Source organism: Corynebacterium sp. HMSC034B08 (assembly GCF_001835805.1).
GTDB lineage: Bacteria > Actinomycetota > Actinomycetes > Mycobacteriales > Mycobacteriaceae > Corynebacterium > Corynebacterium coyleae.
In genome coordinates, this window is the sequence record NZ_KV825933.1 from 35,171 (window position 1) to 91,769 (window position 56,599).

Genomic DNA, 56,599 nt, shown 5'->3' on the forward strand with positions numbered 1-56,599 from the left:
GCCTACCCGTGGTTGGCGCATCGCCACCGGCGTGTCGGCAACCGACCTCGCTAATTCGCGCGCTTGTTCGATGATTTCCCGCTGCTCATCAGAGGTGAAAAACGCAGGTAGATGCACCACCCCAGGCATGACGCGGTTGGGTTTGCGTGGGATCACGGTGGCGTCGAAAAGCAATTGCTCCACCTTGCGTGTCGCGGTCGTTTTATATGATTTTCACACAATAACCCAAAGTGTTCGAATAGGCAACCGTATTACTTTTTATTTCTGCTGGTTAATCCCCTGACGCTCGTTCGTGTGTTCGATATTGCTATTGACGACCCTGCAAAGGGGGCCATGACCACGGCAATCGAACCGATGTTTCGCAACCAACGCACTAACGACCCGCACGCAAGCGGCGCCCAAGCGATCCGCGACATCTACTGGGGAATGTTCCGCATGTACACGTACGAAGGACACGTTGAAGACGACTTTTACATGATCTACCTCGACTGTCACTTTCTTGACGTAGCCGCGGCTTGCGGATTGGCAGAATGCGGACTGCACAGGCTTCGTGGCTGTAGTGGTCGTCTTCTTCGTGACTTCTAGCTGACGCCAAGAGCCTTTTTCCAGACAGCGAAAGTACTCCGCCGAAACAATTAGCTCAGTTCAGGAGAGCTATAAGTTCCGCCCTAGAGCTACAGTCCATTTTTTTCAGAAGAGAAGACACTATTTTCTTTATATAGGATTCAGAATAAAATAACTCTTTTGCTATTTGTCTATTGCTGTTTCCTCGGCGCAACAATTCCATGACAGCTTCCTCATTATCGGTTAATGAAGCGTGTGCCATTCGTTCGACAAACCGTCCCCACGGGGATTGAGCTACCAGCCGTTTCACGCATTGGGGTGAGAGACTGGTCCCTCCGTTAAGCGCATCTCTGAGTGCCTGAATAATTACCTGCGGAGGTTGTCCTTTAATGACGTACCCGGACGCCCCACGCGCAAGAGAAGTAATCATCGTGTCGTCAGTGTCGTAAGCTGTCATCACAACAAAAACAGGTGGTTCATCGAAACTGTTCGTCTGTTTCAGTAATTCGACTCCATCCATATCGGGCATGCGGACATCGGACAACACAACGTCACAGGTATGACTATCGAGCCATGTCAGCGCGCAGCGCCCGTTCGCGGCGGTGGCAACAACCTCTAGGTCTGGGGTTTTAGAGAAGTAAAGCGGAAAGGATTCCCGGATTACGGGATCATCATCAACAAGGAGGATCCTGGCGCTCATTTACTACACCAAGGATGGGTTTGACCTTTACTGCACCCCAGCCAGTCCTTAATAATCTGGTATGTATGAGTCACCGGTTTCCTCTCAGCGGGAGGTACCTCGACTGTTACGGGGGATCCTGCCACAAGGCTAACGGTAAGCATAAGAGAGATCACGGAATTCATATTTACGACGAAACCTTTCAGACGGGGACATGGAAAGTAATCGACCAACGGGCGTCAGCGCTATCCAGTGTCATGTTTCCGCCTACGGCGGCAATCGTTCGCTGCATAGATACTAAACCAAAATGGCTGGAACCAGCTCGCCCACGCCCCGGTCTATAAGTGTTAGCGAGAGTCACAATGATTTGTTTGGCATCTGCAGTTGCAGTCATTCTCACCATGGAATCAGGTACGGCATACTTGATGATATTGGCACTGGCCTCAGACAAACATCGACTGAGCGCCTTGTCGATAGACTCAGTGCCGGGATCCACGCTGATATTCGCGGTGGATTCAACATGAAATCCGGCCTCCTGAAGCGCGCGATTAGTTTGTATCAGTGTCGTGGTTAGCGCTGGCACAGTCGCTTGCTGATGATTGATCGCCTGGGCATTGAGCTCGTCCACTAACGCGCGAATACCGCCTATTGACTTACGCGCTGTGGTAGCACACTTCTGTAGAGCTTGCTCTATCTCCGGCGTGGCGATCGCCAATGCTTCAAGCCTAACAATCAGCGCAGTTAGATCAGCAGCTACCGTGTCATGGAGAAGCCCAGCTACTTCTGCCTTACGTTGGCGTATCTGGAGATGGCGTTGCCTTTCTTTTGTATTCACCGTGTTGATAAACCACCCAACGGCAAATGCGCAAACCATCATGAGGCTAAAGATGGTCACAGACTGCGAATCCACACTAAACGACTTTTTATCCGGGGAGTAAAACCCAAGTAGTGTCGTAAAAACTGCAAGGACTACTCCAGTCTTATACCTGCGTTGCGCAGTAACTACAGTAACCATCAGACCGGACGTCAACGTCACCAAATCTGGAGAACGAGCGGAAAAGCTTGCGACCGCAAACAGCGCAAGATGCCCCAGAGCGGCGACAGTAGGCCGATATGCCGCCAGAGGCAATGTAGCTGCTAGCAAGAAGAAAAGCACCCCAGTGCCAATGTCGACAGGTGCGACTACCGAAACGCGCAAGCCCCACAGAGTAAGAGCCAGCAAGCACAACACCAGCGCTATTACTACGCGGCCAGAATGAAACGCCTTAATAAACACATTAAGCACCCAGAGTTGCATCGATGGAAACCATAGAAGAACAGTGAAGCATGAAAGTTACGGTTCGTCCCGCCACCCAGCAATCGAATTTTCAACTATCAACTTATCGACGTTGAATCAAAAGCGATGCCAGAACCGGCCGATCAGAACCCCCAATATCCAATCGAAAAGCGAGGCGATAGCACTTCAAACTAGAGCACCCCTAGGCTTTGTTCCGCGACCCAAAGTACCTTTCCACTCTCCTTGATTCTCTCCCTCGTCGTTGGCCAGTGTGTAAGACAGCATCGCTAGAGATCACCCCCATTCTGAAGCCCATGGGGCGCTGTCCATGTTTTATCTGTTTGGCACCATCCCAGAGCCTCAACAAAAAGGGGGACAACGACCAGCAGTACCCGAACCAGGGAATTTGCCACCTTCGCGGTAAAACTTTCCCAAGATAAGCAAACTAGATAGGGTCGCATTTTCCATTTTTAGCATCTCGTTTCTGCAGCTCAACAATTGATTCGGTGAGCGAGAAGTCCGGATTGTCTTGTCGGAACTGCTTGATTGCAGACGCCGAGGGGATGGGTAGGCTCGAATCGATTTCTTGGGCCTTCGAGAGGTTTCTGTTTGGCTTTAGTCCCCACACTCCGATGATTGCGAGAACAAGCGCTAAGACGAACTGCCCCGTAACGATGGCCACTACTGCCGCCCCAATTGACAAACAAGACCCTATGTACTCTAGTTTTTCGAGCATATCTTCCTCTTGTGCAACTATTGCTACATGCGTGCGCTAGTCGAAGCACTTTTCCTGCACGCCAGCGATTCCTACGAGCTCCGCCGCGAGTGCACCGACAGCTCCACCGAGAGCTTGCAGCTTCTCGTAGCTGAAGCTCGCCCCCCACATGACGCGAACGGCTTCCGCCACTCCTCCAAGTTCTTTGATATAGCGCTTTATCTTGAGAAGTTTGGCGGCTCCAACCAAATTACCTGCGATCATCCCCGTAATTGCCCCAGTACACCCAAGAACACTGGCGTAAGTAGTTACCCCCGGTGTCCCTGTCACAAGGTTTTGCTGGACCCATGCTTGAGTAGCAGCATCACCTTGAAGGAGGACTTCATCTGGAATAGACATGATGGTTTTCAGGTCGGCTTCCATTTGCTGTGCCTGTTCGGCAAATGCAGGGTCAAATTCAGTGCTGGTGCCCGCTGCATGCTTCGTGGAAATCCCTTTACCATTGCTCTTTTGAGTGCTGATAGAGGGGGCGTCGGTGGGTAACGGAGTAGCGTACGCGGTTGACACTGACGCGACCGAGCATGCAATTGTCAGCGTGACTGCCCCTGCGAGGACACGATTACGGTGAAAAAACATAGTACCTCTCTAGTGGTGGACTGGATTGGAGACACTTTTGAAACTAACCGCCTACCTGCAGAAAGGGCAATAGCTCAGATCACTTCTGGAACTTTAGTATCCACAGTGGTTCCAAAGGTTGCACTCTTTTTTGGAGCGCCTTAGTCTTTTCGGCTCAAAAACAACTTGACGCTGTCGCCGTTGGCGCCCCAGGGAGTGGTGGGAAATAGATCAGTGGTTAAAGAATTCGCCCAAAACCACCCGAGCGACAGCATCCACGCATCCATCTGCCCTTTGCCTACCCGTGGTTGGCGCATCGCCACCGGCGTGCCGGCAACCGACCTCACTAATTCGCTCGCTTGTTCGATAATTTCCCGCCGCTCATCAGAGGTGAAAAACGCGGGTAAATACACCACCCCAGACATGACGCGGTTGGGTTCGCGTGGGATCACGGTGGCGTCGAAAAGCATCTGCCCAACATACCGTGTCGTGGCCGTTTTATATGATCTTCAAAATAGCCACCCAGGATGTTCGAACACCTGAACTCTTTATTCTTCATTATTCCGTTATACCCCCTTGCGTATAGCTTGTTTGTTCGATACTATAGCACCATCGACGAAAGGGGGGACCATGACAACGGCAACCGCACCACCGAAAATTTTCCGCAGTCAGCGACCAGATGATCCAGACAGCCGAAACGCTCAAATGATTCGCGATATTTACTGGACAATGTTCGGCGAGTACGCATATCCGGGCCTCGAGGTGGATGATTTCGACCTCACTGTTGAGAAGGTGCAATCGGCCACCAGTTGGAACAAGGGGTTTGTAAAGAACGCGATCCTCGGACATGCAGTCCTACAAGAACTTCCACGGCTTCGCGCGCTACAGAGCAACACACGGGTGATGGACATCGGCCACCTGACCGCTACATATACCGCGATCGAGGAGCTCGGCCCAGATCCAGACGAGGAAGCACTCGCGCTTATCGACGAGATCCTGGTTGACACCTTCACCCCCAAGCGCAACAACCAGCAGGTTCCGCAACGCAAGACGGTCACCGACCGCATCCGCGCTGCAATTAAACGCCTGGACAAGTCGCGCGGGTACAACGCAAAGAAGCGCGATGAACGCGAAAAGGACACTAGCGACACGTTCCGGATCGACTGCTTCTCATTCGGTGGAGAGGACCGCGCGTCGATAGAGATATTCACCAACCCAATCGCCGCAGGTCGCGTCGGCGCAAGTGTGAAGGCTGTCGCCCGCGAACATGGCATCAGCATGCCCGAAGCCGCTTTGAAGTTGCTGTGTGGTGAAATCGCCGGCACATCCGTCACACCGGTGCTCAACGTGTACAGCCCGAAAGACCGCGAGGAAGGCGACCCGGTTTTTCTGCCAGGTTTGGGTTGGACCGATGCTGAAACCACCGCAGCCTTCGAAGACTGGTTGGCGTCCACCGACCACGTCGAACGCGACCTCGACGCAGCAGCCGTACAGAAACTAGGTGGCTACGCCCCGAACGAGGCGATGCGTCACGCTGTCATCGCCCGTGACGGCACCTGCATTTACCCTGGCTGTAACCGCGCCGCTCAGCAGTGCCAGCTCGACCACCGCATCCCTTACGGCGAAGGTGGCGAAACCGCAGTGGAGAACCTGTTTGCACTATGCCAGCACCACCACAATCTGAAAACGGATCGTCGCGGGTTCTACATTCCCGATCCGGTCACCGGTGACATCGTCTGGCTTTTCGAGGACGGAACATACGAAATCTGCACGCCGGAAGGCCTCCTCCACGAGCAAGTCACTCCGACGAACCCGCGGTGGAAGTCCAGCCTGGCCAACGTACGTAAAAACCGTGCCCGGGCCGCCGAGTTCTACGCCAAAGGCCACCGAATCCTGGACATTTTCGACGACACCCTCGACGAAGAAGCAGCCACCACCGCGATCGAAGAACTCGAGCAGGAATACAACATGGAATTCCCATTCGCACCCGAAATGCCGTGGGAAGAGCCACTCCCTCCAGAACCGGACGACGAGGAACCGCCGTTCCCGGACCCGGAAGACTACTACCCAGAGGAAAACCCGTTCCACGAACAACCAAAGATTGATCTGCCTTACTTCGCTCACAGATTCAGATTTGATGACCTTAAAAACCTGGTGCTTGATATCGATGGGGACAACTTTGGACTGGCCACGTAGATCACCGCAGGTAGAACCTGTCCACCACGTCGTATTTCGGGCCGCCACTTCTCCCCTTGCCCAGGTGGGACTCGAGCAGGAGCACTTCGTCGACGGCGAATTCCGGTCCGGTGTAGATGGCGAGGGCGTGGGCGTGGTCGTCGAGAAGCATTGGGTCCCTGGTGCGGGTGCCGGTGCGGGCGACGGTGAGATGCGCACGTTGGCGGCGGCGGGCATCTGGGTCGAGTTGGCAGTCCGCCATGAGGTCTTTCAGAGGTGCTTTGTCGCCGCCGACGCCGATCCACATGGTGCGGCGTTCGAAGCAGCCGGCGCCCCGCAGATGCACGCGGAGGGGCCGAGTGAAGGCAGTCGCTTGGGAGAGATGATCGGTGACCAGGTCGGCGTCGTTGGGTTGGTTGCCGTAAAACGCCAGCGTGATGTGCCAATTGTCCGGGTCAGACCAGCGCACTTCGGTGCCGGAGAAGTCCCGGATGGGGCGCAGGGCGGTGATGAGGTGTTCGCGGACTTCGTCGGGTGGGACGATCGCTGCGAAGAGGCGTCTCATGGCCCACACGCTACCCTGGATTGCCATGTTCGACCTGGCGAAAATCGGCCGCGACCTACCGGTGTCGCGAGTCGTGGACAAGATCCCCCACCGCGGTCCCCTTGTGGTGGAAGCGCCGCCGGGTACGGGCAAGACGACGTTGATCCCGCCGGCGATCGCAAACATTGCAGGAAAGACGCTGGTCACGGTGCCAAGGAGGGTGGCGGTGCGGTCGGCGGCGAGGAGGCTTGCGTTTCTCGACGGCACGCCGCTCGGCACCAAAGTCGGTTACTCCATCCGCGGGGAGCACAAGGATGGCTCCGAGGTGGAGTTCGTAACCCCCGGGGTGTTGTTGAATCGCCTGCTCAAGGACCCCGGTTTGGAGGGGGTCGGTGCGGTGGTGATCGACGAGGTGCACGAGCGCCAACTGGACACGGATTTGGTGTTGGCGATGTGTATGGAGGTCGCGCTGCTTCGCGACGACCTCTACCTCACCGCCATGTCCGCCACCCTGGACGCGCAGAAGTCTGCCGACCATATGGGCGCGCAGGTCCTGTCCACGGAGGCGGTGACGCACCCACTGGACATCACGTATGCGCCCCACCCGGACAGGATCCGGGGCACGCGCGAGTTCTACAAACACGTGGCGCAACAGACGCACGGCACGGAGCGGACCTTGGTATTTGTGCCGGGTGTGCGCGAGGTGGATTTGGTGTGCGGGTTCCTGGACGATGCGGTCCCCCTCCATGGGAGGCAGAGCAGCAAGGAGCAGGATGAGGCGCTGAACGGGCCAGCGAGGGTGGTTGTGGCGACGTCGGTGGCGGAGTCGTCGATAACTGTGCCGGGCGTGCGCAAGGTGGTGGACGCAGGCCTGTCCAGGGTGCCCAAGAGAGATAACAGGGGCATGACGGGCCTGGTCACGGTGTCGGAGGCGAAGACGAGTGCGGATCAGCGTGCGGGTCGTGCGGGCAGGCTCGGTCCGGGCGAGGTTGTGCGGGTGTTTTCGCGCGACGATTACGCCAACTTCCAGGCGGACATCACGCCCGAGATCCTCACGGCGGATCTGACGGGTGCGTTGCTGACTATGAAGGCGTGGGCGTCGCCGGACCTGCCGCTGTTGGATCAGCCGAAGGACCTCACGGAGGCGGAGCAGAATCTGGAGGCGATTGGGGCGCTAAGCAACGGAAAGATCACCAGCTTTGGCAAGAGGTTGGCCAGTTTCCCGCTGGATCCGCGGCTGGGCGCGGCACTGTTGACGTTCGGTTCGCAGGCGGCGGGCACGATCGCGCGGCTTGCTGGTGAGGTGGATACGAAGCGGCTGCGCAGGCTTGTCGACGACAAAGGCCCGGCGGACCCCGGCGAGGTGATTGCGGCGGCGTTTCCGCAATGGATTGCGAAGAAGGTCGGCGAGGGCGAGTACCTGTTGGCGTCGGGGACGCGCGCGAAGTTCAACTCGCATAGTGAGTGGATCGCGGCGGCGGAGATCCAGCGCACACCGACACAGGTGATCATCCGAGATGCCGAACCGATCGCGTTTCCGCAGGACAGGGTGACCGAAACCAAGAAAGCAATGCTTGTCGACGACAAGGTACGCGGCCGGCTCATCACCTCCATCGGTGCGATTGAGCTCTCCTCCACCCCGATCAAACTGACTCCCGACGAGGCGGCGGAAGCGCTCACCCACCTGCGGTTTGAGGACTTCCCGCTCACCGACAAGGAGCAGCACCTGAAGGAACGGCTGGACTTCCTGCACGCCACCCTTGGGTGGCCGGATGTGAGCGAAGGGGACTATTCGGTTGAGGTTTCCGAGGTGGCGAAGGGGTCGTCGATAGGCAATTGCGATATGCGGGCGGCGATGTTGCGGCAACTGGATTGGAAGCAGGTCGCGGAGTTGGACCAGGTGGCGCCGAAGGAGTTTGAGTATGCGTCTGGCAGGCCGGTGAAGCGGGTGAAACTGCAGCACATGTTTGGCAAAAACGGCCAAACAGTCGCGGGTGTGAAGGTGCTGTACCACCTGCTGTCGCCTGCGGGTAGGCCGCTTGCGGTGACGGATGACCTGGACAGTTTTTGGGCGGGGCCGTACCAGCAGGTGCGCAAGGAGATGCGGGGCCGCTACCCCAAGCACGCGTGGCCGGAGGACCCTACTTCACACACTGGGAAATGATCGCGCCTGCGCCGGCGAGGCCTGCGACGGCGAGGATGGCGGCGATGCCGAGGTCAACGTCGCGGGAGTTGAGGTCCCGAAGTTTCAGATCGACGCTCAGGGCGTTCTCGACGACCAGGTTGAGGTCGTTCTGACGCGCGACCAGCGGCAGGCTCATCTGGGAAGCGAACCCAAGCGGCAGCAGCACGAGCAGTGGCAGGCCGACGCCGATGGCGGTAGCGGAGCACTTCGGGGAGACCTCGGGGGCGTATTCGACGAGTGCGTCGAGGATCGCGCCTTCCTGGTTGAGGTCGGTCGAAGCGTCCTTGCTGATGGTGACGCGGACGGGGAAGACTCGCTCGGTCTCGTCGGCAAGCACTGCGCGGACGGGCCACTCGTACACACCGGGGGTAACCCCCTCCCCCGGCGTGAGGTGGATGGAACCGTCGGGGTTCAAGGTTGCCCAACGCGGTAGGTCTTCGGCTTCGTACCAGGCTTCGCCGATGGGCAGGGGTGCCTCGATGGTGGCGGTCAGGCCCGGCACGACTGCTGTTTGTTTGTATCCGTCATCGGCATACGCTGGGGAAACGGTTGCCAACGACAGTGCAATGGCACATGTCATTGCCGCAATTTTCTTGCGCATTTGCCGCCTCCCTCAGTTGTTTATGCTTTAAACGTTCTGTATCGATTGATGATTGTAGTAGACAACCCCTGGGGTAGTGTTAGTCGCCATGACAAAGCGCACCGTTTCGGTCTGGACGCTGGTCTCCCTCATCATCGGATCGACCATTGGTTCCGGCATTTTCGCGCTCCCCCAAAACATCGGCTCGGTCGCGAGCCCCGGAGCGATGCTTGTTGGTTGGGCAATTGCCGGCGTCGGCATGTTGTCCATTGCTTTCGTGTTCCAGATCCTGGCGGTGAGGAAACCCCACCTGGACTCCGGCGTGTACGCCTACGTGCGCGCCGGCTTGGGTGACTTCATCGGATTTACCGCAGGTTGGGGCTACTGGCTCGGCTCGGTGATGGCCCAGGTTGGGTATGCCACCTTGTTCTTCGGCACACTGAGCCACTATGTGCCGGTGCTGCAGAACCGCTGGGTGTTGGCAATCGCGGTGTCCGCAATGAGCTGGCTGATCCTGTGGGGGCTGACGCGCGGCCTGAAGCAGGCGGCGGTGATGAACGTGGTCACCACCGTGGCAAAACTCGTACCCATCCTGGCGTTTATTGTGCTGGTGGCGTTCCTGGGGTTCTCGTGGGACCGCTTCACCACCGACTTCTGGGGCAACGCCAACAGTGCGCCGTTTAGCGCTCAGTTGAAGGGCATCATGCTGTACACGGTGTGGGTGTTCATCGGTATCGAGGGCGCGTCGGTGTACTCCAAGCAGGCTCGCCGCCGCAGCGATGTGGGCCGTGCGACCATCATCGGCTTCCTGTCGGTGTTGGCCCTGCTCGTGGCGGTGTCCACCCTGTCCTACGGTGTGCTCAGCCAGGAAGAGTTGGCGGCGCTGCCGGACAACTCGATGGGCGCCGTGCTTGAGGCAGTTGTCGGCCCGTGGGGTGGCGCGCTGGTCTCTATCGGTCTGTGCTTGTCGGTGCTGGGTGCGTACGTGTCGTGGCAGATGCTGTGCGCCGAGCCGATTGTGATGATGGCCCGCGATGGGTTGTTGCCCAAGCGATTGGCGACGACCAAGAACGCCCAGGTCCTGTCCACCATTGTGATCCAGTTGTTCGTGGTTGTGTTCTTTGTCTCGGCGGCGTCGTACAACGGCATGGTGCAGTTGGCCACGATCATGTACCTGCTGCCCTACATCTTCTCCTCCATCTACCTGGTGCTCATCGCGCGTGATCATCACGTTCACTTGGTGGTGGGGTTGATCGGTTCGGTGTACTCGCTATGGCTGATTTACGCGGCGGACCCGGTATACGTGCTGTTGGGCGCGCTGGCGGTGGTGCCGGGCATGGTGCCGTACGTTGCTACCCGGCGCGCCAACAACGAGCGTTCCTTCAACACCTTTGAGTGGTTCGTTGTGGCGTTGGTGCTGGTCGGTGCGGTTGCGGCCATTTATGGCCTAGCCAATGGCTCCCTGGTCCTTGAGTAGTTTCACGCACAGCACCACCACGAGGATGAGCAGGGCGACGCGCACCAGTTTGGAGCCGCCCTTGAGCACCGTTCTCGTGCCGATCTGCGCGCCGATCACGTTGGCAACAGCCAGAATCAGCGCCAGTTTCCAATCGATGTAGCCACCCACGCCAAAGACAATCAGCGCGCCGAGATTCGTGGCGGTGTTGACCACTTTGGCCATCGCCGCCGACTGGAGAAACTGCTGCGTGAAAATGGCGGTGAACGCCATGATCAAAAACATGCCAGTGCCCGGGCCGAAGATGCCGTCGTAGGCGCCGATCAGCGCTGCTGCTGCGACTCCCAGAGCAATTCTTATCGACGACACCCTTCTCTCCCCGGTCGTCCCAAACGTCGGTTTGACCACCACGAAGATGCCGACGGCGATTAGGAGGGTGATGATGATCGGGTTGGCGATGGAGTCGTCGATAAGCGAAACTGCAGTTGCTCCAAGCGCGGCGGCGATGCCTGCGATGAGGGCATAAATCCACGTGAACTTGGGCACCCCGACGCGGCGCACGAGCGAAACCGCGGCCGAGGCGGTGCCGCTGATCGCCGCAACCTTGTTGGTGGCGAGCACGGATGCGGCGGGCATGCCGGTCGTCGCCATGAGGATTGGGATGAGCACGAGGCCGCCGCCGCCGATCACCGCATCGATCCAACCGGCGAACGCTGAGGCAGCGATAAGGAAGGCGAGCATACGACTACTATGCACCACATGAACCGTTGGATCGTCGCTGCCCCGCTGTCGGTGCTGTGCGGTCTCGTGTTCACCTACCTTCACGTGCCGGCCGCATGGATTCTCGCCGGCATCGTTGGTGCTGGAACGGTCGCGATTGTCACTGAGCGTGACCTGCGGATCAACGAGCACCTGTTCACCCTTGCCCGCGGTGTGATTGGCGTGGTGGCGGCGCTGCCGCTGGTAGGAATTCCACCGGGTGATTTGCTGCCGTTCTTGGTCCCTGGCCTCATCGCGGCGGTGTTGGTGATTGCAGTGGCGTTCTTCGGTGGTTTGGTGTTGGCGAACCATGGTGTCTCCAGGAAGACGGGCGTACTGTCATTGCTGCCGGGAGGGGCGTCGCTGATGCCGGCGCTGGCTCGGGACCTCGGCGCGGACATGCGCTACGTCAGCCTGAGCCAGTACCTGCGCTTGCTGACGGTGTCGATAACACTGCCAGTGGTGGTGTCATTTTTGGATGCGCCCGCCGCCGGTGAGGTCACTCACCTTAAGCCCTATTGGTGGATGTGGTTGCTGGTGCCGGCACTGATCGGGGTGGGAATTCCACTCGGCAAGGTTTCTCGGCTGCCCAACCCGTCCATTTTCGGACCGATGCTGGTCACGGTACTGGTTGGGTCGTTCGCGGACTTCACCATTGTTCCCCCGGAACCACTGAGCATTACGGCATTCCTAGCGCTTGGCTGGATGTGCGGCGGCGGCCTGTCCGTGCCGGCGTTGAAGGCGTTTTCCAAACTGCTGCCGGCGACGATGGCCTACATCGTCGGCCTCATGGTGTTCTGTGCGGGCATCGGGTGGGTAGTAGCCAAGTGGCTGGGTCTGACCCTCTACGAGGGCTACCTCGCCACCACACCCGGCGCGCTCGAGACCGCGCTCGCCCTATCCGCAGAAGGCGGGGCCGGACCCGCCGTGGTAGCACTGCAGCTCATCCGGCTGATCTGCGTATTGATCTTCGCCGGGTTCGTCCCCCGAATCCTGAAACGAATCGAGCGAGACGACTAGTGCAGGATCGCGTGGGCCAGGATATCCATCGGCATTGAGCCCAGGCTCAGCGCCTTCGTGTGGAACTCGTCCTGGGTCATGCCGCGGCTGAGGGCCTGGTCGCGCAGGTCGATCCAGTCCTTGAAACCCAGGGCATACGACGGGGCTTGGCCCGGCCAGCCCATGTAACGGTCCAGCTCGAAGACCAGGTTGGCTTCCGCCATGGCGGTGTTGTCGCGCAGGAAGGCCTTGGCGTACTGGGCGTCCCACACGCCGGTGCCTTCCGGGGTGGTCTTCTTCAGGTGTACGCCGATGTCCACCATCACGCGCGCGAAGCGCAGACGCATGGAGTCGAGTAGGCCCATGCGGTAGCCGAGGTCTTCGCGGTAGCCATCCATGAGGTGCTCGGCGTAGAGCGCCCAACCTTCGCCGTGGGCGGAGTTCCAGCAGACGGAGCGTCGCCAAATGTTCAGTTCACCGCGGTTGAGCAGGGCGTAGGCGTGCTGCAGGTGGTGGCCCGGGATGCCCTCGTGGAACACGGTGGTCAACTCCTGCCAGGTGTGGAACGTCTCCTGGCCTTCTGGGACGGACCACCACATGGTGCCGGGGCGGATCATGTCGTCGCTTGGCGGGGTGTAGAAGATACCGCCGGAGCCGGCGCGGTCGATGGCGCACTCCACCGGGGGCATGCCCTCGGGGATCGGGAACACGTTGGCCACGTCTTCGTTGATGCTGTTCATCCAGGCGAGGAGGTTGTCGGTGCCGTGGATGGTGTAACGTTCGTCCTGGTTCAGGTGGCGGTATGCGGCGGCGACGGAGTCGTCGTCGTAAAGCTTGCGCGCGATCTGCTTCTGCTTATCGACGGTGCGCTTCAGTTCCTCCTGCGCCCAGGCGTAGCCCTCGTCGAGGTCCACATTGCGGCCGTGGAAAAGTTCGGCGAACAGTTCGTAGCGCTCGCGGCCCACGGCATCGTCGTGGGGCGACTTGGGTCCGAGTTCGGTGGAGAGCCAGTCGGCCATCTGTGTGAACGAGGCCTTCGCCTCTTCGACGATCTTGGACTCCGGCGGGAGGCCCAGTTCGTCGAGTTGAGAGTCGCTTTCGCCCAGCGCCTCGCACTGGTTGATCACGGCGTCGATCTGGCGGTGGGATGCCACATCGCCGGCAGAGGCAGCCTCTGCCAGGGATTCGCGGTAGCCGGCGAGCGCTGCCGGGATGCGCGACATGCGAGAGGCGATGGCGTCGAAGTCCTGCTCCGTCACGCGCGGCATCAGCGCGAACGAGTCGCGGATCTCCTGAATCGGCGAGTCGATGTTGTTCAGCTGGCGCAGGAGCTCGCCGCGGTGGTGAAGCTCGAGCTTCATACACAGGCGGTCGCGCAGGATGGCGGCTGTGAGGTTGTCTACGTCGTCGAAGTCGTCTTCGTCGTCGGAGTCATCGGTGGAGTCGTTCAACGCGTCAACGTCGGCGATGAGGTCGCGCATGCGGTCTGCGACCCGGTCCCAGTACTCGGGGGAAAAGTCCTGCAATTCGCCGTCGTGGCCATCGATGCCAATCTGGGTTGCCAGCGTGGGAGAGATGGCTGCGAGGTCGTAAACGAAATCCTCGCAGGTGGCGTCGAGAAGCGACGGCTCGCGCATGGGTTGGCTCATGCTGGGCGATTGTATAGGAGCTGGCCAAATGGACAATTCGTCGCACCATCCAGTAAATATATTCATCATGACTTGGGCTTCGTTTTCTCGTCCACGTACCCCCGCGGCGAAATGCCTGCACCTCATTCGCCTGCAGGAACTCACCTCCCGCAGCGAGCTCGTCCGCGCGACCGGCCTGTCCCAGCCCACTGTCACCCGCGCAATCGCGGCGCTTGTCGACGCCGGATACGTCACCGAACGCAACGACCTCACCCAATCCCAAGGCCGTGGACGGCCCACCATCCCCCTCGAACTCGCCGAAACCACCGAAACGCACGCGGGTGTGTCCGTGGGCACCGACTCCACCTACATCGCCCTGTTCGACCTCAAGGGCCGCACCCTGCGCAGCGTGGACGTGGACCTGCCGGTCTCGCGTATGAGCGAGGACGACTTCATCCAGCACATCATGGCCGGCCTGAACAAACTGACCACCAGCGTCGGCCGCCCGCTCGCCACCGTGGGCGTGACCACATCCGGCACGGTGCGCGGCAGCGGCGACGTCTACGCCCCCAACCTGGGGTGGGACGGGGTGAACATCGGCGATCAGATGCGCGAGCAGTTCTCCGTGCCGGTGCAGGTCACCTCGATTTCCAGCGCGATTGTCGGCTCTGAGATGCAATCCACTGCGGACCTGGACACCCCGTCGGTCATGGCGCTGTTTGCCGACGACTCCCTCGCCTGCGCCATCTCCAGCCCCGAAGGGGTCAACCCCATCGAGGTCGAGCAGGGCGAGCTGACCACCCAGGGCCTGCTGGACGCCATCGATGTGCCCACGATCCGCACCCTGCGCCAGGCGGTGGAGGACGCCGGGGAGGCAACCCGTTCCGCGCTCGACAGCCGCGCCCGCGGCCTGGGCACGCTCGTGGCTGGGCTGTGCTCCGACCACTGCCCCAACACGGTGGTTGTCGCAGGCAGTGCGTTTATCGACGACCCCCTCGCCTCCGCCCCCTTCGCCCGCACTGTCCGCGAACACATCTCCGGGCCCATCGACCTGCGCCTGATCCCCAGCCACAAAGACGTCGTGCGCGACATCGCCCGCGCCGTGGCGTTGGATTACGTGCTTCGCGAGCCCCTGGCGGTTGCGGGGGCGTAATGCGCAAGGTCGCCTGGGTTATTCCCCTGCTGCTGGCCGGCTGCTCCGCAGAGGCTCCCGTTGAGCCGCTGCAGACCGAGGCAGTACCGACGCATTCGCAGGAGCAGTATGAGGGCCTTGAGGGGGTCGTCGCAAAGATTGAGGAGGCGACAAACACCGAGGTGGGCGTCGCGCTTTACGACGGCACCACCCTCACCAAAGCCGGCTCCCTGGACACCCTACCGGCCTGGTCCACCATCAAAATCCCCATCGCACGCGCCGCCGAACGGCACTGCGAATACGACCACGCCACCATCGCGGACTTCACCCAGGCCTCCATCGAATGGTCCGACAACGACTCCGCCCGCGCCCTATGGGACTGCATGGGCGACGACCTCGAAGCCGCCAAACTCGTCGGCGAGGAAATCGAAAAAGCCGGGCCGCACGTCAACGTGCGCGGCGCGTTTGGCACCACCAGCTGGACGTTCGCCGACCAGGCGAAATATGCCCACTACTTAAGCACCCGCGACCAATCCCAACCCGTCCTGGCGGACATGCGCAACATCACCGAAGACCAGGCCTACGGGCTCGGCCAGTTGGGGGTTCCGTTCAAAGGCGGCTGGTCAGACGTGGAGGAAGACGGCTCCTGGCACACCCGCCAACTCGGCTGGATCAAACACGTTGGGGTAGCCATCGGCGCGCGCAGCGCCGACGGCAGCTACGAGGACACCATGGATGCCCTCGACCAAGTCGCCGAGGCTATCGCCCCATAAACTTATCGGCGATCGGGCGCAGGTATGGCTCGATGAACTTCACAATTGCAGCCAGGATCGATAGCACTGTCAACACAATGCTCACGGTCCGGCGCACGTCGTCCGGCGACTTATCGCCGACACCCGCGAAGACCAACTTCTTCGGCGTGGTGTTCGGGGTTTCGTTGCCATCCGCCGGACGGTGCAGAACCACCTTCTGGGAACCCTGCGGCATGGATTCCACGTCGGTCGGCTTGTATCCCACCACCGCAGCCGATGCCTCGCCCTCAGCGGTGACCGCACCGGCGAAACCGACACGAGTCACGGTGGGGTTCAGGAACGTGTGCAGGTGGCCGGTCATGCTGTTCTTGTCGTCGGACCACTTGCCGTTCAGACGCTTCAGGTCCGCCAGCTCGCCATAGCCCCACCCCTGCATGGCGCGGCTCATGTTAGCCGTGCTGTGCAGGTTCGCGCCCCAGCCTCCTTTGCCGCCGATGGTGGCGGTGTCCTCCGGGCCGCAGTTGTCCGTACACGTTGCGTTGAACGGGCGGACGTGCGCGAACTTCTTCGCCGACTCCACCGCACGCTGCAGTGCGATCAGGTTGTAGCCGGTGTCCAGTTGCACCGCGTTGACGTACTTCTCGCGGGTATCCAGACCCTGTTCTGCAGCAACCGTGCGGAGCGGTTTTCCGTCGTACGGCACGTTCTGGTCCCACATGTCGCCGCGGAGCTTGCGCAGTTCACTGATGCCGGTTTCCGCATCGTTGGTCAGGTTGAACTTCGTCTCAAGCGCGATGACCTGGTCGGCGGGCTGGTTGAGTTCCACGCCGGTAACGGGGGCCGGGTCGGCGGAGGCTGCGGGGGCGAGGACGAGTGCTGTGGCTGCCGCGGTCGCTGCGGCGTATAAACGGATGCGCATAACCCGAGGGTAGCGCGTACCACGCCATAAAGAGCACTGGCACGGCAATGTAAAGGAACTGCGGGGCGCCAGGCCAGAGCACTACCGAAGCGTACGGGGCCATCAGCACCATGAGCGCCACCGAGCCGTAGCGTTCGAAGACGAACACGCCAAGCGGCACGATCCATACCCAGTGGTGGTACCAGGAAAACGGGCTAACCAGGCACGCGGTCAGGCCGATGAAGGAGACGGCGAGGGGTGCGGGGGCTCGTCGACAAGCAAGGAGCGCAAGGATGGTCACGGCGGCACACAGCGTGAGCCACAGCAGCGTCGAATCCATCCCGGCGCGGGCCAGCACTTGGCGTATGGACTGCGCCCCCGGATTCTCGTCCACCCCAATCCGTTGCGTGCTGAAGATCGCGCGCGTCCAAAAGTTCGGCGCGTCCACCACATTCATCCCGCTCGCCGCAGTGCACACGAACGTGAACGCGGCAACGAATGCCGAGCCCCACCTGCGCTGATAGATCAACAACACGATGAAAAACGCGGGCGTGAGCTTGATCCCCGCAGCCAGGCCCGTCCCGATGCCCGGCAGCCTGTTCTTCGCCAGGAAATCCAGGCACACCAGCCCCATGAGCAGCAGGTTCACCTGCCCGAAGTACAGCGTGCCCTGCACCGGCTCCGTGCACAGCACGAAAAAGGCCACCAGCGGCACCACGTGCTTCTTGCTTATCGACGACCCCCACACCACCCCGGCCAACACCACCACACTGACCAACTTCCAGGCGACGCCGAACCACTCCTCGGTTGGCAGCCACGAAAACACCACGCCCGCAAACGGCGGATACGTAAACGGCAAGCCCGGCAACAGGTCGTGCGCATAGAGCGGCAGGTGGTCCTTCACCTGCTGCCCGCCCAGCACGTAGACGTGGAGGTCACTTGGGTAGGCGGTGGAAAACGCAGTCTCCAACGGCGTAGTGACGTAACGATAGACCGCTACTGCAAGAACAATGAGCAGGAGAATCACAAGTCGAGCCCGTCCAGGATCGCATCCATGGCGTCAGCGACGTCAGTGCGCCACAGCGTGTCCACCTTCGTATCCGCACGCCCCGGCCCGCCATTGATCACAGCGGTAGGTTTGCCCTGCTTCTTCGCATCCAGAATGAACTTGTAGCCGCTCATCACCGCAAGCGACGTGCCAATCGCAACCACCCCCGTCGACTCCGCCAGCCACTGATCGGCCGGTGTTCGCGTGGCCTTTGGCACGTTCTCACCGAAGTAGACCACGCTAGGCTTCAGGCGCTCCGAACCACAGTTCGGGCACGTGATCATGCGGAAGCGCTCCACGTCCTCTTGGCGCAGTTCCACGTCGCCGTCCGGGTTGATCATCGTCCCGACCACCTCGACAGAATTGAAGTAGTTGGGGTTGGCGGCGGTGAGGAGGTCGTCGATAAGCGATCGCTCATGCATCACATTGCAGTCCAGGCACACCACATGCTCCATATCGCCATGCAACGCAATCACGTTTCGCGAGCCCGCCTGTGTGTGCAGTCCATCGACGTTTTGCGTGACAATGCCACGAATCAGGCCGGCCTGCTCGAGCTCCGCAAGCGCAAAATGCGTCCGGTTCGGTCGCGCCGCCCGCATGAACTGCATACCGACGAACGCACGCGCCCAATACCGACGCACCTGACGCGGCGAATGCGCGAACTCCTGAAACGTCATCGGACGGCCCTTGGTCAAACGGCCGGTTTCGGAGCGATAGTCGGGAATGCCCGAATCCGTCGACACGCCCGCGCCCGTGATGACCAGCGTTTTTGGGTTCCTTAACTGTTCTATGACGCGTTGTTGTGGGTTCGGGGTCGGCGTTGCCGTTTCCTTGACCACCCGCTCAATCGAACGCACAGCGGACCGATGCGCCATCGCAATCGCGGGGTCGTCGAAGAAAGTTTCCATCGCCAGGCAGTGTACAAACCACCTAGGATTTCCCGCATGGGGGAATGGAAAACCGAAATCAGAACCAACCTTGTCGACGTCCGAGGGCAGACATATCTCAGCAGCGACCTGCTTCGCCTATCCACGTCACACGCGCTGGCGCGCCGCTCGTTCGACGCCTTGAAGGTCCACCAGCAGCACTGGGCCCGGGCCTACTGCGCGGGCCTTGCCGTCCACGCCGCCGTGATCACCGGTCGCGCCTCCGCGTACCTCAACGACATGTGGGTCGTGAACACGCCGCTAGACCAGGTCGCGCTGGTGTTGCCGTCGGTGCCGCGGCGCTCAACATGGCCCGCCGGCGTACGCTACGTGCAACGCACACTCCCCGCCTCCCGGATCCGCCGCGGGGAAGCCATGTCCACTACGTCACCATTGCAAACCTTTCTAGACATTGCCCGCCTCGACGGCTTCACCCACGCACTCGTCGCCGCAGACTGGCTCGTCCAACGCGGTGGCTTCACACCGGCCCAGCTTCAGCACCTCGTCGAAACTGAGCCGCGCTTCCCAGGCAAACCCGCCGCCCGCCTGGCCGCGCAGCACGCGTCGACCCTGTCCGAATCCGCACCCGAGGCCTACGCGCGCGCCCTGCTCATCGAAGCCGGCATCACCGACGTCCGCGCCAACGTCACACTCACCCGGTGGAGGTACCGCGTTGACCTGCTGATTAACGGGTGGTTGGGAGTTGAGATCGATGGGCGCGTGAAGTACGACGACACCACCTTCGGCCCTGCGCACAAGGCACTTCTCGACGAGAAAACGCGCGCCGACCGCCTCGGCAACGCCGGCCATCCCCTGCTCCGGTACGCGCCGCGCTACCTGGAGGAGCACCCCGAGGAGTTCGTCGGGGCGGTGCGGGCGCGCCTCGAACTTGGCCGTTAGGTGTGCGGGGTTTGTTCATATGCAGGGCTCGATATGCGTAAGTGCAGGTCAGCGCGTTTTCAGAAATTTCGGCCAATTTTCCGCAAAACGCCGTGACCAGGGGTTACGCATATCGAGCCCTGCATATGAAGCCGCGAAGGGCCTACCGGAACGGGACCTCACCGATCGTGCGGCGCAACTTCCGGGTGCGCAGGCGTTCGGGGCGCCGGGCAAGCTTCTCCATCGCACGCACGGCACACATGACGTGGGCTTCCTTCGAGTTGGAGTAGAACGCCTGGGCGCCGGCGGGCAGTTTCGGCACAGCGTGCAACGGCAGGTCGGATACGGCCAGCAGGGTGCCGTAGGGGACGCGGTAGCGGTAGCCGTTGGCGGCGATTGTGCAGGACTCCATGTCTACGGCTGCGGCGGTGGATCCCCGGAGCCATTCCCACAGGTCCTGCGGGTCTTTCCACTCCCAGTTCCGGTCGCCGGTGGACAGGACGGTGCCGGTGCGCATCAACGACGTGTCGTCGCCGTACACCTTGGTCACGGCCTTTTCCAGGGTGCGTTGCACTTCGGGGACGGCGGGGATGGGCAGTTCGCGGCGCAGGTAGTCGTCGAGAACGTGGTCGTGGCGTTCGTAGGCGTTGCCGAGGATGAGGTCGCCGATGCGCATGCGGGCGTCCAGGCCGGCGCAGTGGCCGATCATGATCCACGCTTCCGGACGCAGAACGGCCAGCGAGTCGGTGATGGTTTTGGCGTTGGAGGGGCCGACGCCGATGTTGATCATGGTGATGCCGTCGCCGTTTTCGGTGATCAGGTCGTAGCGCGGCATCTGGAACTTCGACCCCAGCTCCAGGTCCTCGAGCGCGACGGTGTCGGAAACTGTTTCGCCGGAGGGGAGGACGAGGCGGGTGTAGCGCGAGTCGGGGTCGGAAAGTTCACGCAGGCCGAAGCGCACGAATTCGGTGACGTGCATGGCGTAGTTGGTGAACAGGATGTAGCGCTGCAGGGTGTCCACGTCGATGCCGGTGTAGTGCTCGAGTCGCGCGATGGCGAGGTCGAAGCGTTGCGGGCCGAAGTGGAACAGGGGTTTTTCCGGACCGTGGAAGGCGTCCCAGTGGCCGTCGACAATGGCGTCGTGGACGTCGTCGAGGGCGGGTCGGGGCAGGTTGCGTGTTTCGTCGATAGGCGGTGTGCCCTTGATGTAGGCGGACGGGATGACGATATCGGAGTACTCCACACGCATGGAGCACGGATAGTTCGAGGTCAGCGCCTCGAGTTGGGCGGTGAGGTAGTCCTCGAGCAGGTCGGGGCGGGAGAGGACGGCGGAGTAGGTGCCGGCTTTGTCGACGTAGCCGAAGGTTTTGGAGCGGTCGATGGGGCGCCATTCGAGCACGTCAACGGTCAGTTTGGGGTAGCGCACTTCCCCGTAGCGTTCGAAGTCCCCGGCGCGTGCGATGTCGCACGACGTGTTGTACAGGGCTTTTAGCTTCTCGACGACCTCACGTACCTGGTTCATACCCCGCCAGGCTACTCACGAATGAGCACGCGGCGCACGGCTTCGGCGCGGCGACCAAACTCCTCTGCGGGAACGCCTTCGCGGATGCACTGCTCAATGAGTTGCTGCATGCCTGCGATGTAGAACCGGGCCATATCGTCGACAAGCTTCATGTCCGCGTTTTCCCAACGGGCGGCGCGGGGCAGGAGTTGTTCGCGCATGGTAGGCAGCATGACCTCGTAGACCTGGTTATCCAGGAGGCTGTGGATCGGCGAGTCGATGATGCGCGTGGCAGCGGTGTAGTGACCAGCGGTCGCCTGTGCCAGTGCAGTGACCGACGCTTCAAAGTTCTTGTCAATGCTGAATCGTTCCGCGAAACTGCCGTAGGCCGCCAAGACCCACTGCGCTGCGGTGGCGAGCACGAGGGCGTCGCGGTCCTCAAAGTGCTGGTAAAACACCTGACGGCTCACGCCTGCTTCTTTCACGATTTGCGAGACATTCAGATCAGCGACCTCGTAGTCGTTGAGAAGGCGCATGGTGGCGTCGATAAGCGCCTTTCGCGTGCGCAGCGCGCGCGGGTCTTGGCTGTCCGAGCGGCGGCCCGGGAGGGTAGTTTCAGTCATCCCATGTCTCCAAAAAATTTCCGACATTAGTGTTATGTGGTATGAGCCTAACCGATGACACCCTGGAACTGTTACATGCCCTTATTAGAAATGGATGCGTCAACAACCTAACGGCAGATTCTGGACACGAGGAAAGAAACGCCCGCACGCTGCAGGAATTCTTCGGGGATACCCGTGTAGACGTAGAACGCTTCGAACCCCATCCGGGTCGAGTTTCCGTAGCGTTTTCCATCGAAGGCACCGACCCCAACGCTGAGCCACTCACCCTTTTGGGCCACACCGATGTCGTGCCCGTCGACGAGGATAAATGGACAGTTGACCCGTTCGGGGGTGAGATCAAAAACGGCCGCATGTACGGGCGCGGCGCCACCGACATGCTCTACATCACTGCAGCGATGGCGGCGGCTGTGCGCGACGTTGCCCTCTCCGGCACGCAACCCAAAGGCACCCTGACCTTCGTGGGATGCGCCGACGAGGAGGCCCGCGGTGGCCTCGGCGCGGCGTGGCTTTCGGAGAACGCGTCGTTCCCTTGGGCGAACTGCCTGTCCGAGGAGGGCGGCTCCCACCTGCCTGTGTCCGACGGCTCCGACGCGCTCGTGATCGTCGTCGGCGAGAAGGGCGCCGCACAGCGCCGCTTGACCGTGCATGGCGACGCCGGCCACGGCTCCGCACCCTTCGGCCGCGACATGGCGGTCACCAAGATCGGCGAGGTCGCCCGCCGCATCGCCGCCATCACGCCCGAAGTGCGTAGCGACGACATCTGGGAGGGCTACGTCCGCGCCTGGAAATTCGACCCCGACACCGAAGCGGCCCTGCTGCGCGGCGAAGGCTACGAGGCGTTCGGTCAGCTGCAGAGCTACTCCCACGCCATGAGCCACCTCACCATCTCCCCCACCGTGCTGCGTGCCGGCGAGGCGATCAACGTGTTGCCGTCCGTCGCCTGGATGGAGCTCGACATCCGGCCCTTGCCTGGCCAAACGCAAGAAGAGATCGACGATCTGCTGCGGGAAGCGCTCGGCGACCTTGCCGACGAGGTGGAGATCACCCACCTCATCACCGAACCCGGCACCGTCTCCCCCACCTCGGGCCCGCTTTACGACGCCATCGTGGACACCTTCCACGAATTCTTCCCCGACGTCCCCGTCGTCCCGACGATCGCGGCGGGTGGATCCGACCTGCGCTTTGCTCGTCGTAAAGGTGGTGTCGGCTACGGATTCGCCCTCCACGGGCGCGGCGAAACGCTGGGGTCTGTTCTAGGTGAGCTCCACAGCCACGACGAATCCGTCTCCCTCGAAGACGTCGACCTCACGGTCCGGGCGTACCGTTCCCTGATCCGCCGCTTCGTCGGGGCGTAGTTCCGCCATTTCGGTTCATATGCAGGGCTCGATATGCGTAACCGCTGGTCACCGCGTTTTCCGAATTTCGGCCACAATTTCTCGAAAACCCTCCTACCTGGACTTACGCATATCGAGCCCTGCATATGAAGGTTTCACACCCTTCCAAGGCCCGCACCACCTGTCACAATCGCCCCATCCGTGACATACTGTCCCGCATGAAGTTTCGTACTCTCGCTATGACCGCGGCGCTGGCCGGCACGATCGCCGCCGCGCCGACCGCCCAGGCTGACGCCATCGACGACACCCTGGCGAAGCTGCCCGCGGGTCCGATCTCCTGCGACCAGGCCTCCCGCTACTGGACCAATGACGCCGACTACCAGCAGAAAGTCCGCCAGGCGCGCACGATCGCGATGTTCGACCGTCGCGGCCCGCAGATCCTGGATGCGCTTTCGCGTGTCGACGAAGCCGCCAACCGCTGCGGCCTCAAAGGCACCACCGGCGGCAACAACACCAACTCCAACAACGCCAACAACGCCAACAACGCTGCGCCGAAGCAGAACGCGCCCGCGCAGCAGCCAGCACCTGCCCAGCAACCAGCCCCGCAGCCAAAGCAGCAGCCGAAGATTCAGCCGCAGTTCCCGGAGCGCATCAACCTCACCCCGGCTGGCGTGCCGTCGGTTGATGTGCCGGTCGCGGGCGTGACCACGCTGCAGTTGCCGGACCTGCTGAAGATGCTGCAGGACGCGTTGGCGCAGATCCTGGCTTACTTCAACATCCAGCTGTAAAGCTCGTTGCCGTCGGCGTGGATGCGCACGCCGGGCGTGGGGTCAAGCCACAGGTCAGTCTGGAGGGTGTGTTCGCCGTCGGTGCAGGTAAACGAGATCGTTTCGTTGGTTTTATCCAGCACCTCAACGCGTGCGCGTGTGAGCCATGCGTTGCGACGACGCACCCCAATCAGCTTCTGATACTCCGTAAAAATCCACCCACCCAGTGGCGAGAGTTCGGCCGGGGTGGTTGGCAGGGCGGGGCGGACGGCGTCGTCGGCAGACCAGCCCTCGCCGCGGGTGCCGGTGAAGCCTTGTTCATCGCCGTAGTAGATCGACGGCATGCCGGGCACGGTCATGAGAATCGCGGCGGCGAGGATCAGTTTGTCGGGTCCGACTGTGGAGGCGATCCTGTCCACATCGTGGTTGCCGATGAACGTGTTGGTCAACAGGTCGGCGGGGTGGCGTTCGAGGGCATGGGCGAGTTCCCAAAAGTTGGCGTCGGCAAGCGATGACCAGGTGGCTTTCCACAGTTCATACTGGGTGACTGCGTCGAGCGTGCCGGCCGCGGCGATCTCTGCGTAGTCGCCGTGGATGACCTCCCCGAGGAACATTGCGTCAGGGAACTCCTCGCGAACGCGGGAGAGCACGTCGCGCCAGAATTCGGACGGGACGGCGTAGGCGACGTCGAGGCGCCACCCCGCGATGCCGCGGCGCAGCCAGTGGCACATGATGTCGACGACCGCATCCCGGATCTCTCGCTCGTCGTGGTGGAGTGTGGCCAGTTCGTTGTGACCCTCCCAGTCCGTGTCGCCGGCAAGACCTTGCTCAACCCAAGGGTGGGTGCGGGCCACGTGGTTAAAGACCCCGTCGAGCATTATGTTGATGCCACGGGTTGCGCAGGCGTTGATAAGCCAGTCGATGTCGGTGTCGTCGCCAAGCCTTGCGTCAATGCGCAGGTGGTCGAGGGTGTCGTAGCCATGGGTGACCGACTCGAAAATGGGACCGAGCAGCAGGCCATTGCAGCCGAGTTCGACCAGGTAGTCCAGCCACGCCTCGAGTCCGCGTAGGCGGTGTGCGGCATCTTTAGTGTCGCGGATCGGCGCGCCGAGCGCGGCGAGCGGGTAGACGTGCCACCAGATTGTGCGGTCCAACATGAGCCCGAGCCTACGCACCAAGCAGCGCCAGCGGTACGACCGCGATTCCGTCGGGTCGGCGGTAGGCGCGGGTGCCGGTGGTGAGGATCACCGCGTCCACAACATCGTCCGGGAGTTTCTCGCGCAACCAAAGCAGGTGCTTGACGTCGTCGTCACCCACGTTGGCGGCCAGTTTGACCTCCAATGCCACGATCGCACCGTCTTGGTCCTGCGCAATGAGGTCGACCTCTCGATCCCCTTTGACCGTGCGGAAGTGGCCGACGGTACCGAAGGATGCTTGCGCCGCTACCCGCACGGTGAGGGTGGCGAGCGACTCGAACAGTGGTCCGAGCAGATAGTTAAACCGCCCCGTGAGTTTCGCAGCTGGAATCTCCAGCAGACGCAGGACAAACGCTGGGTCCGCAAGCTGGTGTTTCGGTGCTTTCGCGAGGCCAGCGAACGGGGAGCGTCGCATATCCCAAGCTGGCACGGGGTCCAGCATCCACAACTCGGCGAGTTTTTCTCTGTACACCATCGTCGTGGATTTAGCGGGTTTGTTGGTTTGTCCGGGCGTGGCTGCGTCGAGAATCTCCTGGTAGCTCGTCGTCGTGGAGCTGGCTGCTGCGTACGCCGCTAGCCAGTTCATCAACGCTGTTGGGTTGCGCGCGGTGTAGCCCTGCTCAGGGAGGTCGCGATCCACCACACGGGTGAGATAGGAGTCCAGCTGCTGGTTGCGGAGTACCGGTGGCGCTTCATAGAAGCCCGGGAAGCCGCCGGACGCTATCGCGTCAATGTAGTCTTTCAGGGTTTTGTCGGTCTCGCCTGCGATGGTTGCGTCACCTTGAAAAAGTTCGCGCATGCTTATCGACGACTCCCAGCCACGCCGTTCAAACAACGCCAACGGTCTCATTCGCATTGACAAGATGCGCCCTGCTCCGCTGTGAGTATCAGTCCCGGCTACGGGAGTGGCTGAGCCGGTCAGGAGAAAACGCCCGGCGGGAGCACCATTATCCACCGCCCGCCTGACGTAATCCCAGGACTCGGGGTGGCGCTGCCATTCATCGATCAAGATCGTGCCATCAGGGCTTGCGGTGAACGCCGGATCCGAGGCGAGAACTCCGGCACCCTCATCCGTGTCGAGCTTGAGCACCGTCGACGCTCGCCGGCGCGCAGTTTCGGTTTTGCCGACACCTTTCGGCCCCTCAACCGCAATAGCAGACGCATACGGAAGGAGCTGGTCAAGTTGGGTGTCTACGGCCCGTTGCAGGTATCCCATAGACACGAACCATACCAATTTTCCGTCGTGAATCGGTCGTTTTTTCCGTCATGAATCGGTCGAATTTTCCTCCCTGCGCCGAATGAGCGGCTGCAGACCCTTGGCGATGCGCTCGCGCCACTCCTTGGCAATTTCTTCGTAGCCGCTGTCGTGGGGGCGCATGCCGCGGTGGGTGAAGTTGACCTTGGTTTTGCCGGATTCGTCCTCTTCGATGTCAAAGATGAGGGAGGTGTCGTCCCACTCGTGGTCCTCTTTGGGGTTGTCGGTGGGTTCGACATCCCAGACGATGCGCTTGCCGTCGTCGGCTTCCTTGACGGAGAAGCCAACGTAGCGGTCGTCGTCAGAGTAGTGGAACTCGGAGCCTTGTTCGGCGGCGTCGCCTTCGACGCGTTCGTCCCACCAGGTTTGGGTTTGGTGATCGCCTCGTAGACCTCTTCGCGGGTGGCCGGGACGGAGAAGGAGGCGGTGAAGTCGCGGATGGCTTGGGCGGTGGTGCCGTCGGCGAACTCGTAGTCCGACAGCGTGTGGTCCGGGTCGTAGATGGAGATGTTGTAGCCCTCGTCCCGGTACTGCATCAGACCGTCTTTGATCAGGTCGCGGCCAGCCTTGTTAAACGCGGTCACGCCGGAGACGTCAAGGATGAGGTTTGTGCTGGTCAGACGGCGCTCGGAAAGACCACGCAGGATCCTTTCGGCGGAGGTGAACGTGATCATGCCTTGCAGTTCGACGATTTCGGCGTCGTCGCGGCGTTCAATGCGACGGATGCCCGGCGCGAAGTAGAAGTTCGACGACAGCAGGTTCAGCCCCATGGAGCTGGACAGTTCTCGGAAGATTTTCACGCCGCGCACGGAGTTGCCCTGTTTATCCAGGCGCGGGCTTAGCGACGCAATACCTAACTGGCCTGGCAACGTCCCGATCAAACCGCCGGCCACGCCTGACTTCGCAGGGATGCCGACGTTGACCATCCAGCGCCCGGAGGCGTCGTACATGCCTGCGGAGACCATGACTGCCTGGGCGAGGCGAGCTGCTTCCGCCGAGACGATGCGCTCACCGGTGACCGGCTGGATGCCAGCGTTGGCAAGGGTGGCAGCCATGACGGCGAGGTCTTTCACGGTGGCCAGAATGGCGCATTGGGCGATATAAGAGGCGACGGCCTCGTGGGCATCGTCGCTAATCGTGCCCGCTTCGCGCAGCATGTGGGCGAACGCCTTGTTGCGGTCGGCGGTTGCCTTCTCGGATTCGAATACCCGCTGATCAATGCTCAGTTCGCGGCCGGCAAGGCGGGAGAAGTAGGCGCGGAGTTTCTCGCTGCGCTGCTCCACGGGGATGTCGGGGCCGCCGATAAGTTGGTTGACGGTGATGGCGCCGGCGTTGATAAGTGGGTTGGCGGGGCGGCCTTCGTCGTCAAGCGAAAGCGCGTTGAATGCCTCACCGGAGGGCTCAACGCCGACGTGGGCGTGGACCTCATCGGGACCGTACATGTCCAGCGCCAGCGCGTAGACGAACGGTTTGGAGATGGACTGGATGGAGAACTTGTAGTCGCAGTCCCGACCGCGTAGAGCTGTCCGTCCGCAGTGCAGAGTGCGAGGCCGAGCTTGTCGGGGTCAGCGTGTTTGAGCACGTCGATGTAGTCGGCGCGGTGGCCGGAGTCGTGGTCGCGCACGGATTCGACGATGTCCTGCAGGTATTCAGTCACTGGCGAAGGCATGGTGGCAAGTGTAGGCCCGAGCACGACACATTCGAACATGTTCGAACACCTGTTCGCCTCGTGTCGTGCGCGGTAGTTAGATTCACCTCATGAGCGATTACAGTGGCACCGCCCGCCCACACGGCCTTGAAGTTACGTGGAAGATCTGGGGCGATCTGAACGACCGCGATCTGCACAACGTGCAGGCTTTTATGGACGACTTCTTCGCGGTCTGGAAACCACGCCCGACCCGTGGTTTTAAAACTCCCATGGACTACGCGACGCTCGCGTATGCGCGGCAGTGCTTTGACCTGGCGGGAGACGCAGCCGACATGCACGTCTCCGATCAGTTTTTCTACCTCGACGCGCTGCGGCAGGCGATGGAGCAGTTGGAACGGGTCGAACCCCGGTTTGTCTACGCCCACTCTCTCGCCCGGTACGCAACGCAGCTTGCGGGTGAGTTCGATATCGAAGACGCGATGGACGGCGCCTGGGACGAGCTCCGCGCGGTGATGCCTCAGCCGTTGACGCGGCCGATCCCAGGAGTGACCGAGTACGCGATTGTCGACGACACCCAGTCCCCCGCCGACTTCGACATCATGCGCCTGCCCGACCCCGACACGTTTAGCGTGCGTATCGGCTCACTCACCGCAGACGAATTCGTCCGCGAAGGACGCCAGGTGTTTTCACTGGACATGGTCCCGGAGGAGACCGTCCCACTGGTCTTTATCGACCGCGCATTTCCCCTCGGAAGAGTATCTCTGCGGGTGGACGTGGACGACGACGGCACGGAGCTGCCACACGAGATCCTGCGCGATGTGCGCGTCGGCATCGACGACTACCTGGACAGCCTGGTGGGCTGCGGCACGAGCGCGGTCGAGTACTACTTGTCGTGCGCCCGCGCCCAGGAGTGTACGGGCCTACTGGTCGAATCCCCCGCTGCGGGCCCGCTCGTTGCTGCGGTCGGCGAATCGCTACATCACGTTGTGGCCCGTAACCCTTCCGCGGCACCCGCGCGTTTGCTTTACGACGAACTCACGTCCACCACCGATCCCGACCTGATTTTCGAGTACGCAAATGCCATCTACCACTGGATCCCGCGTGACTTTCGTGTCTGTTTCCCCACCAGCAACACACCGGAGGCGGACGCGTTGAAAGACGCGCTATTCGAGTCGTTTAGGGAGCAAGACATCGGATTTGCCCGGGTGGTGCTACGCGGGCGGCAACAACAGAACCAGGCTCCGCTGTTGAACCACTTCGCTGTGGACTTTTTAGACACGTTCGGGGAGGCGGAGGACCTGCCGTATTCAAACTGTTTCCTCATCCAAGACATCGACTCCGCAACACGCGACCTGTTTTAAAACGGCTATAATCGTGTTTATTCGATCCGCGACTTCAAGGAGGCCCTGATGTACGTTGACACGTTCCCCGACTCGAAACGCAAGTATCTCTCGGATGCGCACGCTGAGACTGTGAAGGCCACGCTCGCACCGGTCGCCGACAACATGCAGACCATCGCGACCACCTTCTACTCCAAGATGTTCGCGGCGCACCCGGAGCTCATCTCCGACCTGTTCAACCGCGGCAACCAGAAGCAGAACGCACAGCAGAAGGCGCTGGCCGCGTCGGTGGTGAAGTTCGCGGCGCATCTTGTCGACGACTCCCAGCCCGACCCCGTGATGATGCTCGACCGCATCGCGCACAAGCACGTCTCCCTCGGCATCACGGAGGACCAGTACCAGATCGTGCACGACAACTTGATGGCCGCGATCGCCGAAACGCTCGGTGAGGCCGTCACACCCGAGGTGGCCGAGGCCTGGGACGCGGTCTACTGGCTTATGGCGGACGTGCTGATCAAGCACGAAAAGGAGCTGTACGCCTCTGACGGTGTGGCGGATGGCGATGTGTTCCGCCGCGGCACTGTGACCGCGAAGGAGTCCCTGAGCGAAACGGTCACTGCGTTCACTGTGGAGGGTGATTTCACCGAGCCGAAGCCTGGGCAGTACACGTCGATCGGCGTGAAGCTCGACGACGGCGCCCGCCAGCTGCGTCAGTACTCCATCATCGACGGCGACGCATCGCACTACCGCATCGCGGTGCAGAAAGACGGCGAAGTGTCGTCGTACCTGCAGGAGCGCGTCGCAGTCGGCGACACCGTCGATGCCACCCTCGCCGCGGGCGATCTCGTGCTGCGCCCGGGCGAGAACCCGATTGTGCTCATCTCCTCCGGCATTGGTTCGACGCCGCTGACTGGTATCCTCACGCACCTGGTCAAGCACGACGATCCGCGTCGGGTGACCTACGTGCACTCAGACTCGTCGGAAGCCACTTGGGCGCAAGCGCAGGAAAGCCGCGACCTGGTGGCCGCGCTCAACGACGGCTCGATCCACCCGTTCTTCCGCGACAGCGGTGAGCGCATCGACATCCACAACATCGATGTCGCAGGCGCCGACGTCTACCTCTGTGGCGGGACCGGCTTCTTGCAGTCGCTACGCGACGACCTTGCCGCCCTCCCGGAAGACAAGGCGCCAGCGAACGTCTTCTACGAGCTGTTCAGTCCGAATGACTGGCTCGTGTCCTAAGCACGCTTGGTCAGCCGGGCACCGCACTCCCCCGGCCTGTCGTGGGGGCGCAGTTGCACCTTGACGCCGCCAAGCCTCCCGTCCAGAAACCCCTCGTGCAGCGCACAAATTACCGGAGCCGGACGTTTGTTGCTCTCGGTGACAAACGGGCAGGCATTGAGGCTAAGTTCGCGCACTTTCCGGGTGGTCGCATCTGGACGCTGCAGCGGGTCAAAGCCCAGCTCGCGCAGCAGTTCCGCGATTTGTCGTTCAGCCGTGGCCAGGTCCACCTCATCTGCGCCGTTGTCGCGACCTTCGTTCACACGGTCTGCCCACTCGCGGCCAAGTGCCTTGGCGGCATCGGTGTCGTCGGCAGACAGTTGGCTGGCCAGCACCTCCACGAGCGACACAATCGCACCCGATGCCCGGCTCGTAGGCGCAACGCGTGCGGTGTAAATATGCGACGGGCGCCCCCTGCCAGAACCAGTGGCAACCCTGCGACTGATCACCCCGGCGGCCATGAGCTCGTCGAGGTGCCCGCGCACAGTGTTGGGATGCATGCCCAGTGCTTCGCCAATTTCAGCAACCTGGATGCCTTCGGCGTGGGACTGCACCTCTTGGAAAACCTCGACTTGTTTCGCGCTCAGGCGGTGGACGGCGGTTATCAGCTCACCAGCTGGCCGCGGAGCATACCTACGTTCCATGCGCGTTCTCCTGAGGGGTGTATCAAGTCCGCCAAAATTATATGTGTTGCTGAGTTGTAGTCCAACTTGGTTTTTCTCGGATTATACAATCTCAACGTCATCAACGAACACCAAAGGAGCCGATCCGTGGCACGCACAACGCACTTCGCCGCCTGGTCCGCAGTGACTGCGCTCGTCGCTGGTACCGCAACGGCAGCGACATTGCTCGCACCTGCGCAAGGTGAGATCCCCACTGGCGACGACGTCGTCCACGTTGACGTTGATATTGAGCGGATGCGGTTCATCCCCGACCGGGTGGAGGTGCCCCGCGGCACGAAACTCGTGGTCAACCTGACCAACTCCGGCGAGAAAGAGCACGACCTGAAAGTTGGCGAGGGATACTCGGGCCGACTCAGCCCAGGTGAGAGCGCGAGCGCCTATTACGGCGAGTTCAACGTTGACACGCTCGGGTGGTGCACCATCGCCGGGCACAAAACAATGGGGATGCTCTTTAGGGTCGACGTGACGCCTTAATCAACGCCACCTGCGCCTTCACGGCCCGTGCGAGCAGCGGAATGAACGCCACGAGCACGCCAAATACGACGAAGGACAGCACAATCCGCGCGTAGGAATTGTTCACCGCCAGCCATGCCAACAGCGCCACATTGAACAGGCCGACGCGCACGTAGGCAGCCCGGTTGAGTTCACGGAGCCCGGCCTTCACCGCTGCCGGCCCACCGCCCATCATGGTTGGCATGAGGTAGCTCATCGCGCCGATGAGCAGTTGTGCTGCAAACCCGAGCAGCAGCGGCAACGTTGGAATGTCGGCAGATCCGCCGAACAGGCGCACTGCGTACCAGGTCAGCCCGCCAATCAGCCACGCAACCGCGAACAGGGCCGATAGCGCTGGGTAGGTGATGCGACCTCGGGGATCGCGAAGCACCGTCAGCGCGTTAACCACAAAGCCCTGGTAGAGCCACGCCCAGCCCGCAACGATCACCATGGTGCCGATGCCGGTAACCACGGACATCCGCAGCAGCGCACCCGCGACCGCCACGGTGACGCCAGCGCCAGCGAGCACCAGTGCCACACCGACCCTCCCCACGGCGCGCGTGCGCCACATCGCGGGAAACAGCACGCTCAGCGCGCCCATGGCTGCAAAGCCGACGAAGCCGCCAACGTTGATGAACATGTGCGCCTGGCGCACCGCACCGTGCCACTGACCAGGCAGTCCGGCCGACAGCGCCGCGCCGAACAGCGCACCGACCGGCAGACAGCACGCCGAGGCCACGAAGCCGTACACACTCGCATTGCTTCGTTGCGACGCCCTCACCTGCCCCGCCAACACCACCGCATGCCACGCCACCACAATGCCGACGACCAGCGCGCCGACCCAGGTCAGCCAGTACCACAGCAGCATCTGGCCAATCAGCGTTGCGACGATGCCGGCGTTGAGCAGATAGGTGCGGGTGAGCTGGGCGGGGCGGGTGGCGTCGTCAAGCTTAAGCCCCAGGAAGCGCTCAGTGAGCGTCTGCGACCACAACAGGATCGAGTTTGTCAGAATGCCCAGCGTAAAAATGTGGATGAGCAGCCACGATCCCTCAGGGATGAACGGGTGGACAAGCCCCACGATGATGAACACGCCCATCCAAATGCTCACCGGCTTGGAGGCTTTGCGGTGCCACGCCCGCGGATTCATATCAGGCATTGACCGACCCCGACTTCGGGTTGTCGCGGAAGCACCACCACGTGGCCGCCGCGAACACAACCGCAGATACGGCCAGCACGAACAGCACATTCTCGTACGACTCGGTGTACGTCGCGCCACCATCCAGACCCCGCTGGAGCAGCGAACCGGTCAGCGCGACGGTGGTCAGGGTGCCGAACTCGTACGACACCTCCTCCACACCCGCCGCCATGCCGGAACGGTTCATCGGAGCCGCGCCAATGATCGCAATCGACGACACACTCATCACCGAGCCCACCGCAAAGCCCAACACCGCAAGCGACACAACCTCGAACAGCACGCTATGCGACGACGCGCCCACCACCAGCAGACCAGCCCCCACCACCGATAACGCGAAACCACCAGCGATCAACGGCATGAAGCCAACCTTGTGCAAAAACGCACCACCGAGCGTCGACGCGGGAATGGCGGCCACGGCCATGGCGACGACGGTGGTGCCGGCCTTCAGGGGCGTAAATTCGTCGACAAGCTGCAGCTTCTGCGTCGTCATCAATTCCGCGCCCGCCATGATGAACATGCCACCCGCCGCGGCAACAACGCCGCCGGTGAACATGCGGGACCGGAAGATGTCGAAGGTGAGCAGCGGGTCATCGAGGCGCGCCTGACGCCGCACAAACAGCCACGAGCCCAACACGCACGCCACGATCGAGCCGACCAGCAGCGCGACGCTTTGGGTGTTCGCAGCCTGCTTGATCGCCATCGTCAGGCCCGACAGCGCAACCAGCGAATACAGCGAAGATATGACGTCCCACGCCTTGTTCGGATTCGGCAGATTCGGCGGCGCCAGCCACACCGTAAGCACGAGCGCAAGCAACACAATCGGCACGTTGATGAGGAACACCGAACCGACCCAGAAGAACTCCAGAAGCAGACCACCAACCACCGGGCCCAGCGCACCACCAACAACGGCAACCGCGCCCCAAATACCGATGGCAAGGTTGCGCTCGCGCTCGTCGGAAAACGTCAGACGGATCAACGCCAACGTCGCCGGCATCATCACAGCCGCACCAACACCCAACATGGCGCGCGCCGCGATCATCTCAGCCGTGCCCGGCGCGAACGCCGCACCCAGCGACGCCACACCGAAAATCCCGAGACCGATCAGGAACATCTTGCGGTGGCCCACCCGGTCCCCCAGCGTGCCTGTGCCAAGCAGAAGGCCCGCAAGTGCGAGCGGGTAGGCGTTAATGATCCACAGGCCCTCACTGGGACCTGCGCCGAGACTACGTTCAAGCGCGGGCAACGCCGTGTACAAAATTGAATTATCCAGCCCGATCATGAGCAGGCCGAGTGATACAACAGCAAAGAAGCCCCAGCGCTGCGCGGGTGTGCTGGTGGATTCCATGCGGGGAATACTACCGCGCGGTTCTTTTTCACCTTGTCGCAGGATCTACGCCAGGTAGGCCGCACCTTGCTGCATAAGTCGCTCTAAGTACAAATAGCGCTGCTTAGTCACCCAACCACTGCCTTTACCGGACGCAGTATTTTCAATTTCACTTGGCAAAGTCCGATGCGCTCCAAGTGGTTGCGTTTCGTCCTTTGAGGTCAACACAAACGCTTGATACCGACCTTCAACCCCACTGCCATCACACCATCCATTTTGAGATAGCTCTTCAATGGCTTGCGCGATTTTCCGCAGTTCAGGCCTGTTGCGGTCTTTTGCCTCTTTCCTTAAGAGCCGCGCCTCGTTCAAATTCCAGGTGATATTGTCCTGCCGATACTTGACCGCAGGAATCTCAGTTTGAATCTTTCTGTCAACATAAAACGCAAGATGACGCACAGGACGAAACGTTCGTCCTGATTTACAGACATACACAGACGTCTTTTTATAAAGCTCCCATTCCTTCTTTCCAGGAACTAACAAAGTATCTGCTGGTTCGGTCGGGCGCCGGTTGTACAGGGACTCAACGCGGTCTACTGCCTTAAGAAAATGCTCGAACGCAGGATCAACATAGTTCGCCACCGCAAATATTCGATCGCATTCAAACGGGACATCGGTATCAAGAATCGAATCGTGGTGAGCCACGCGATTACGAAAGTTCCTAATCCCTTCCACTGCGGCGCCAACTTCGCTACGACTTCGGGCATAAGGGAACGCGCGTTGCAAACAGAGGCGCCAGAGCTCGTCGTTGCCTTTTCCGAGCATTCGAGTCCAAAATCCGAAATGCAAGTTCGCGGTTATCTGCTCCCGCGAATCTCGGTGGTGGGGACTTAATCCCTCCCTTGTGTCTTCAACCCTTTCCCGGACTCCTTCTCCAATTAAAGGATTTCGAGAGAATATCCACGGCACTGAGCCAGCATCGTGTTCGAAATGCTCCCTGAGAGCCTTATCGATGACGTTTCTCAGCCCAACTTCAAAATGGGCAAGTAACTCCAGACCTGCAGAGGCAACCTCCCCAGCCCAAAGATAAAGCTCTCTGGCTTTCTGCACATCGTTGTTTGCTTCCTGCAGATACGGCGCAAAGCGCGAGTCACTGACGAGCTTTGAGAAGAAAAACTCGGAAGCAGGACCTTCAACCCCATCTAAGGACCCCAAAGTGTCAACCCCCTTGACCTTTTATGAATGTGCGCACAAATCCAGCACCTATGCTTGGACGTAGCGCCCTTTAAGTGTAATCTCTTTCTCGTACGCCCCGGTGTCGCCTCTGCTCAAGCAAGCGCCCGGGGCTTAAAATTTCCTACCACCTTCAGGGGTCAAAACAGCAAAAGCCCCGACCCACACTCCGGAGAGTATGTGTCGGGACTTAGTTTGTGCCCGGGGGGGGACTTGAACCCCCACGTTCTTGCGAACACTGGCACCTGAAGCCAGCGCGTCTGCCAATTCCGCCACCCGGGCGGGCGACTTGATAAATATAGAACGACCCGCGTGAAAAGTACAAACCGCCAGTCCACACCAGGTTTTAGACACGCGCGCCGCGTTTTCGGATAGGTCGTGTCGGGGTGGGCACCTATACTGTCCGAGTTACTTAAATTCGCATGTGAAGAAAGGAGGTGCGTGGGAAGTGGCGGTAATGGACAAGCTGGCAAAGCTCGATAGTTCTCTGCAGCGTGGCTTGGATAACTCTATGGCTGCGCTGTTTGGCGGCAAGGTTGTGCCGGAGGAGATTGAGGTGCTGGTCAAGCAGGAGGCACAGGATTCGCTGGTGGTCACGGATCGGGACGAGTATGTCGCTCCGAATGTGTACGCAGTGGGTGTGTCTTCGAAGGACTTGGAAAACTTGTCTAGGAATCGTGACCTTCCTGCGGACCTTGCCGATCAGCTCATGCGGTACGTGCGTAATAAGCAGTGGTTCTTGGATGGGCCGGTTGTTGTGCGTATCGCTGAGGAGTCGGGTTTGAGGACGGGTCAGCTCCGTGTGTCGTCGTATATCGACACGATGCCGGATGTGGTGAGTGGATTCGACGCCATTGTGGCGGAGCCGAAGAAGCGTGCTCGTGCCTTGAGCTCGGAGAGTAAGGAGGATGCAATGTCCGAACCGAATGCCGCCAATCCTGCAAACGGTGGCGAGTCGAATGGGCAGAATGCCACGGTGAGCCTGCTGCTGCAGGATGGCTCTTCGCGTACGTACTTGGTGCACGAGGGGTCCAACATTTTGGGCCGTTCGAATGATTCTGATTTCCGTCTGCCGGATACGGGTGTGTCGCGTCAGCACGCTGAGATCACCTGGGATGGCCAGGTTGCGGTGTTGGTGGATTTGCAGTCCACGAACGGCACGACGGTCAATGATGAGCCGGTGGATAACTGGATGCTGGCGGATGGCGACGTGATTACGCTGGGCCATTCCAACATCGAGGTTCGTATTGTTGGCGGCCAGGATGAGGTGCCGATGAATGCGAATGAGCCGGACTTCACGGATTCGGTGTCGCACCCGAGTACTGAATATTTCCAGCCGTAAAGCACCGGAAGGTTTGAGATGGATTCCACAATTATCCTCAGCGCGCGTTTTGGTTTGTTGGCGCTGTTGTGGGTCTTCATCCTGCTGGTGATGTGGACGCAGCGTAAGGATGTTGTCTCGGTGGGTGGGGCGGTTCGTCGCCAAGCGGTGGCTTCTTCGCCTGCGCCGAGGGAAAAGGCGCGCACTCTTGCGGTTGTTGCGGGCCCGTTGCAAGGCTCCCACATGGAGATTGCCAGCTTGGAGGAGTTGACTGTCGGTAGGGCTGGAGACAATGACTTCCAGCTGGGTGACGATTATGCGTCGTCACGCCATGCGCGCCTGTTCCGGCGTGGCAGTGATTGGTTTGTGGAGGACTTGGATTCGCGCAACGGCACCTTTGTCAATGGGGTGCGAATTGATCAGCCTGAGCGGGTGACCGTGGGTATGGATATGAAGATGGGACGCACGATTGTGAGGCTAATGCCGTGAAGCTCGCGCTAAATTTCGTCGCCGCGTCCGATCGCGGCCTGGTCAGGACCAATAACGAGGATTCGGCGTATGCGGGTCCGCACTTGTTGGTGCTTGCGGATGGCATGGGCGGCCACGCTGCTGGTGAGGTTGCTTCCCAGTTGATGGTGGAGCACATGGAGCACCTCGACCGCGACCCGAAAGATGCCGACATGTTGCCGTTGTTGGGTGCGGCGGCAGAGGACGCGAATGCGTCCATCGCGGAGTCTGTGGGGACTCACCCGGAGCAGGCTGGCATGGGTACGACGCTGACGGCGTTGATGTTCAACGGCCAGCAGTTCGGTCTGATTCACGTGGGTGATTCGCGAGGCTATTTGCTGCGCGACGGAAAACTTACGCAGCTCACGGTGGATGACACGTTTGTGCAGTCGCTTGTCGACGAAGGCAAGCTCGCCGCCGAGGACGTGTCCAGCCACCCGCAGAAATCCCTGATCCTCAAGGCGTACACGGGCCGTGAGGTCGAGCCCCACCTGGAGCTCGTCGAGGTCAAGCCGGGCGATCGTGTGTTGTTGTGCTCCGACGGGTTGTCGGATCCGGTGACGCGCGAGACGATCGAGATCGCGCTCGGCGACGGCACGCCTGAGATGGCAGCGCAGCGCCTGATTGAGTTGGCGTTGCGTTCCGGTGGTCCGGACAACGTCACCGTAGTGGTGGCCGAGGTCGTCGAGGTTGACGACGACGCGGACGTCCCCGAAACACCCGCCGCAGTGAAGGCCGGCGCGTTGGTGCCGGCTGTGGAACAGACACACCCAGATTCCTCCGCGAGCCGGGCCGCGGCGCTGCTGCGCAAGTCGGAGACGATCACCCCGGACCACAACCGGGCGAAGACGCAGGAGTCGGATTCCGCCGACTCCGACGAGGAGTCCCACTCAGCAACCGCGAAGGCTAAGCAGCCGAGCTCGGTGTGGCCGTGGGTCGTCGCCACGCTTGTGCTGCTGTTGGCGCTGGTTGTTGGCGGTGCGGTGTGGTCGAAGTCCCGCATTGTGGACGAGTACGCGCTGACAGTAAACGACGACAAGCAGTTCGTCGTGGAGCACACCTCGCGCAGCAACCCATTCGCCGCAGAGAAGGTCGAGCGCATCCAGCACGCCTGCCTGGGCAAGGACGGCGATCTGCGTGTGATTTCGGCGAACTCGACGCCGGAGGACTGCCACCTGTTTAGCGTCGATGACCTGCCGCAGGAAGAGCGCGAAGCAATTGTCGACGAGGGCTTCACCGGCACGTACGACGAAGTGCTTGGCCGGTTGAAGGACTTGGCGGATGATGCCTTGCCGGGTTGTGTGGATAAGCAAAAGCCCGAGGACAACAAGTGCCGGGAGGTTCAATGAGCAGGCTGACTGCACGTAGCCGCGAACTGCTGCTGCTCCTGTTCGCCACCGGCCTGCTGCTGCTCATGCTGTTCGGGCTGGAGACCAGCCAGGGGCACACCCTGTCCACCGAAATGCTGTACCTCGTGGGCGGGTTCATCGGTGTGTACGCGATCGCGCACCTGTCGCTGGCGTTTCTTGCGCCACACGCGGATCAGGTATTGCTGCCGATGGTGGCGCTGCTCAATGCGATCGGACTAGTGGTGATTTACCGGCTTGACCTCGCCGAACGCCCTGGATACGGGCCTTTGGCAGAGCGGCAGATGATGTGGTCGCTTGTCGGCGTGGGGCTGATGGTGCTCACCCTGCTCGTCGTGCGCGAGCACCAAGCGCTGTCGCGGTACTCGTACCTGCTAGGCCTGGTTGGCCTAATTTTCCTGGCGCTGCCACTGGTGTGGCCGCAGCCGGAAGGCCACGCGGATGCCCGCATCTGGCTGTGGCTTGGTCCGTTTTCTATCCAGCCGGGTGAGTTTTCCAAGATCCTGCTGCTGATCTTCTTCGCTCAACTGTTGGCGCAGAAACGCGCCCTGTTTACGGTGGCGGGTCGCAGGTTCCTGGGGTTGACGTTCCCGCGTGTGCGCGACCTCGCGCCGATTCTGATGGTGTGGGCGATTGCCATTTTGATCATGGCGGCATCCAACGACTTCGGCCCGGCGCTGCTCTTGTTCGCCACCGTGCTGGGCATGGTGTACTTCGCCACCGACCGCATCTCCTGGCTGGCCATCGGCCTGGCCCTCGTGGCCGTCGGTGGCTACGCGGTGTACCAGGTGAGCGGGAAGATTCAGGAGCGCGTGGCCAACTTCATCGACCCGTTCGCAGACTTTGAAGGCATTGGCAACCAGCCCGCCAACGCCCTGATCGGCCTGAGCTGGGGCGGTATGACCGGCACCGGTTTGGGCTACGGCCACCCAGAACTCGTGCCGGTGGCGCACTCCGACTACATCCTCGCCGCGATCGGCGAAGAGCTCGGCCTGGTCGGTATCGCTGCCGTGCTGTGTCTGTTCGCCATCTTCATCACCCGCGGATTCCGCACGGCGATGCAGGTGCGTGACTCCTACGGCAAACTGCTGGCTGCGGGCCTTGCGCTGACGATTGCGATCCAGATCTTCGTCGTCGCCGGTGGCGTGTCTTCCATGATGCCGATGACGGGCCTGACCACGCCGTTTATGTCTGCCGGTGGTTCGTCGGTGATGGCGAACTACATCCTGCTCGGCCTGCTGCTGCGTATCTCGAGCAGCGCGAACCGCCCGGCGGAGTACGACGAAAGCACGCAGCGACGCCAGGTGGTGGGTGCCCGATGAACAAGTCGATCCGTTACGGCGCCGTCGTCTCCCTGCTGCTGATTACCGCGCTGCTTGTGAACTTCACCATCATCCAAACGATGCGTGAAGACGAATATGCCCAGGACCCGCGCAATTCCCGCACGGTGATGGAGCTCAAGCAGATCAACCGCGGCAACATCAAGGCCGGAGATCTGACGCTTGCAGAGTCGTTCAAGAACGAACAGACCGGCTACTTCCAGCGCACCTACCCGAACATGCCGTGGTCCTTCGCCCCGGTGGTCGGCTACGTGTCCGACCAGTACGGCACCGCCCAGCTTGAGGCGGGGCTCAATGGGGAGCTCACGGGTGAGGGTGGGTCGTCGTCACGCTTCCTGCGCACCGGGCTCGAGGATTCGAAGAAGGGCGACGATGTCGAGTTAACCATCGACCCGAACCTGCAGGCGCTCGCTTTCGACCAGCTTGCACAGCCTGGTTACAACGGTGCTGTGGTGGCGCTGCGGCCGTCGACGGGCGAGGTGCTGGCCATGGCCTCGACACCGAGCTACGACCCGAACGAGATCGCCAACCCTGCTACTGCCGGCGACACGTGGGCGCGGGTGAACAACGACCCGGGCCGCCCGCTGCTCAACCACGCAACGCAGGAGCAGCTGCCTCCGGGATCGATCTTCAAGATCATCACGACTGCCGCTGGCCTGCGCAACGGTTACACGCCAGAGTCGCCGCTGACCGGCGACGCGCAAATCATCCTGCCGGGCACCGACAACATCCCGCTGACCAACGACGGCGGCCAGCCCTGCGCCGGCGGCGGGCAGGTGCCGCTGCGCACCGCGTTCGCCCTGTCCTGCAACACCGCGTTCGTGCAGATGGGCCTCGCCATGGGCCCGGATGCGCTGCGCGACGCCGCCGCCCGCTTCGGCGTGGGCGAGCGCTACAACCTGGGCCTGCCGAATGCCGCCGGCTCGCTGGGCGATCTGCCCGGCGGCGCCGAGCTGGCGCAGTCCACCATCGGTCAGCGCGACGTGACCATGACCGCGCTGCAGGCGGCGATGATGTCTGCGACCATCGCAAATAAGGGCAAGCGCATGGAACCGCACGTGGTGCGGCAAGTGCGCAACGCCGACGGCAAGGTCCTGCACGAAACCGAGCCGGTGGAACTCAACGAGGCCGTAACGGAAGAGGAAGCCGCGACGATCACGGACTTGATGTTCGCGTCCGAGCGGTGGACCTTCGGCTACGACGGCAACGGATTCGCCTCCAAGACCGGCACGGCCGAGCACGCCGAAGGCGCCGCCCCGCACGTGTGGTACGTCGCCTTCGACCCGGCCAAGGACGTCGCCGTTGCCGTGGTGGTGAAAAACGGTGGCAACATGGGCGAGGCAGCCTACGGCGGCCAAGTCGCCGGGCCGATCGGACGCGCCGTGCTGCGCGCAGCACCCGCCGCCCCCGCACCCGTGGAAGGAGACAAGTGATGAACACCGAAAGCCGCGAGGACCTGCAACAGCTCGTCGGCGACGGCTACGAGCTGCAGTGGATCATCGGCCACGGCGGCATGTCCACCGTATGGCTCGCCGACGACATCCACCACGAGCGCGAAGTGGCCATCAAGGTGCTGCGCCCGGAGTTTTCCTCCAACGAGGAATTCCTCACCCGCTTCCGCAACGAGGCCCAGTCCGCCCAGGGCATCAACTCCGACAACGTGGTGGCCACCTACGACTACCGCGAGGTGGAGACCGAGGGCGGGTTCACCGTCTGCTTCATCATCATGGAGTACATCCGCGGCGAGTCGCTGGCGGACCTCATCGCCCGCGAGGGCCAGTTGGATGAGGCGGTCGCGCTTGACGTCCTCGAGCAGGCCGCGCACGGTTTGGCGGTGATTCACCGCATGGGTCTGGTGCACCGCGACATTAAGCCGGGCAACCTGATGATCACCCAGAACGGGCAGATCAAGATCACGGACTTCGGCATTGCCAAGGCGGCAGCCGCGGTGCCGCTGACGCGTACCGGCATGGTGGTGGGTACTGCCCAGTACGTCTCCCCGGAGCAGGCCCAGGGCATGAAGGTGACGTCTGCCTCCGACGTGTATTCGCTGGGTGTGGTGGGCTACGAGATGCTCTCCGGCAAGCGCCCGTTCACCGGCGATTCCTCGGTGTCGGTCGCACTCGCCCACGTGTCCGCCGAGCCGCCTGCGCTGCCGATTTCGGTGTCTGCCCCGGCGCGCGAACTCATCGAGATCGCCCTGCGCAAGACCCCCGGCCAGCGCTTCCGCGACGGCAACGAGTTCCAGCTCGCCATCGCACAGGTCCGCCAAGGCCTGCGGCCTGCCCAGCCTGGTGGGAACACGCAGGTGGTGGCCATGGAGCCGTCCGCCACCGCGTCGACTCAGATGTTGGCCAACGTTGCCAGCGAACGCACTGCCCGTCCCGCCGGCGCGTACCCGCCGTCCGCAGCGCGAGCCGTTGCTTCTCGACGACCCCCCGCCCCCGCACCACAACCCACCCCGGCTGTCCCGGCTCCGCAGAAGAAGTCGGCGGCTGGGCCGGTCGTCGCTACGCTGCTCGGGCTCGCACTTGTCGGTGTGATCGCAGCTTGGGCATACACCGCGGGCGTGTTCGACCGTTTCACCGGCGGCTCCACCCCGACCACGACTCCGACCGTGGCCACCCAAACCGCAGTGGAGGAAGAGGAGCCCGAGACGGAAACCGTGGCTACCACCACGCACCACGAGCGCACCACGGTCACCGAGACGCACGCGCCCGGCACCGTGAGCTTCGTCGAGCCACCTGAGCAGCACGAACCTGCACCGGACGACGAGGCACCCGAAACAACCGCGCCGACCTCGGCAGAGCAAGCCCCCACGTCGGCACCGGCAACCAGCGTGGCACCAGCCCCGACGCAGGAGACGAATGCGCCGGCGCCTGGGATAGAATTGCCAGACCTTGAAAACTTGTTCGGAGGTGGCAGGTAAATGCTGATCGCGGACCGATATGAACTCGGCAACATCATCGGCACCGGCGGCATGTCAGACGTATATGCAGCCACTGACGTCGCGCTTGGGCGTGACGTCGCCGTGAAGATGCTGAAGATCGACATGGCGCGCGACGAGAACTTCCGCGAGCGCTTCCGCCGCGAAGCCCAAAACTCGGCGCGGCTGAACCACGAGAACATCGTGGCGGTCTACGACACCGGGTCGGTGGAAACCTCCGGTGTGGACGTGCCGTACATCGTCATGGAGCGCGTCAACGGCATGAACCTGCGCGACATCGTGCGCAACGAAGGCCCACTGTCCCCCGAACGTGCCGCGGAACTGCTGCTACCGGTCACCCGTGCGCTACAGGCCAGCCACGACGCTGGCATCATCCACCGCGACATCAAGCCGGCCAACATCATGGTCACCAACACCGGTTCGGTGAAGGTGATGGATTTCGGCATCGCCCGCGCGTTGGACGATTCCACTTCCGCAATGACACAGACTTCCGCGGTGATCGGCACCGCGCAGTACCTCTCCCCCGAGCAAGCCCGCGGCAAACCTGCCGACGCACGCAGTGACATCTACGCGCTCGGCTGCGTCATGTACGAAACCGTCACCGGTGTGCCGCCGTTTGAGGGCGAATCCCCCTTCGCCGTCGCCTACCAGCACGTGCAGGAGGACCCGGTGCCGCCGTCCGAGCGGATCCTGAACCCGCTGACGGACAACGAGGCCGTCAACGTGGATTCCGTCATCCTCACCGCGATGGCGAAGCACCCGGCGGACCGGTACCAGACCGCCACCGAAATGGGCGAAGACCTGCAGCTCCTTGAGCGCGGCAACGTCACCACCGCTGCGCGTAACCACCTGTCCGCCGCCGAGCACGACGCGGGCGCGCACGCTGTGGACAACACGGTTGTGGTTGAGGGTGCGGTCAGTGGGCCGGCTCCGCGTCGTCGAGAAGCAATGGCTCCGGAAGCCGCGCAGCACACCCGCTACGCCGACCACCGCGCCGCCAACGAGAAGACCTCCTCGAACACACTGAAGTGGATCGCCGCGCTGCTGAGCCTGGTGCTCGTCGGCGCAGTGTCGTGGTTTGCCTACGACTACTTCTCCGAAGGCAACAAGCCTGCCATCACGCAGGAAAAGATGGTGCAGATCCCGGATTTGACCGGCAAGCCGCGCAACGAAGCCGTCCAGGAGCTCGAACGTCTCGGCTTCCAGGTCTCCGTCATGGACGAGCCGAGCCCGGACATCAAACGCGGCGACGTCATCGCAACCAATCCGGCAGCAGGCTCCGAACTGAAGCAGGGTGCGGTGGTGAAACTGACCGTTTCCTCCGGCAAGGAGATGACAGACGTGCCAGACGTGACCAACCTGACCACGGACGAAGCGATCGAGGAGCTGGAAAAGGCGGGGCTTGAACTCAACCCGAACGTGCGCCGCGAATCCAGCGACAACATCGAAGAAGGCATCATCCTGAGCCAGCAGCCTGCTGGCGGTACCCAGATTGCCAAGGGCTCGCGCATCGCGATCACCGTCTCCTCCGGCCCCGACATGGTCCAGGTGCCGTCGCTGGTGGGGCTGAACGTGGAGCAAGCCACCGCGACCCTGTCGTCGCTGCAACTGCGCGCCACTGTGACCAAGGTGGACTCCGAACGCCCCGAAGGTGAAGTGCTCGCCGTCGCCGGCGAAAACACCGACGTGCCCACCGGCACCACCATTGAGCTGCGCATTTCCAACGGCATGCTGATGAAGATGCCGAAGATCACGCACCTCGAGCCGTCGGACGCTGAGCGCGTGCTGCGCGACGCCGGCTGGAGCGGCCGCATGGTCGCCGGGCCCACCGTGCCCACCGGCGCGCTTGTCGACGCCGGGCAGATCGGCCACCAAGAAATCCCCGCCGGCGACCTGATCCGCAAAGACCAGGCCATCAACTACAACCTGTGGAAGTTCGACGCCGGCGCCTTGCTGCCGCAAATAACGCAGCTGCAGGTGAGGCTGATACAGTTTCACCCCAGAACGCGGCAAACGCGGTACGCAACATGGAACGCAGGCTCGGCCTGTAACCCCAGAAAGCAACGGAGACAACGATGCCTAAAGCGAAAGTAACCAAGGACCCGGTCCGCCCGGTCAGCAGCACCTCCACCGGCGTGTCCCGTACCCCTGTCAAGGTCAACACCGGTGGCACCCCAGTGTGGTACAAGGTCATCATGTTCGGCCTCATGATCCTCGGTCTGGCGTGGCTGATCCTGTACTACCTCGCCGGTGACCAAATTCAGTTCCTCGCCGAACTCGGCCCGTGGAACTACGCCATCGGCTTTACCGGCATGATCATCGGTCTGCTGATGACCATGGGTTGGCGCTAAACCGGTTTTCCCTGTTCAAACGGGGCGTCGCGGAGTGTTTCCGCGGCGCCCCGTTTGTTTCGTTTACCCCCGGATTCGGTGAATTCTACAACAGTTTTCTGCACAAACCTGTGCACTCGATTATCACTTTATCAGTGAGAGTTAAATCTCACCTCAACGTTTTCAAAGGAAAAGTCACCGAGAAAGGACCGCCCGTGCGCGCAATCCGTTCCGCCGTTGCAGCACTCGCAGCCGTCGCCATCGCCGGCTCCGCAGTCACCGCAACCGCTCAAACCCTTGAAGAGTCCTATCCGGAGACTCCGGCAACCAACGATGCTCTGCCGATCATCCACACCTACCGTGGTTCTGACCACCTGAAGGCCAACGTCCTCAACCCACGTCCGGTCTGCAACTCCACCGAGGACTACCGCACCGTCGTGTACAAGGTGAAGGACAACTTCCTGCCGGTGGGCACCATCTCCACCACCAACCTGTCCGACAAGGCCATCCCGCTGTCCCAGGATCTGTCCCGTACCCAGTCCATCTCCGCGTCCGTCAACGGTTCTAAGACCGAGACGATCACGCTCGGTGGCTCTGGCTCCAAGGACGGCCTGCAGGGCAACATCGGCTACTCCCTGGCCAAGTCCCTCGGCTGGGACGTCTCCGGCTCCCTGAGCTGGTCCGTCGGCCAGCAAATCGGCCCGTACGAGGTGCCGGCAGGCAACACCGGCGAGGCCACCTACGGCTTCCGCACCGTCACCATGACCGGTACCCAGCAGCGCTGCCGCCCGAACGGCACCTGGGCCACCCCAACCGCCTGGATCGCCAATATGCCGGTCAAGAACGAGGTGCGTGTCAAGAACTACGCCACCCCGGCCGGCTCCTGGGCACCGAACAAGGGCGCACAGGTGACCACCCGGTGGACAACCCGAACCCGGCGTACAACGAGGACGTCAAGAAGATCGAGACCGGCGCGAACCTCGATGACGTTGACAAGGTTGAGGACGACAAGGCAGCAGACGTCACCAACAACGACATCACCGACGAGGGCACCAACATCATCGACGAGGTCGAAGAGACCAACACCGGTGAGGTTGAAGAGGTCGTCGATACGGAAGAGGGCGCTGTGCGCGAGCTCGACCTGCAGCCGCACTTCACCACGTCCACCTGGAAGGCTTCCGGCTTCGCAGGCTCCGTCGCGCTGCGCGTGAAGAACGTTGGCGACAAGCGCTACTGGGGCGAGTTCCCGGCCGTGACCTTCCGCGTTGAGGTCGGCACCTTCGCCGGCCCGGAGGGCGTCGACCGTCTGATCACCACCACCCGCTACAACGGCTCCCACGTCCGTGACCTTGGCTACGACTTCGACCGCAACGTCCGCGTCTTCGAGGTCACCCTGTCCAACCCGGTCAACGCTGGCGACGACATGCTGCTCGCCAGTTTCTCCTTCGGCGACGGCAACACCAAGGAAGGCCGTCTCCACAACACCCTGACCGTCACCCAGACCGGCCGCCTCGCAGGCGACACCTCCCTGTACAACGACCAGAAGGTGTCCTCCCTCGACGCAACCACCTCTGACTTCGGTCGCCAGGTCCGCGGTACCTTCTAAACCCTTCTAAAACCGCGAAGCTGACAAAGCCCGTTGAGTCTGTTGACTCAACGGGCTTTACCTTGCGCTAGTTGTTCTGTGCCGCGCGCTTCTTCGCCAGCGACTCACGAACCCTGGTCTCAAGGTCAGCATCGACCTTGCCCCAGTACTCGTAAACGCGCTCCTCGACGTCCTTGTTCTTAATCGCCATCATCTTGTTGGTGATGTTGTGAACGAAGCGCTCCTTCTCCCCGTCGTCGAACACGTCGCGGTAGAGCGTGCCAGCCTGGCCGAAGTCGTCGTCCTCCGCGTGCTTGACGTACGCAGCACGCACAAGGTCAGTACCCTCCGGATCCGGGTTGACGTAGAGGTTCTCCGCCTGGCCGTAATCGGTGAAGTTGGAGGAGGAATCCTCACCATTGTCCAGGTAGCCGGCACCCTTGTCGGTGCGGTTCGGCGAGTAGTTCGGCTCATTCTCCTCGTTGAAGAAGTACGCCATGGAACCACGCTCCGCGTAGGTGTTCACCTCGTTGATCGGGCGGTTGACCGGCAGGTCCTTGTAGTTCGTACCGATGCGGTAACGCTGCTGATCCGAGTAGGCAAACGCACGCGCCTGCAGCATACGGTCCGGCGACAGACCCACACCCGGCACCAGGTTGGCCGGATCAAGCGCAAGCTGCTCAATCTGCGCGTGGAAATTCTTCGGGTTGCGGTTCAGCACAAAGTAGCCGACCGGGATCAGCGGGTAATCCTTCTGCGACCACGTCTTGGTCAGGTCGAAGGGGTTGAAGCGGTAATCCTTCGCCTCCTCGAACGGCATGATCTGCACCTTGACGTCCCAGATCGGGTAGTCGCCCTCTGCAATCGCGTTGAACAGGTCCGCACGCTGGAAGTCCGGATCGGTACCGGCCTTCTCGGTGGCCTCCTCGTCGGTGAAGCACTCCCAACCCTGACGAGTCTTGAAGTGGTACTTCACCCACACCGGCGTGCCTTCCTCGTTGATCCACTGGAAGGTGTGGGAGCCGAAACCATCCTGGTGGCGCGACGTCTTCGGGGTGCCGCGGTCGCCCAGGAGGTAGGTCACCTGGTGTGCGGACTCCGGGGTGCGGGTCCAGAAGTCCCACTGCATCTCGTCGTCACGCAAGCCCGAGTTCGGCTGGCGCTTCTGCGAGTGAATAAAATCCGGGAACTTCATGCCGTCGCGCAGGAAGAACGTCGGGGTGTTGTTACCCACAATGTCGTAGTTGCCGTCCTCCGTGTAAAAACGCAGCGCGAAACCGTGCACGTCACGCCAGGTATCCGGCGAGCCAGCCTCGCCCGCAACCGTGGAAAAACGCGCCGCCATCGGCGTGACGGTGCCGGGCTGGAACAGCTTCGCCTTCGTATACTGCGACACATCCTCCGTGATGTGCAGCTCGCCAAACGCGCCGTGGCCCTTCGCGTGCGGGATACGCTCCGGAACGTTTTCCCTGTTGAAGTGGGCTAACTTCTCGATCAGGTGGACGTCGTTAAGCACATTCGCCCCCTGACGACCCTGCGTCACCGAAATGTTCTCCGACGCAACCGGCTGACCACTCAACTCAGTGGTACGGCCCTTACCCGCAGGACGCTCGCCCTTAGCGACGATCTCCTCCGCCTTGCTCTTGTCAGTCACGACTTGCTCCTTACTTCACTGTTGTTGACATGTACCCCTCCCAGGGTAGGTACTTCCGCATGAACCGGTTGCCGAAACATTCGTAAGCAGCCTCGACGGTGGCTACCAAGTACGTTTTCTACGCTTCTCTACGTCGCCACCAGAAGGTGGCTCCACGTTGTAGCCGAGGTCTCGAAGCGCCTCCGCTGCCTCCGCAGGATGATCCCGAACCGCAGCGCGGAGCTGCTTGTCCAGCCACCCCTCTCGCGACTGCAGCAATTTGCTCTCCCACCCAGGTTTTCCTCGGAAGCCACATTCGCGGACAACGAAATATAAGAAGTCCTCCAGTGAAGGACGGAACCGTCGCCCTCCTACGGGAAAATGCAGGGCTTGTAGGTCGCCTTTGCGCCTGTCCTTGGCCTTTGTTCCCTCGAAGTTCGCCATAAGGGCAACACTTAACAACCCGGAGATCCCCGAAGAGTGAATATGCGCCGTGGGGGCAGAGGTATATCCGCGTTCATACTCGAACCTGATACCAGGTGAAGTGCGGACGCGGATCTCGAACTTGCTTCGATCGACGGCCAGATACTGTTCGCCTGAACCGATCGCGAGCTCATATTCGATAAAAACCTGATAGATCGCACTGTAATCAGATCTTGAAACCCCCTGATCAGACTGTCCAGCTCCGTAAACAAGTGGCAGTTGAAAACTACCGACAACGCGATCTTCATCCGTATTAGATTCGGCGTTGTACCGAACGTCGCGAATGGACGCGACTGGCAATACATCAAGCGCCAAGTCGAGCGCCTGCTGCAGGAACTCTACAGCCTCTTTCTCCACGCTTAACGCTCCCCGAGAAGTGACTCCACCCTGCGCAACTCGTCGTAGATGTCTCGCTGCTCGTAGGTGAACCCGCCTGACCAGGCAAGCTCCTTCAGCACGTCATCAGATGGCAACGCAACCCCCAAGGATTCAGTCAACTTCGCACGCAAATCGCGTTGGCGTGCTCGCAGCTCTGCATTGGTAAAGCGGCGCACTTTCAGCTTCATGAGAATCACCTTCTTCCTATTGGCTTTGATCCTAACCAACGGCAGCGACATTGCTCTCCCGTTATTCGAACACTAACTATCCACACCTGTGGATAACTCTGTGCACAACTCCACAGGCACCGTGGATGTGCTGGGGATTATTCGAAAACACCAGGTAATTTCGGCGTGTCGTTTTCGCTGTTCGACGTGTCGTTCGAGGAACAACACGCGTGTAGTTCTCCACATTGTGGATAACGTTTGTGGATAACTCCGGTTAGTACACAGGGATCGTCGACGGCAACGTCAACACCCACACCACCGGCACCGCCGCCACCAACGCCGACCACGTCGCCACCCACCGCGTGCGCACATTCGGCGAGGTCAGCCACCACCCCAACACCGCACCCGCAACCAACCCACCCAAATGCCCCCACAGCGACACCGTCGGCGACATCAGCGAATACACCACGTTCACCGCCACCAGGGTGAGTGGGGCGCGCAGGTCGGTTGATCGTCGATAAGCAACTGCGATGAGCACCGCCATCAGCATGTACAACGCCCCCGACGCGCCCGCCGTCGGCGTTGTGAAATTAAACGCAAGCACGCTAATCGACGACCACAGCACCCCCGCGCAATACGCCACCACAAACGGACCCGACCCCACAAAGCGCTCCACCTCCGCGCCAATGAACACCAACATGAACATGTTCAACGCAAGATGCGTAATGTCCAGGTGCAGAAAACCCGCGCTCAACGTGCGCAAATAACCCCAGTCGTACACCAACGGGCCAAACAGAATCATCTGCTCCCCCACCGGCGAATCCCAAACGTCCATCACACTTCGCGACTGCACCGCCGTCACCACAAACACCAACGTGCACAACGCAGCAATGACAGAGGTGGCCGGCGCATTCTTCAACGTGTTCTTCATGGCATTGGGGAACATGGCCTTCAGCGTACTTTGGGCACGAAAAAGCCCCCGCCAACTGGCAGGGGCTGATCGAGACGTGTTACTTGACCTCGACCGAGTTTATCACAACATCCTCAACCGGACGGTCCATGCGACCGGTCTGCACGTTCGCGATCTCGTCGACAACCTTCTTCGACGCCTCATCCGTCACCTCGCCGAAAATGGTGTGGCGGTTGTTCAACCACGGGGTGGCGTCCACGGTGATGAAGAACTGGGAACCGTTCGTGCCCGGGCCCGCATTCGCCATAGCCAGCAGATACGGACGATCAAACTGCAGCTCCGGATGGAACTCATCCGCGAACTGGAAACCCGGGCCGCCCGTGCCGGTGCCGGTCGGGTCGCCGCCCTGGATCATGAAACCCGGGATGATGCGGTGGAAAATCGCACCGTCGTAGAACGGGCCCTCGGTCGTACCCTGGGCGTTCTTCGTGGCGTACTCCTGCTCGCCCGTCGCCAGGCCAGTGATTACCTCAACCGTCTTCGGCGCGTGGTTGCCAAACAGGTCAATCACGATATCGCCGTGGTTCGTGTGCAACGTCATCGTTTGTGTCTTCTGAGTCATGCCGACCAGACTACGCGGAATCGTCCGAGGGCGTTCGCCGGGTCGGCGGTTGGGCGTGCCGGGCTGTCTTGGTGTCCTGGGCTGTCCTGGGCTGTCTTGGTGTCCTGGGCTGTCCTGGGCGGTCCAGGACTTTGATCGCAAACCCAGCGAACCAATCCCAGCGAATCGTCGAAAATTGCCGATTCGCTGGGACTGGTTCGCTGGAAACTCGATCGGAGGCCTCGGCTAGCACGTTGCTCTTGTGCATCGGCTCCCCAGCGGATACTTTTAATCCAGCATCATAAACCGGGGGGTCATATGGTTGGGGAAAAGTTGACGCAATTGCTCGTCGGCCAGGCGGTCGCCGAGGCGGAAGCATGCGTAAAAGTTGCATCGCGTCGATACGTGCGCCTCGAAGCGTGGAACGCGCTGCGGCCGTACGAGCGCGAGTACTTACGCTGCTACGCAGCAGGTTCATCGGCCCATCGCTCGGTGTTGGTGAGTCGCTCGGCCGCCCGCCTACTGAACATGTGGACCATCCCGGACGGCAAGGAAGTCATCGAGCTCGCACAAACGCACGGTACGCCACCATCCACGAAAGACTGGCCCGACTGTCTGCGTTACCGTCACATGCGGATCCCTGAATCGGACGTCTACTGCATCCACCGGACCGACTGCATCGGTGCGGACCGAAAAATACAGGTGACAAGCCCAGAGCGCACCGCGATCGACATCGCGCGGTTTCACGGCGTGCGTCAGGGCGCGGTCGCGATGGACTGGCTTCTAAGCTTCGGCACCCTCCAAGAAAAGCGGAGACGATGGGAGACCATCCAAGCCAAAATTGCCCGTCTCAAGGGAAAACGAGGGATTGCGAACGCACGGCGGGCACTCGAACTTGCGTCTCCTTGGTCAGAGTCACCGTACGAAACCCTCCTGCGTGTGATTCTCCACGAAAACGGTATTGAGGTGGAGATGCAACTGTGGATCGGACCAGATTTCCGAGTCGACCTGATCTGGGGAAACCTCGTTATTGAGATCGATGGCCTCGATAAGTTCGAGAACAAGCCTCACGATGCCGTCCTCTCTCAACTCAAGCGCGAAACTTGGATTCGTGAGCAGGGATACGAGGTCATCCGATTTTTCACACGGGAGATACTCCGGAATCCGGAGGAATGCGTCCGCCGGATACGGGAGGCGAAAGCACGGGCAGACAAGCGCGGTGAGCCGCAAGTCGCCGCGACCCGGCAACGTCCAAGGCAACGCCAATCCCGATTCCCGTAAAGCGCGCCGCGCCGCACCCCTGAAACGAAAGAAACCAGCGAACTACACCCAGCGAATCGCGGTTTTCGGGCGGTTCGCTACAACTAGTTCGCTGGAAACTCGAAGCGGGGGCGGGGGCACCGGCGCACCGGGGCACCGGGGCACCCGCGCGGCAGAGCACGCCCCGGCGCGACCGGAACCTACAGGCCGGCGACGACCTCGTCGCGGGCGGCGACCAGGTTACGCAGGGACGGGTCGACCTCGGCGTAGCCGCGGGTCTTCAGACCGCAGTCCGGGTTGACCCAGAGGCGCTCGGTCGGCACATTCTTGAGCGCGGCACGCAACAGGCCCGCGATTTCCTCGGTGGACGGCACGCGTGGGGAGTGGATGTCCCACACGCCGGGGCCGATTTCGGAGTGGAAGGTCTCGTCGATATCTTCCAGCAGTTCCATCTTGGAGCGGGCTGCCTCGATGGAGGTGACGTCGGCGTCGAGGCCGGCGACAGCGTCGATGATCTGGCCGAACTCCGAGTAGCAGAGGTGGGTGTGGATCTGGGTCGACGGCTTCGCGTTCAAGGACACGAGGCGGAAGGCGCGGACGGCCCAGTCGAGGTAGGAGGCGCGGTCGTCGGCACGAAGTGGCAGCAGTTCGCGCAGGGCTGGCTCGTCGATTTGGATGACGTTGATGCCGGCTTCCTCGAGGTCGGCGACTTCGTCGGCAAGGGCGACGCCGATCTGGTCGGCGGAGACGGACAGCGGCACGTCGTCGCGCTTGAAGGACCAGGCCAGGATGGTCACCGGGCCGGTGAGCATGCCCTTGACCGGCTTGTCGGAGAGGGACTGGGCGTATGCGGACCAGTCGACGGACAGGGCCTTCGGGCGGGAGACGTCGCCGACGACGATTGGCGGACGGGTGCAGCGGGAGCCGTAGGACTGGACCCAGCCGTTTTCCGTGACGACGAAGCCGTCGAGGAGTTCGGCGAAGTACTGGACCATGTCGTTGCGCTCGGCTTCGCCGTGGACGAGGACGTCGAGACCGATCTCTTCTTGCAGTTCGATGACCTGCTTGATTTCGGCCTTGAGGGCTTCCTTGTAGTCGGCGTCGGAAAGGGTGCCTTCGCGGTGGTCGGCGCGGGCCTTGCGGATTTCCTGGGTCTGCGGGAAGGAGCCGATCGTGGTGATTGGCAGGGTGGGCAGCTTCAGTTCTTCGCGCTGGACCTTGATGCGCTCTTCGAAGGCCGGCTCGCGCTTGACTTCGCCTTCCGGCAGGGCAGCCACGCGGTCCACAACCGCCTGGTTGTGAATCGTCGTCGATTCTGCGCGGGTGCGCACAGCGCGGTCGGACTGGGCGAACGCCTCGGCTGCGGCGTCCGGGCCGGCGACGAGCGCCTGGATCTCGGCGAGCTTCTCGTCAGCAAACGACAGCCACGGGGCGACCTCGACCGGCAGGTTGCGCTCGGCCTTGAGGGTGTGCGGCACGTGCTGCAGCGAGGTGGAGGTGGAGACGGATACCGGGCGGCCGAGGGACTCGAGGACCTCGGTGCGTTCGCGCAGGTTGGCGGCCCAGACGTTGCGGCCGTCGATGATGCCGGCGACGAGGTGGGTGGTCTCCGGGATGGTGGTGCGGATGCGCTCCGGGTAGTCGGCGTCGGCGTCGAGGGTCCACGGGGCAAGGTCGACGTGCAGTGCTTCCACGCCGAGTTCGCCGAGGACCGGCAGTGCCTCGCGGGCGGAGCCGTACGGGGTGGTCAGGTAGACGTTCGGGCGGTCCTCGCGGCCGAGCAGATCAGACCATGCCGAGCGCAGGTACTTGGCAATCTCGGCGTCCGGGGTGGACAGATCGGCGACCACGGCCGGCTCGGCGATCTGGATCCACTCCACGCCGGCGTCCTTGAGGGCCTTAAATACCTCGGCGTAGGCGTCGACAAGCGCTGGCAGCAGCGACCACTCGGCAGGCTTGGACAGCGCAATGAGGGTGACCGGGCCGACGAGGAACGGGCGAACCTTGTGGCCGGCCTCGGCGGCTTCCTCGACGATGTGCAGGATGCGCTCCGGCACGGCCTTAATCTCCTGACCTGCCTCGATCTCCGGCACGAGGTAGTGGTAGTTGGTGTCGAACCACTTGGTCATCTCCAGCGGCACGCGGGTGGCGTTGCCGCGGGCGAGGGCGAACTCCTCGTCGAGGTCGGTGCCGCCCGGCACGAGGCCCACGGTCAGCGCGGTCTCGAGCACCTGGTCGTAGAGGGCGACGTCGGCGGGGATGGCGTAATCCTCGGTGAGGCCGAGGTCGCGCAGATGGTTGTAGTTGTTCACGCGGAGGGCGCGGGCGGTGGAGCGGAACGTGTCGGCGTCGATACGCCCTGCCCAGTAGCTCTCAAGCGCGTGCTTCAGCTCGCGGTTCGCGCCGATGCGCGGGTAACCCTCGATGGTTGCCTTGGGGAAGGTGGTCATGGTTTGTCCTTTATCTATTGGATGCCGATGCGGTCCAAGAAGTCCCGCGTGACGGCCAGGTTGTTGTGGGTGTACACGTGGAGTCCGCCGGTGCCGGCGTCCAAAATCTCCCGCGCAAGGTTGGCGGTGAGTTGCATGCCGGTTTCGTATTCGTCGTCAGCTTCGAGCAATTGCTTCTCGACGACCTCAGGCACCTCCAACCCCGACAACTCACCCATCCGGCGCACACGCTTCAGGGAAGTCATCGGCATAATCCCCGGAATCAACGGGATACGCACACCAGCCAGGCGTGCTACCTCGACAAAGTCCAGGTAATCCTGCGCCTCGAAGAAAAGCTGCGTGATCGCGAAATCGGCACCCAGGCGCTGCTTAGTCAGCAGCACATCCAGGTCATGGTCGAAATTTCGCGACTCCTCGTGCCCCTTCGGGTAGCACGCAACCGACAGCGCGAGCTTGCCGGCGGCGAGGCGAAACGCCTCCTCTTCCTGCACTTCCTCGATGAGGTTGAGCAGGTCGGTGGCGTACTGCAGGTAGTGCTCCGGCATGCCCGTTTCGGGCAGGTCGCCGCGGAGTGCGAGGAAGCCGCGCACGCCGGCGTCGATAAGCGTGCGGATCCACTCGGTGAGCTCCTCGCGCGTACCCGCCGTGCAGGCCAGGTGAGCGATCGGGCGCAGGTCGGTGGTTTCCGCAATCCGGGAGATCACCGCAGCAGTGCCTTCGAGCCACTCGCTGCGACGCGAGCTGGTCACGGAGACGTAATCCGGGTTGTAGGCGGCCAGGCCGGCAATGAGTTCGTCCATCTTGGCCACGCTGTCGGAGGGGCGCGGCGGAATGATCTCGAAACTCAACGCGGTGCGCTGGCGCTTCGGGCGGGGGCGGCGGATCACCGGAGCGCCCTCGCGGTCGATGGGTGCCGAGGCGGAAAGCCGGGTCGAAGGGGAGGCTTCGAACATGGCGGACCTTTCTCTCGGCTGGCTGTCATCGGGACTTGTTGCACCGTGGTTAAACGGTGACTTGAAACTTATGTTGCCCGTTTCCGCGTCACAATCAAGGTTGTCTATTTTGCTCGTTTACGCAGGTCATGCGGCTGGTTTTCGTGAATGTAAATACCACAAACTGAACCGCTTGGTTCATTTTTGCGTAACGCTTGGTACGGAGCCGTTCTGTGGGGGCTTCGCTACGCTAGACACCGAACCAATCGAACAAAACTTGAACCCGCTAAACAAAGGAGCCCACATGAACCTCAGGACCATCGGCATGGCCTACGCCCTCGCAAACCAAGGCCTGAAGTACTTCCGCGACCAAAACGACAAACGCGAGCGCGACATTTACCAGTCCCTCATCGACACGCTTAAAGACGGCGACCTCTCCGACCTCACCGACAAGTTCGACCGCGACCAACTCCAGGAGCTCTACGGCGCCGCCCGCGCCGAAGCCGGTGAAATCACCCGCAAGGCCCACGAGCGCCTCGACCGCCGCCGCGCCGCCTTCGACGCCGACGCTCCCCTGCGCGCCGCCCAACTCGCCTTCCTTAAAGACCACGCCAAGGAGAAGAAGGACGAAGGCCGCAGCGTGCTCGGCACCATCGGCTCTGTGATCAAGTGGTCGACGCTCAGCGCCGTCGCCGCAGGTAGCGCATGG

General features: G+C 61.7%; 51 protein-coding genes, 1 tRNA gene and 3 pseudogenes (1 of these 55 only partly in view). 25 read left to right on the forward strand and 30 right to left on the reverse strand.

Annotated features, from left to right (window positions below):
* Positions 1-129, reverse strand: a pseudogene (locus HMPREF2656_RS03260) (alpha-ketoglutarate-dependent dioxygenase AlkB); the annotation flags it as partial.
* Between the two features lie 204 nt (positions 130-333).
* On the opposite strand from HMPREF2656_RS03260, the gene HMPREF2656_RS03265 reads away from it, so the two are divergent.
* Complete coding sequence (locus tag HMPREF2656_RS03265; protein ID WP_070451955.1) at positions 334-585, forward strand: hypothetical protein; 252 nt, start codon at positions 334-336, stop codon at positions 583-585.
* Between the two features lie 55 nt (positions 586-640).
* Here HMPREF2656_RS03265 and HMPREF2656_RS03270 read toward each other — a convergent pair whose 3' ends face one another.
* From HMPREF2656_RS03270 to HMPREF2656_RS03290, 5 genes are all read right to left on the reverse strand, one after another.
* Positions 641-1,264: a response regulator gene (locus HMPREF2656_RS03270; protein WP_070484946.1), complete on the reverse strand. Its 624-nt coding sequence runs from the start codon at positions 1,262-1,264 to the stop codon at positions 641-643.
* A gap of 181 nt (positions 1,265-1,445) precedes the next feature.
* On the reverse strand, positions 1,446-2,540 hold the full coding sequence (locus HMPREF2656_RS03275) for a sensor histidine kinase (RefSeq protein ID WP_070815840.1): 1,095 nt from the start codon (positions 2,538-2,540) through the stop codon (positions 1,446-1,448).
* A 424-nt stretch (positions 2,541-2,964) separates the two neighbouring features.
* Positions 2,965-3,255: a hypothetical protein gene (locus HMPREF2656_RS13280; RefSeq protein WP_070421984.1), complete on the reverse strand. Its 291-nt coding sequence runs from the start codon at positions 3,253-3,255 to the stop codon at positions 2,965-2,967.
* Positions 3,256-3,291: 36 nt separating this feature from the next.
* Positions 3,292-3,801, reverse strand: a complete 510-nt coding sequence (locus HMPREF2656_RS03285) for a hypothetical protein (RefSeq protein WP_141760995.1) — start codon at positions 3,799-3,801, stop codon at positions 3,292-3,294.
* A 209-nt stretch (positions 3,802-4,010) separates the two neighbouring features.
* Complete coding sequence (locus tag HMPREF2656_RS03290) at positions 4,011-4,319, reverse strand: hypothetical protein (protein ID WP_070815842.1); 309 nt, start codon at positions 4,317-4,319, stop codon at positions 4,011-4,013.
* 235 nt (positions 4,320-4,554) lie between these two features.
* Here HMPREF2656_RS03290 and HMPREF2656_RS03295 point away from each other — a divergent pair, with 235 nt between their 5' ends.
* Positions 4,555-6,045, forward strand: a complete 1,491-nt coding sequence (locus tag HMPREF2656_RS03295) for an HNH endonuclease signature motif containing protein (RefSeq protein ID WP_168167527.1) — start codon at positions 4,555-4,557, stop codon at positions 6,043-6,045.
* A 1-nt stretch (position 6,046) separates the two neighbouring features.
* Here HMPREF2656_RS03295 and thpR read toward each other — a convergent pair whose 3' ends face one another.
* Entirely contained in the window at positions 6,047-6,589 is a 543-nt protein-coding gene (gene thpR, locus HMPREF2656_RS03300; protein ID WP_070815843.1) for an RNA 2',3'-cyclic phosphodiesterase, read from the reverse strand.
* Positions 6,590-6,614: 25 nt separating this feature from the next.
* Between thpR and HMPREF2656_RS03305 the strand changes: the two genes are divergently transcribed.
* On the forward strand, positions 6,615-8,732 hold the full coding sequence (locus tag HMPREF2656_RS03305; protein WP_070815915.1) for an ATP-dependent RNA helicase: 2,118 nt from the start codon (positions 6,615-6,617) through the stop codon (positions 8,730-8,732).
* Here HMPREF2656_RS03305 and HMPREF2656_RS03310 read toward each other — a convergent pair.
* Entirely contained in the window at positions 8,710-9,354 is a 645-nt protein-coding gene (locus tag HMPREF2656_RS03310) for a Rib/alpha-like domain-containing protein (RefSeq protein ID WP_070421980.1), read from the reverse strand. The two genes, HMPREF2656_RS03305 and HMPREF2656_RS03310, sit on opposite strands and share 23 nt — an antisense overlap.
* An 88-nt stretch (positions 9,355-9,442) precedes the next feature.
* Between HMPREF2656_RS03310 and HMPREF2656_RS03315 the strand changes: the two genes are divergently transcribed.
* On the forward strand, positions 9,443-10,810 hold the full coding sequence (locus HMPREF2656_RS03315) for a basic amino acid/polyamine antiporter (RefSeq protein WP_070484943.1): 1,368 nt from the start codon (positions 9,443-9,445) through the stop codon (positions 10,808-10,810).
* Here the strand turns inward: HMPREF2656_RS03315 and HMPREF2656_RS03320 are convergent.
* The gene (locus tag HMPREF2656_RS03320; protein WP_070815844.1) at positions 10,781-11,530 is read right to left on the reverse strand and encodes a TSUP family transporter; all 750 of its coding nucleotides are present in this window, start codon (positions 11,528-11,530) and stop codon (positions 10,781-10,783) included. The genes HMPREF2656_RS03315 and HMPREF2656_RS03320 overlap by 30 nt on opposite strands.
* Before the next feature lie 18 nt (positions 11,531-11,548).
* On the opposite strand from HMPREF2656_RS03320, the gene HMPREF2656_RS03325 reads away from it, so the two are divergent.
* The gene (locus HMPREF2656_RS03325; protein WP_141760996.1) at positions 11,549-12,568 is read left to right on the forward strand and encodes an AbrB family transcriptional regulator; all 1,020 of its coding nucleotides are present in this window, start codon (positions 11,549-11,551) and stop codon (positions 12,566-12,568) included.
* Here HMPREF2656_RS03325 and HMPREF2656_RS03330 read toward each other — a convergent pair.
* Entirely contained in the window at positions 12,565-14,196 is a 1,632-nt protein-coding gene (locus HMPREF2656_RS03330; RefSeq protein WP_246825101.1) for a DUF885 domain-containing protein, read from the reverse strand. The two genes, HMPREF2656_RS03325 and HMPREF2656_RS03330, sit on opposite strands and share 4 nt — an antisense overlap.
* Positions 14,197-14,263: 67 nt before the next feature.
* Between HMPREF2656_RS03330 and HMPREF2656_RS03335 the strand changes: the two genes are divergently transcribed.
* Together HMPREF2656_RS03335 and HMPREF2656_RS03340 are read left to right on the forward strand one after the other, a co-directional pair.
* Entirely contained in the window at positions 14,264-15,328 is a 1,065-nt protein-coding gene (locus tag HMPREF2656_RS03335) for an ROK family transcriptional regulator (RefSeq protein WP_070815847.1), read from the forward strand.
* Positions 15,328-16,080 carry a hypothetical protein gene (locus tag HMPREF2656_RS03340; protein WP_083319419.1) on the forward strand — a complete coding sequence of 251 codons (753 nt, stop codon included), beginning with the start codon at positions 15,328-15,330 and terminating at the stop codon, positions 16,078-16,080. The genes HMPREF2656_RS03335 and HMPREF2656_RS03340 overlap by 1 nt, the downstream gene beginning before the upstream one ends.
* A gap of 764 nt (positions 16,081-16,844) precedes the next feature.
* Here the strand turns inward: HMPREF2656_RS03340 and HMPREF2656_RS03350 are convergent.
* Both HMPREF2656_RS03350 and HMPREF2656_RS03355 read right to left on the reverse strand, forming a co-directional pair.
* Positions 16,845-17,984: a glycosyltransferase 87 family protein gene (locus HMPREF2656_RS03350; RefSeq protein WP_070815849.1), complete on the reverse strand. Its 1,140-nt coding sequence runs from the start codon at positions 17,982-17,984 to the stop codon at positions 16,845-16,847.
* Positions 17,981-18,913: a Sir2 family NAD-dependent protein deacetylase gene (locus tag HMPREF2656_RS03355; RefSeq protein ID WP_070815850.1), complete on the reverse strand. Its 933-nt coding sequence runs from the start codon at positions 18,911-18,913 to the stop codon at positions 17,981-17,983. The genes HMPREF2656_RS03350 and HMPREF2656_RS03355 overlap by 4 nt, the downstream gene beginning before the upstream one ends.
* A gap of 36 nt (positions 18,914-18,949) precedes the next feature.
* Here HMPREF2656_RS03355 and HMPREF2656_RS03360 point away from each other — a divergent pair, with 36 nt between their 5' ends.
* Positions 18,950-19,831: a hypothetical protein gene (locus HMPREF2656_RS03360; RefSeq protein ID WP_070452012.1), complete on the forward strand. Its 882-nt coding sequence runs from the start codon at positions 18,950-18,952 to the stop codon at positions 19,829-19,831.
* A gap of 142 nt (positions 19,832-19,973) precedes the next feature.
* Here the strand turns inward: HMPREF2656_RS03360 and amn are convergent, their stop codons facing one another.
* A complete protein-coding gene (gene amn, locus HMPREF2656_RS03365; protein ID WP_070815851.1) occupies positions 19,974-21,332 on the reverse strand; it encodes an AMP nucleosidase in 1,359 nt (452 codons plus the stop codon).
* Between the two features lie 11 nt (positions 21,333-21,343).
* On the reverse strand, positions 21,344-21,934 hold the full coding sequence (locus HMPREF2656_RS03370; RefSeq protein ID WP_070815852.1) for a TetR/AcrR family transcriptional regulator: 591 nt from the start codon (positions 21,932-21,934) through the stop codon (positions 21,344-21,346).
* Between the two features lie 41 nt (positions 21,935-21,975).
* Here HMPREF2656_RS03370 and HMPREF2656_RS03375 point away from each other — a divergent pair, with 41 nt between their 5' ends.
* Both HMPREF2656_RS03375 and HMPREF2656_RS03380 read left to right on the forward strand, forming a co-directional pair.
* Positions 21,976-23,289, forward strand: coding sequence for a M20/M25/M40 family metallo-hydrolase (locus HMPREF2656_RS03375; protein WP_070815853.1), 1,314 nt, complete (start codon positions 21,976-21,978; stop codon positions 23,287-23,289).
* 197 nt (positions 23,290-23,486) lie between these two features.
* Positions 23,487-24,056 (forward strand): hypothetical protein, encoded by a 570-nt coding sequence (locus HMPREF2656_RS03380; RefSeq protein WP_070815917.1) that lies wholly within the window; start codon positions 23,487-23,489, stop codon positions 24,054-24,056.
* On the opposite strand, the gene HMPREF2656_RS03385 is transcribed toward HMPREF2656_RS03380, so the two are convergent.
* The 4 genes and pseudogenes from HMPREF2656_RS03385 to HMPREF2656_RS03395 all read right to left on the reverse strand — a co-directional run.
* Positions 24,035-25,192, reverse strand: a complete 1,158-nt coding sequence (locus HMPREF2656_RS03385; RefSeq protein WP_070421967.1) for an alpha-amylase family protein — start codon at positions 25,190-25,192, stop codon at positions 24,035-24,037. The genes HMPREF2656_RS03380 and HMPREF2656_RS03385 overlap by 22 nt on opposite strands.
* 10 nt (positions 25,193-25,202) lie before the next feature.
* Complete coding sequence (locus tag HMPREF2656_RS03390) at positions 25,203-26,447, reverse strand: ATP-binding protein (protein ID WP_070421966.1); 1,245 nt, start codon at positions 26,445-26,447, stop codon at positions 25,203-25,205.
* Positions 26,448-26,495: 48 nt separating this feature from the next.
* A pseudogene (locus HMPREF2656_RS13415) lies at positions 26,496-26,798 on the reverse strand (glutaminase); the annotation flags it as partial.
* 119 nt (positions 26,799-26,917) lie between these two features.
* Positions 26,918-28,194 (reverse strand): annotated as a pseudogene (locus HMPREF2656_RS03395) (glutaminase); the annotation flags it as partial.
* A gap of 50 nt (positions 28,195-28,244) precedes the next feature.
* Here HMPREF2656_RS03395 and HMPREF2656_RS03400 point away from each other — a divergent pair.
* Both HMPREF2656_RS03400 and HMPREF2656_RS03405 read left to right on the forward strand, forming a co-directional pair.
* The gene (locus HMPREF2656_RS03400; protein WP_070421965.1) at positions 28,245-29,495 is read left to right on the forward strand and encodes a hypothetical protein; all 1,251 of its coding nucleotides are present in this window, start codon (positions 28,245-28,247) and stop codon (positions 29,493-29,495) included.
* 48 nt (positions 29,496-29,543) lie between these two features.
* Positions 29,544-30,716, forward strand: a complete 1,173-nt coding sequence (locus tag HMPREF2656_RS03405) for a globin domain-containing protein (protein ID WP_070815854.1) — start codon at positions 29,544-29,546, stop codon at positions 30,714-30,716.
* Here the strand turns inward: HMPREF2656_RS03405 and HMPREF2656_RS03410 are convergent.
* Positions 30,713-31,399, reverse strand: coding sequence for a helix-turn-helix transcriptional regulator (locus tag HMPREF2656_RS03410; protein ID WP_070421963.1), 687 nt, complete (start codon positions 31,397-31,399; stop codon positions 30,713-30,715). The genes HMPREF2656_RS03405 and HMPREF2656_RS03410 overlap by 4 nt on opposite strands.
* A gap of 126 nt (positions 31,400-31,525) precedes the next feature.
* Here HMPREF2656_RS03410 and HMPREF2656_RS03415 point away from each other — a divergent pair, with 126 nt between their 5' ends.
* Complete coding sequence (locus HMPREF2656_RS03415) at positions 31,526-31,912, forward strand: cupredoxin domain-containing protein (RefSeq protein WP_070815855.1); 387 nt, start codon at positions 31,526-31,528, stop codon at positions 31,910-31,912.
* Here HMPREF2656_RS03415 and HMPREF2656_RS03420 read toward each other — a convergent pair.
* From HMPREF2656_RS03420 to HMPREF2656_RS03435, 4 genes are all read right to left on the reverse strand, one after another.
* Positions 31,890-33,086 (reverse strand): hypothetical protein, encoded by a 1,197-nt coding sequence (locus HMPREF2656_RS03420; protein WP_070815856.1) that lies wholly within the window; start codon positions 33,084-33,086, stop codon positions 31,890-31,892. The genes HMPREF2656_RS03415 and HMPREF2656_RS03420 overlap by 23 nt on opposite strands.
* Entirely contained in the window at positions 33,079-34,470 is a 1,392-nt protein-coding gene (locus tag HMPREF2656_RS03425; RefSeq protein ID WP_070421960.1) for an MFS transporter, read from the reverse strand. The genes HMPREF2656_RS03420 and HMPREF2656_RS03425 overlap by 8 nt, the downstream gene beginning before the upstream one ends.
* 45 nt (positions 34,471-34,515) lie before the next feature.
* Positions 34,516-35,661, reverse strand: a complete 1,146-nt coding sequence (locus tag HMPREF2656_RS03430; protein ID WP_083319421.1) for a hypothetical protein — start codon at positions 35,659-35,661, stop codon at positions 34,516-34,518.
* 216 nt (positions 35,662-35,877) lie between these two features.
* Positions 35,878-35,961: transfer RNA gene (locus HMPREF2656_RS03435), tRNA-Leu, on the reverse strand.
* A gap of 166 nt (positions 35,962-36,127) precedes the next feature.
* Between HMPREF2656_RS03435 and HMPREF2656_RS03440 the strand changes: the two genes are divergently transcribed.
* The 10 genes from HMPREF2656_RS03440 (at position 36,128) to HMPREF2656_RS13420 (ending at position 47,097) form a co-directional block, all read left to right on the forward strand.
* Positions 36,128-37,021 carry a DUF3662 and FHA domain-containing protein gene (locus HMPREF2656_RS03440; RefSeq protein ID WP_070421957.1) on the forward strand — a complete coding sequence of 298 codons (894 nt, stop codon included), beginning with the start codon at positions 36,128-36,130 and terminating at the stop codon, positions 37,019-37,021.
* An 18-nt stretch (positions 37,022-37,039) separates the two neighbouring features.
* Positions 37,040-37,489 carry an FHA domain-containing protein FhaB/FipA gene (locus tag HMPREF2656_RS03445; protein WP_070815857.1) on the forward strand — a complete coding sequence of 150 codons (450 nt, stop codon included), beginning with the start codon at positions 37,040-37,042 and terminating at the stop codon, positions 37,487-37,489.
* Positions 37,486-38,856 carry a PP2C family protein-serine/threonine phosphatase gene (locus HMPREF2656_RS03450; protein WP_070815858.1) on the forward strand — a complete coding sequence of 457 codons (1,371 nt, stop codon included), beginning with the start codon at positions 37,486-37,488 and terminating at the stop codon, positions 38,854-38,856. The genes HMPREF2656_RS03445 and HMPREF2656_RS03450 overlap by 4 nt, the downstream gene beginning before the upstream one ends.
* Positions 38,853-40,196, forward strand: coding sequence for an FtsW/RodA/SpoVE family cell cycle protein (locus HMPREF2656_RS03455; RefSeq protein WP_070449915.1), 1,344 nt, complete (start codon positions 38,853-38,855; stop codon positions 40,194-40,196). Before HMPREF2656_RS03450 ends, HMPREF2656_RS03455 begins: the two co-directional genes overlap by 4 nt.
* Entirely contained in the window at positions 40,193-41,647 is a 1,455-nt protein-coding gene (locus HMPREF2656_RS03460; protein WP_070815859.1) for a penicillin-binding transpeptidase domain-containing protein, read from the forward strand. Before HMPREF2656_RS03455 ends, HMPREF2656_RS03460 begins: the two co-directional genes overlap by 4 nt.
* Positions 41,647-43,143 carry a serine/threonine-protein kinase gene (locus HMPREF2656_RS03465; RefSeq protein ID WP_070815860.1) on the forward strand — a complete coding sequence of 499 codons (1,497 nt, stop codon included), beginning with the start codon at positions 41,647-41,649 and terminating at the stop codon, positions 43,141-43,143. Before HMPREF2656_RS03460 ends, HMPREF2656_RS03465 begins: the two co-directional genes overlap by 1 nt.
* Complete coding sequence (pknB, locus tag HMPREF2656_RS03470) at positions 43,144-45,255, forward strand: Stk1 family PASTA domain-containing Ser/Thr kinase (RefSeq protein ID WP_070815861.1); 2,112 nt, start codon at positions 43,144-43,146, stop codon at positions 45,253-45,255.
* Positions 45,237-45,512 carry a cell division protein CrgA gene (crgA, locus tag HMPREF2656_RS03475; protein ID WP_070483365.1) on the forward strand — a complete coding sequence of 92 codons (276 nt, stop codon included), beginning with the start codon at positions 45,237-45,239 and terminating at the stop codon, positions 45,510-45,512. The genes pknB and crgA overlap by 19 nt, the downstream gene beginning before the upstream one ends.
* A 194-nt stretch (positions 45,513-45,706) precedes the next feature.
* A complete protein-coding gene (locus HMPREF2656_RS03480; protein WP_246825102.1) occupies positions 45,707-46,702 on the forward strand; it encodes a hypothetical protein in 996 nt (331 codons plus the stop codon).
* Positions 46,618-47,097, forward strand: a complete 480-nt coding sequence (locus HMPREF2656_RS13420) for a hypothetical protein (protein WP_246825104.1) — start codon at positions 46,618-46,620, stop codon at positions 47,095-47,097. Before HMPREF2656_RS03480 ends, HMPREF2656_RS13420 begins: the two co-directional genes overlap by 85 nt.
* Positions 47,098-47,164: 67 nt before the next feature.
* Here the strand turns inward: HMPREF2656_RS13420 and HMPREF2656_RS03485 are convergent, their stop codons facing one another.
* The 5 genes from HMPREF2656_RS03485 to HMPREF2656_RS03505 all read right to left on the reverse strand — a co-directional run bounded on the left by HMPREF2656_RS03485 (position 47,165) and on the right by HMPREF2656_RS03505 (position 51,269).
* On the reverse strand, positions 47,165-48,730 hold the full coding sequence (locus HMPREF2656_RS03485) for a catalase (RefSeq protein WP_070815862.1): 1,566 nt from the start codon (positions 48,728-48,730) through the stop codon (positions 47,165-47,167).
* Between the two features lie 102 nt (positions 48,731-48,832).
* Positions 48,833-49,549 carry a hypothetical protein gene (locus HMPREF2656_RS03490; RefSeq protein WP_070815863.1) on the reverse strand — a complete coding sequence of 239 codons (717 nt, stop codon included), beginning with the start codon at positions 49,547-49,549 and terminating at the stop codon, positions 48,833-48,835.
* A 2-nt stretch (positions 49,550-49,551) separates the two neighbouring features.
* The gene (locus HMPREF2656_RS03495; protein WP_070449894.1) at positions 49,552-49,758 is read right to left on the reverse strand and encodes a hypothetical protein; all 207 of its coding nucleotides are present in this window, start codon (positions 49,756-49,758) and stop codon (positions 49,552-49,554) included.
* A gap of 253 nt (positions 49,759-50,011) precedes the next feature.
* Positions 50,012-50,683 (reverse strand): rhomboid family intramembrane serine protease, encoded by a 672-nt coding sequence (locus HMPREF2656_RS03500; protein ID WP_141760997.1) that lies wholly within the window; start codon positions 50,681-50,683, stop codon positions 50,012-50,014.
* A gap of 64 nt (positions 50,684-50,747) precedes the next feature.
* Positions 50,748-51,269 carry a peptidylprolyl isomerase gene (locus HMPREF2656_RS03505; RefSeq protein ID WP_070421945.1) on the reverse strand — a complete coding sequence of 174 codons (522 nt, stop codon included), beginning with the start codon at positions 51,267-51,269 and terminating at the stop codon, positions 50,748-50,750.
* Between the two features lie 312 nt (positions 51,270-51,581).
* Here HMPREF2656_RS03505 and HMPREF2656_RS03510 point away from each other — a divergent pair, with 312 nt between their 5' ends.
* The gene (locus HMPREF2656_RS03510; protein WP_168167528.1) at positions 51,582-52,529 is read left to right on the forward strand and encodes an endonuclease domain-containing protein; all 948 of its coding nucleotides are present in this window, start codon (positions 51,582-51,584) and stop codon (positions 52,527-52,529) included.
* A 179-nt stretch (positions 52,530-52,708) separates the two neighbouring features.
* Here HMPREF2656_RS03510 and metE read toward each other — a convergent pair whose 3' ends face one another.
* Positions 52,709-54,958, reverse strand: coding sequence for a 5-methyltetrahydropteroyltriglutamate--homocysteine S-methyltransferase (gene metE / locus HMPREF2656_RS03515; protein ID WP_070815865.1), 2,250 nt, complete (start codon positions 54,956-54,958; stop codon positions 52,709-52,711).
* 14 nt (positions 54,959-54,972) lie between these two features.
* Entirely contained in the window at positions 54,973-55,911 is a 939-nt protein-coding gene (locus HMPREF2656_RS03520; RefSeq protein WP_070421942.1) for a methylenetetrahydrofolate reductase, read from the reverse strand.
* Positions 55,912-56,194: 283 nt separating this feature from the next.
* On the opposite strand from HMPREF2656_RS03520, the gene HMPREF2656_RS03525 reads away from it, so the two are divergent.
* Positions 56,195-56,599 carry the 5' portion of a hypothetical protein gene (locus tag HMPREF2656_RS03525; RefSeq protein ID WP_070815866.1) on the forward strand. Its footprint extends 228 nt past the window's final position, so the window shows 405 of its 633 coding nt (coding positions 1-405); its start codon is at positions 56,195-56,197; the stop codon falls past the right edge of the window.

Coding starts and splice junctions, on each gene's coding strand:
- HMPREF2656_RS03355 (WP_070815850.1), bottom strand. CDS start 18,913: ATGGAAACTTTCTTCGACGACCCCGCGATTGCGATGGCGCATCGGTCC.
- HMPREF2656_RS03290 (WP_070815842.1), bottom strand. CDS start 4,319: ATGCTTTTCGACGCCACCGTGATCCCACGCGAACCCAACCGCGTCATG.
- HMPREF2656_RS03500 (WP_141760997.1), bottom strand. CDS start 50,683: ATGTTCCCCAATGCCATGAAGAACACGTTGAAGAATGCGCCGGCCACC.
- HMPREF2656_RS03320 (WP_070815844.1), bottom strand. CDS start 11,530: ATGCTCGCCTTCCTTATCGCTGCCTCAGCGTTCGCCGGTTGGATCGAT.
- HMPREF2656_RS03325 (WP_141760996.1), top strand. CDS start 11,549: ATGAACCGTTGGATCGTCGCTGCCCCGCTGTCGGTGCTGTGCGGTCTC.
- HMPREF2656_RS03465 (WP_070815860.1), top strand. CDS start 41,647: ATGAACACCGAAAGCCGCGAGGACCTGCAACAGCTCGTCGGCGACGGC.
- HMPREF2656_RS03265 (WP_070451955.1), top strand. CDS start 334: ATGACCACGGCAATCGAACCGATGTTTCGCAACCAACGCACTAACGAC.
- HMPREF2656_RS03380 (WP_070815917.1), top strand. CDS start 23,487: ATGAAGTTTCGTACTCTCGCTATGACCGCGGCGCTGGCCGGCACGATC.
- HMPREF2656_RS03335 (WP_070815847.1), top strand. CDS start 14,264: ATGACTTGGGCTTCGTTTTCTCGTCCACGTACCCCCGCGGCGAAATGC.
- amn (WP_070815851.1), bottom strand. CDS start 21,332: ATGAACCAGGTACGTGAGGTCGTCGAGAAGCTAAAAGCCCTGTACAAC.
- HMPREF2656_RS03455 (WP_070449915.1), top strand. CDS start 38,853: ATGAGCAGGCTGACTGCACGTAGCCGCGAACTGCTGCTGCTCCTGTTC.
- HMPREF2656_RS03315 (WP_070484943.1), top strand. CDS start 9,443: ATGACAAAGCGCACCGTTTCGGTCTGGACGCTGGTCTCCCTCATCATC.
- metE (WP_070815865.1), bottom strand. CDS start 54,958: ATGACCACCTTCCCCAAGGCAACCATCGAGGGTTACCCGCGCATCGGC.
- pknB (WP_070815861.1), top strand. CDS start 43,144: ATGCTGATCGCGGACCGATATGAACTCGGCAACATCATCGGCACCGGC.
- HMPREF2656_RS03310 (WP_070421980.1), bottom strand. CDS start 9,354: ATGCGCAAGAAAATTGCGGCAATGACATGTGCCATTGCACTGTCGTTG.
- HMPREF2656_RS13280 (WP_070421984.1), bottom strand. CDS start 3,255: ATGCTCGAAAAACTAGAGTACATAGGGTCTTGTTTGTCAATTGGGGCG.
- HMPREF2656_RS03330 (WP_246825101.1), bottom strand. CDS start 14,196: ATGAGCCAACCCATGCGCGAGCCGTCGCTTCTCGACGCCACCTGCGAG.
- HMPREF2656_RS03400 (WP_070421965.1), top strand. CDS start 28,245: ATGAGCGATTACAGTGGCACCGCCCGCCCACACGGCCTTGAAGTTACG.
- HMPREF2656_RS03370 (WP_070815852.1), bottom strand. CDS start 21,934: ATGACTGAAACTACCCTCCCGGGCCGCCGCTCGGACAGCCAAGACCCG.
- HMPREF2656_RS03445 (WP_070815857.1), top strand. CDS start 37,040: ATGGATTCCACAATTATCCTCAGCGCGCGTTTTGGTTTGTTGGCGCTG.
- thpR (WP_070815843.1), bottom strand. CDS start 6,589: ATGAGACGCCTCTTCGCAGCGATCGTCCCACCCGACGAAGTCCGCGAA.
- HMPREF2656_RS03405 (WP_070815854.1), top strand. CDS start 29,544: ATGTACGTTGACACGTTCCCCGACTCGAAACGCAAGTATCTCTCGGAT.
- HMPREF2656_RS03375 (WP_070815853.1), top strand. CDS start 21,976: ATGAGCCTAACCGATGACACCCTGGAACTGTTACATGCCCTTATTAGA.
- HMPREF2656_RS03410 (WP_070421963.1), bottom strand. CDS start 31,399: ATGGAACGTAGGTATGCTCCGCGGCCAGCTGGTGAGCTGATAACCGCC.
- HMPREF2656_RS03360 (WP_070452012.1), top strand. CDS start 18,950: ATGGGGGAATGGAAAACCGAAATCAGAACCAACCTTGTCGACGTCCGA.
- HMPREF2656_RS03420 (WP_070815856.1), bottom strand. CDS start 33,086: ATGCCTGATATGAATCCGCGGGCGTGGCACCGCAAAGCCTCCAAGCCG.
- crgA (WP_070483365.1), top strand. CDS start 45,237: ATGCCTAAAGCGAAAGTAACCAAGGACCCGGTCCGCCCGGTCAGCAGC.
- HMPREF2656_RS03495 (WP_070449894.1), bottom strand. CDS start 49,758: ATGAAGCTGAAAGTGCGCCGCTTTACCAATGCAGAGCTGCGAGCACGC.
- HMPREF2656_RS03505 (WP_070421945.1), bottom strand. CDS start 51,269: ATGACTCAGAAGACACAAACGATGACGTTGCACACGAACCACGGCGAT.
- HMPREF2656_RS03295 (WP_168167527.1), top strand. CDS start 4,555: ATGATTCGCGATATTTACTGGACAATGTTCGGCGAGTACGCATATCCG.
- HMPREF2656_RS03275 (WP_070815840.1), bottom strand. CDS start 2,540: ATGCAACTCTGGGTGCTTAATGTGTTTATTAAGGCGTTTCATTCTGGC.
- HMPREF2656_RS03385 (WP_070421967.1), bottom strand. CDS start 25,192: ATGTTGGACCGCACAATCTGGTGGCACGTCTACCCGCTCGCCGCGCTC.
- HMPREF2656_RS03520 (WP_070421942.1), bottom strand. CDS start 55,911: ATGTTCGAAGCCTCCCCTTCGACCCGGCTTTCCGCCTCGGCACCCATC.
- HMPREF2656_RS03270 (WP_070484946.1), bottom strand. CDS start 1,264: ATGAGCGCCAGGATCCTCCTTGTTGATGATGATCCCGTAATCCGGGAA.
- HMPREF2656_RS03460 (WP_070815859.1), top strand. CDS start 40,193: ATGAACAAGTCGATCCGTTACGGCGCCGTCGTCTCCCTGCTGCTGATT.
- HMPREF2656_RS03425 (WP_070421960.1), bottom strand. CDS start 34,470: ATGGAATCCACCAGCACACCCGCGCAGCGCTGGGGCTTCTTTGCTGTT.
- HMPREF2656_RS03340 (WP_083319419.1), top strand. CDS start 15,328: ATGCGCAAGGTCGCCTGGGTTATTCCCCTGCTGCTGGCCGGCTGCTCC.
- HMPREF2656_RS03305 (WP_070815915.1), top strand. CDS start 6,615: ATGTTCGACCTGGCGAAAATCGGCCGCGACCTACCGGTGTCGCGAGTC.
- HMPREF2656_RS03390 (WP_070421966.1), bottom strand. CDS start 26,447: ATGGGATACCTGCAACGGGCCGTAGACACCCAACTTGACCAGCTCCTT.